Source organism: Streptomyces typhae (genome assembly GCF_009755605.1).
In the GTDB taxonomy this organism is placed as follows: Bacteria; Actinomycetota; Actinomycetes; order Streptomycetales; family Streptomycetaceae; genus Streptomyces; species Streptomyces typhae.
Window position 1 is genome coordinate 171,608 of sequence record NZ_WPNZ01000003.1, and the last position, 57,671, is coordinate 229,278.

Consider the following 57,671-nt stretch of genomic DNA (forward strand, 5'->3'; position numbering starts at 1 on the left):
ATGTGCCTGTGACGGCCGGGCGGGCAAGGACGATCGGTCCCCCGCGTTGCGGAAGGGTCTCAAGTCGGCCACGACACCAGGGAGCCGGGCACGGCCACGACACCAGGGGCCGGGTACGGCTACGACACCACGTCCTTCCGCGAGAACCCCCGGAACGCGAGGGCGAACAGCACCAGCGCATACGTGACCGAGATCGCCGAGCCCTGGATCATGCCGCCCCACTCGGGTGTCGGCTGGAACACGTCCGCCCACGCGAACTGCCAGTGCGCGGGCAGGAAGTCGCGCCAGCCGCCGAGGGCCGTGACCGCGTCCAGGACGTTCCCTGCGATGGTCAGGCCGACGGCTCCGCCGACCGCTCCGAGCGGGGCGTCGGTCTTGGTCGAGAGCCAGAAGGCGAGGCCCGCGGTGACCAGTTGGGACACGAAGACGTACGCGACGACGACCGCGAGGCGCCGTGCCGCCGTGCCCGCGTCGAGGGTGCCGCCGGTGGGGATCTCCAGCGGCCCCCACCCGTACGCGGCGACGCCGACCGCGAGCGCCACCAGGGGCAGGAGCACCATCGCGGCGGCGCTCAGGCCGAGCGCCACGGCGAGCTTGGACCACAGCAGCCGGGCCCGCGGCACGGGCGCGGCGAGCAGATAACGCAGGCTCGACCAGCCCGCCTCGGAGGCGACGGTGTCGCCGCAGAACAGCGCCACGGGGATCACGAGCAGGAAACCGGCCGACACGAACAGGCAGGTCGCGGCGTAGTTCGCACCCGACGCGGTGGCCGTGTCCATCAGCGTGACCTCGTCGTTGCGCCCGCCCGGCGAACCGGCCACGGCGAACGCGACGAGCAGCACGAACGGCAGCAGCGCGAGCACACCGCCCATCACCAGGGTGCGCCGCCGCTTGAGCTGGCGGACGGCCTCGACGCGCAGGGGCAGGGTGCGCCCCGCGCGGTAGCCGGGCGCGGTGGCGCGCTCGGCGGGCGAGTCCCCCAGGCCGGGGCCGGGGCCCTCGTCCTGGCCCGCGGCCGTCGCGCCCGCCGTGTCCGGCGTGCTCTCGGTCGCCGTCATGCGGTGCCTCCGATCAGGGTCAGGAACGCGTCCTCCAGGCGGCGGTGCGGCCCGACGGACTCCACGGGGACTTCGAGCCGCACCAGCTCGACGAGCAGCCGGGACGCCGCGGAACCGACCCGGTCGGCGTCAGCCACGGAACCGACCTGGTCGGCGTCAGCCCCGGAACCGGCGTGGCCGGTGTCGGCCACGGAAGCTGCCTGACGCGTGTCGGCCACGGAAGCTGCCTGACGCGTGTCGGCCGCGGACGCGAGCCGCACGAGAAGGCCCCCCTCGGCCCGCACCGCCGACGCCACGCCGGGCAGCGACGCCACCTTCTCCACCAGCGGGTCGGGAATGTCGGCCGCGAGACCCACCAGGAGCGTGTCCCCGGAGCCGACGATCTCGTCCACGGGGCCCGCCTGCACGAGCCGGCCGCGGTCCATGACGACCAGGTGCGTGCAGGACTGCTCGACCTCCGACAGGAGGTGACTGGAGACGATGACCGTGCGTCCGCCCTCGGCATACCGGATCATCACGCCGCGCATCTCGCGGATCTGCGGCGGGTCGAGGCCGTTGGTCGGCTCGTCCAGGATGAGCAGGTCCGGCAGGCCGAGCATGGCCTGGGCGATGGCGAGGCGCTGGCGCATGCCCTGGGAGTACGTGCGCACCGCGCGGGCGAGGGCGTCGCCGAGGCCGGCGATCTCCAGGGCCTCGTCGAGGTGGGCGTCCTCGGGCGGCCTGCCCGTGGCCTTCCAGTACAGCTCCAGGTTCTCGCGGCCGGAGAGGTGCGGCAGGAATCCGGCGCCCTCGACGAACGCGCCGACCCGGGACAGGACGGGCGCGCCGGGGCGGATCGCACGGCCGAAGACACGGATCTCGCCCGCGTCCGGGGCGATGAGACCCATGAGCATGCGCAGGGTCGTCGTCTTGCCCGCGCCGTTGGGTCCGAGCAGGCCGAGCACCTGGCCCTTCTCCACGCGGAACGACAGGTCACGGACCGCGTACCGGTCGGTGGACTTCGCGTACCGCTTGCTCAGGTCCGTGATCTGGAGGGGGACTTCGGCGAGCTTCAGGTCCGGCGCCGGAGCCGTGGCCCGCCTGCGGCCGAGGACCAGGAGGCCCGCCGCGAGCACCGCGCCGGTGAGCGGCAGCCACCACACCCAGGCGGGCAGCGGCGCCGCCGCGGTGTCCACGCCGGGGGCGGTCGGCACCTTCAGGCCGCTCTTCAACGACACCGTGTACGCGGCGGGTTCGGCCGGTGAGGCGTAGCCGAGGTCGGTCGAGGCGAGCACGAGGCTCAGCCGGTGGCCCTTCTTCAGTTCGTGGTCGACGGCGGGCAGCCGCAGGTCGACGTCCTTGCCGTCGACGGCGCCGCCGACGCGCACGGGCGACACGAGCTGTGCGGGCAGCACCTTGCGCTCGCCGCCGGGCCCGACGTCGTAGACCTTCCCGAACAGGACCGTGTCCTCGCTGTCGGACTTCACGTGGGCCCGCACAGTCGGCGCGCCGGTGATGCGCAGGTCCTTCGTCACCGGCTTCGAGTCGAACGCGGCGTGCTGGCCGGGGAAGTCCAGGGAGACGCCGATGCCGAGCGAGGAGAGCCGGGAGAGTCCGCCGCCCCCGCCGCCGCCCGCCGCGCCGCCGATGCCGGGCAGCCCGGACACGGCGGGCGGTGCGGCGCCCGCGGGGTTGTCGAAGGTCTGCGGGCGGCCGGTGAGCGGGATGTCGCGGACGCCGCTCGCGAGGCCCGGGTAGCGGTCGCCGGTGGCGCCGCGCAGGGTGGCCGCGCCGTCCGTCGAGTCGATGCCGCCGGTGCGGGTGACGCGGAAGGCGGGGCCGGTATCGACGCCCTTGTCGTCCTTCAGATAGCGGTCGAACCAGGCCCCGACGCGGCCCTCGACGCGGTCGGTCTCCATGTCGCCGCCGTCGTGGCCGCCTGCGATCCAGTCCACCGAGACCGGGGCGTGGTTGCCGCGGATCGTCCTGGCCATGGCGTCGGCCTGGTCGAGCGTGAACAGCGAGTCCGTCTGGCCCTGCACGATCAGGGCGGGCACCTCGATGCGGTCGCCGACGGCGGACGGGCTGCGCCCGGACAGCAGCTCACGCGCCTTCGCGTCCGGCTTCCCGGCCACCGCGACACGGTCGTACATCTCGCACAGCTGCTTCTCGAACCGGTCGCAGCCGCCGCCCGCGCTGAGGAACATGCCGGCCCACTGCTTCTTGAAGACGTCCCGCGGGAACAGCGCGTCCGCCAGGTTCCAGTACGTGATCATGGGGGCGATGGCATCGATCCGCCGGTCGTACCCGGCGGCCAGCAGCGAGACCGCGCCGCCGTACGAGGCGCCCGTGACGCCCACGCGCGGGTCGCCTGCCTTGTCGAGCCGCACCTCGGGGCGTTCCGCCAGCCAGTCGACGAGCCTGCGGACGTCGGCGACCTCGCCCTTCGGGTCGTTCAGGCCGATCCTTCCGGTGGAGGCGCCGAAGCCGCGCGCGGACCAGGTCAGGACCGCGTACCCGTCGCGGGCGAGCTTCTCGGCCTGGTCGCGCACGTCGTTCTTGCTGCCGCCGAAGCCGTGTCCGACGAGGACGGCGGGGCGCTTCTTCCCGGGGTCGCCCGCCGTGAAGTACGACGTGTCGATCCGCACCTGGCGGCCGTCCGCCGACGTGCCCATGTCGAGCTGCTGGTCCGAGCGGCGCACGCCCGGGGCGTCGTCCGACGCGAGCGCCGTCCACGTACCCGCTGCGGCGAGCACCACGACCGCGGCCGCGGCGGCGAACAGCCGGCGCGGTCCGCGCAGCGCGGTCTTCCAGGCTCCGGTCCTGGGCCGTCGTAGATCCATGGCGTCAACGGTACGGGGGGCCACCGACAAGCAATGCCCCCGCCGGTCGGAACCCGGCTGCCTCCCGGGGAAGTACGCGGTGCGGCCCGCGTACCACCGCTGCGGTAGGCCCGGCTCCACGCCGTCCAACTGTCAGGGGCGCCTACCCTCTTGACCCATGACGTCTTCGCCCGCGACCCCCGCTTCGCCCGCGACCCCCACCGCGTCGCTGGCCACCGGCCAGCGCTCGCTCGGCGTCCCCGCCGACGCCGCGGACGCCCCCGGCACCGCTCCGGGGCCCGCGCCCCGTTTCCCGCTGTGGCCGCCGCTCACCGGGGGCTGCCCGGTCACGAGCACGGACTCCGTCGCGTACCCGGTCGAGGTCGACTACGCCTACGACGGGCTGCCCGCCGACTTCTTCGCGACCGCCGGGTCCCGCCCGCGCGGGCACGAGCGGTGGGCGCCCCTGCTTCCGCCCCTGTACGCCCCCGGGCTCGCGGAGGGCGGCACTCCGCTCCTTCCCCTGGAGACCCTTCCCCTGGAGGGCGGGGTATGGATCAAGGACGAGTCCCGCAATCCGACGTGGAGTCACAAGGACCGCCTCAACCGCGTCACCGTGAGCGCGGCGGTCGGCGTGGGCGCGGCGGGCGTCGTCGTCGCCTCGTCCGGCAACCACGGCGCGTCGGCGGCGGCGTACGCGGCGCGGGCCGGGCTGCGGTGCGCCGTCGTGACGTCCGTGGACGTGCCGCCCGCCGTCGACGCGTTCCTGCGCGCCTACGGGGCCACCGTGCTGCCCGTGCCCACCGAGGAGCGGTGGCCGCTGCTGCGCCGTATCGTCGAGCGCGCCGGGTACCACCCCGTCAGCAATCTCACGCCCGCCGCGCACACCGGGCACGCCTTCGGGCCCGAGGGCTACAAGACCATCGCCTACGAGATCTTCGCGGAGCTGGGTCTCGCCCCGGGCGCGGTGTTCGTCCCCACCGGCTACGGAGAGCTGCTGTTCGGCGTGTGGAAGGGGTTCACGGAACTCGCCCGGTACGGCCTCGTGGACCGGGTGCCCCGCATGTACGCCTGCGAGCCGGCCGCCGGGGGCCCGCTGGCCGCGGCCGTGCGCGCCGGGGTGCCCGCCGCGCACGTCTCCCCCGGGCCCACGGCCGCGTACGCCATCGACTGTGCCGTGGGCGGGTACCGGGGGGTGGTCGCGGTGCGGGAGAGCGGGGGTGGCGCCCTGCTCGTCTCCGACGCGGAGATGGCCGCGGCCCGGGACGAGCTGGCGCGGGGCGGGGTGTGGGGGGAGGTTTCCGCTGCCGCGGGGGTTGCGGGGGTGCGGCAGTTGGCCCGGGGCGGGTGGGCGGTGGAGGGGCCTGTGGTCTGTGTCTCCACTTCCAGTGGGTTCAAGGACCGGGATCTGCTGGCCGTTCCGTCGACCGGAGCGGTGGATCCGGGGGACTGGGCGGGGGTGGAGCGGCGGCTGCGGGGGTGAGGGGGCCGCGCGGGGGCGCCCCAGTCCCGCCCCTTCACCGAAACCGGGGCTCCGCCCCGGACCCCGTATCGGCCTGCGGCCTCGTCCTCAATCGCCGGACGGGCTGTTCAGACGGCTACTCCCCCGGCACACTCACCAACCACCGGCTCCCCCTCCGCGGCCGCAGATAGAACACCCAGTACAGCGTGGCCACCCCCACGATCCCCCCGGTCCACAGGAGGTGGCCGGTCTCCTGTTGGCTGAGGACGTAGGCGAGGACGGCCACGAGGGCCACGGGAACCCCGGGCCACAGCGGCATCCGCCAGGCGGGCGCGGCCCCGTGCGCCCCCCGCCGCCCGAGCAGCGCGGCAACGGCGACCAGCAGGTACATCCCGGTCACGGACACCCCGGTCACCCCGTACAGGGTGTCGAGGTCGACGAAGCAGAAGGCGGCGCCGGGCAGGCCCACGAGGAGGGTGGCGACCCAGGGCGAGCCGAAGCGGCCGAGGCGGGAGAGGACGGTGTTGACGGGGGCGGGCCAGGCCTTGTCGCGGGCGGAGGCGAACAGGACCCGGGAGTTCTGGATGACCATGACGATGCCGGCGTTGATGATGGCGAGGGCCACGCACAGGCTGATGAAGGTGGAGACGCCGGAACTGGACCAGGCGGCGACCATCCCGCCGATGTCACCGCTGGTGAGCGTCGCCAGATCGGGCGCGCCCATGGTGATCGCGGCGACCGGCACGAGGAGGACGACGGCGGAGATGCCGAGCGTGAGGAGCACGGTGCGGGCGACGTTGCGCCGCGGGTTCTCCATCTCCTCGGAGAGGTAGACGGCCGTGGAGAAGCCCTGGGTGACGAAGAGCGCGATGGCGAGCCCGGAGACGATCAGCATGGCGGTGACGGCGTCGGGGCCGCCGCCCGTGCCCGCCACCTCCGGACGGGCGAGGCTGCCCGCGCCGCGCTCGGCGTGCGCGAACCCGAGCACCGCGACGACCCCCGCGGCGACCACTTCGAGGACCAGGAAGACCCCGGTGATCCAGGCGTTGGCGCGCAGGTCGAGGAGGCCCGCGAGGGTGGCGAGGAGCATCACGCCCGCGCCCGCGAGGGACGGGTCGAGATGCACGACGGGCGCGAGGTAGTCGGCAGTGCCCATGGCGATGACGGGCGGCACGATCATGACGACGAGCAGGGACAGGACGAAGACGAGCCAGCCCGCGAGCCTGCCCGCCATCGTCGACACCATGGCGTACTCGCCGCCCGCGCTGGGGATCAGGGTGCCGAGCTCGGAGTAGCAGAACGCGACGCCCACGCAGAGCAGCGCGCCGATGGCGATGGTGAGGGCGGTGGCGGTGCCGAGCGAGGAGAAGAGGTCGGGGACGACGACGAAGAGCGTGGACGCGGGGGTCACGCAGGAGAGGGTGAGCAGGGTGCCGCCGACGACACCGATGGACCGCTTCAGCTGCCGCGGCGCCCCGTCCGGCGCCGGAGTCGTCTCCGGGGCGAGGGCGGTCGGGGACGGAGGCGAGGGCAGCGTTTCGGTCATGCGGTGGATCCGATCGGCTCGTACCGGAAGGGGGTGCGGAGCCGTCAGGAAACCCCGGCGTCAACAAGACGTCAATGGCCGGTCACCTACGGAATCCGCACCTCCAACGATCATCAACTGGCCATGGAATCGCAGACCTTGACGCCTGAAGGGTCATTTTCCATAAGAGACGTACCGATGAGCCTTCGCATGGAAGGACGAAATCGAGGAGTACCTTTCACACCCCATTTCTCCCCTCCCTACGGGAACCGCAGCACTCGCCCGGAAAAAGAAACGAAGCCGTCCGCAGGGCGGACGGCTTCGTTCAGGGGGTCGCGGCTGTCAGTGGTTGCGCGGGAACCCCAGGTCCACGCCCGCGGGCGCGTCGGAGGGGTCGGGCCAGCGGGTGGTGACGACCTTGCCGCGGGTGTAGAAGTGCGTGCCGTCGTTGCCGTAGATGTGGTGGTCGCCGAAGAGGGAGTCCTTCCAGCCGCCGAAGGAGTGGTAGCCGACGGGGACCGGGATCGGCACGTTCACGCCGACCATGCCCGCCTCGACCTCCAGCTGGAAGCGGCGGGCCGCGCCGCCGTCCCGGGTGAAGATCGCCGTGCCGTTGCCGAACGGCGAGGAGTTGATGAGGGCGAGGCCCTCCTCGTAGGTGTCGACGCGCAGCACGCACAGGACCGGGCCGAAGATCTCGTCCTTGTAGGCGTCGGCCGTCACCGGCACCCGGTCGAGCAGGGAGAGGCCGATCCAGTGGCCGCCCTCGTGTCCCTCGACGGTGAACCCGGTGCCGTCCAGGACGACCTCGCTGCCCTGGGCCGCGGCGCCCGCGACGTACGACGCCACCTTGTCGCGGTGGGCGGCCGTGATGAGCGGGCCCATCTCGGAGGCCGGGTCGTCGCCGGGACCGATCTTGATCTTCTCGGCGCGCTCCTTGATCTTGGCGACGAGCGTGTCGCCGACCGCGCCGACGGCGACCACCGCGGAGATCGCCATGCAGCGCTCGCCCGCCGAGCCGTACGCGGCGGACACGGCGGCGTCGGCCGCCGCGTCCAGGTCGGCGTCCGGCAGGACCAGCATGTGGTTCTTGGCGCCGCCGAGCGCCTGGACGCGCTTGCCGTTGGCGGATGCCGTGGTGTGGATGTGGCGGGCGATCGGGGTGGAGCCGACGAAGGACACCGCTGCCACGTCCGGGTGGGCCAGGAGGCGGTCCACGGCCACCTTGTCGCCGTGCACGACGTTGAAGACGCCGTCCGGCAGACCGGCCTCGGCGAGCAGCTCCGCGACGCGCATCGACGCCGACGGGTCCTTCTCGCTGGGCTTGAGGACGAAGGTGTTGCCGCAGGCGATGGCGAGCGGGAACATCCACATCGGCACCATGGCCGGGAAGTTGAACGGCGTGATGCCCGCGACGACGCCGAGCGGCTGGCGGATCGAGGAGACGTCCACGCGGCTGGCGACCTGCGTGGACAGTTCGCCCTTGAGCTGCACGCTGATGCCGCACGCCAGGTCGACGACCTCCAGGCCGCGGGCGACCTCGCCGAGGGCGTCGGAGTGCACCTTGCCGTGCTCGGCGGTGATCAGTTCGGCGATCTCGTCGCGGTGCGCGTCGAGCAGCGCCCGGAACTTGAACAGGATCGACGTGCGCTGGGCCAGGGAGGACTGGCCCCAGGCCGTGAACGCGCCCTTCGCGGCGGCCACGGCGGCGTCCACCTCGGCCGGCGAGGCGAACGCCACCCGGGTCGTCACGGCGCCGGTGGCCGGGTCGGTGACGGGGCCGTACGTACCGGACGCGCCCTCGACGCTCTTGCCACCGATCCAGTGGTCGACGGTCTTCGTCGTGTTCGTCATGCCGGGTTTCCCTTCACAAGTGGCGGCGCCGGGTCGAGACGTGCCGGTCGTACTCCTCGCGGGCCTCGACCGCCGACGTGCGCGTCGCGGTCTCGGCCACGGGCACATCCCACCACGCCTGTGCCGGGGGCGGGCCCGACACTGTGTCTGCCGTTTCCGTCTCCACGTAGACACATGCGGGGCCGTCCGCTGCACGCGCTTCGCGCAGCGCGGCGCGCAGCTCACGGACGGTCTTCGCGCGGGTCACGGGCAGTCCGAGGGACGCCGCGTTGGCGGCGAGGTCGACCGGCAGCGGGGTTCCGGTATAGCTCCCGTCGGGGGCCCGGTGGCGGTAGGCGGTGCCGAAGCGCTCCCCGCCCACGGACTCCGACAGGCCCCCGATGGAGGCGTAGCCGTGGTTCTGGAGGATCACGACCTTGATGGGGATGTTCTCCTGCACGGCCGTGACGATCTCGGTGGGCATCATCAGATACGTCCCGTCGCCGACCAGGGCCCACACGGGCCGCTCGGGCGCGGCCAGGGACACCCCGATCGCGGCCGGGATCTCGTAGCCCATGCAGGAGTAGCCGTACTCCACGTGGTACTGGCGCGGCGAGCGGGCCCGCCACAGCTTGTGCAGGTCGCCGGGGAGCGATCCGGCCGCGTTGACGAGGACGTCCTCGTCGGTGACGATCTCGTCGAGCAGGCCGAGCACCTGCGTCTGGGTCGGCCGGACGTCCGGTTCGTCCGCTTCGTACGCGGCGTCGACGCGGTGCTCCCAGCGCTGCTTGTCGTCCGTGTACTCGGTCACGTACGCGGGGTCGACACGGTGGCCGGTGAGCACGTCCCGCAGCCCTTCGAGGGCGGCGCGGGCGTCCGCGACGACCGTCGTGGCCGCCATCTTGTGCGCGTCGAACGCGGCGACGTTGAGGTTGAGGAAGCGCACGCCGGGCGCGGCGAAGAGGGTGCCGGACGCGGTGGTGAAGTCGGTGTAGCGGGTGCCGACGCCGATGACCAGGTCGGCGGTGCGGGCCAGTTCGTCGGCGGTGGAGGTGCCGGTGTGGCCGATGCCGCCGACGTCGGCCGGGTGGTCGTGGCTGAGGGAGCCCTTGCCCGCCTGGGTGGCGGCGACGGGGATGCCGGTGGCGTCCGCGAGGGCGGCGAGGGCCTGCTCGGCGGCGCTGTGGTGGACGCCGCCGCCCGCGACGACCAGGGGCCGGTCGCTGTCGCGCACCAGGCTCGCGGCGGCGGCGAGTTCGGCGGGGTCGGGGGCCTGGCGGCGCACGGACCACACCCGCTCGACGAAGAACTCCTCCGGCCAGTCGTACGCCTCCGCCTGCACGTCCTGCGGCAGGGCGAGCGTCACCGCGCCGGTGTCGACGGGGTCGGTGAGCACCCGCATCGCCTGGAGCGCGGCCGGGATCAGCGCCTCGGGGCGGGTGATCCGGTCGAAGTACCTGGAGACGGGCCGCAGGCAGTCGTTCACGGACACGTCGCCCGCGTACGGCACTTCGAGCTGCTGGAGCACCGGGTCCGCGGGGCGGGTCGCGAAGGTGTCGCCGGGCAGGAGGAGGACCGGCAGGTGGTTGACGGTCGCGAGGGCGGCGCCGGTGACGAGGTTGGTGGCGCCGGGGCCGATGGACGTGGTCACGGCCTGGGTGGAGAGGCGGCCGCACTGGCGCGCGTAGCCGACCGCCGCGTGCACCATGGCCTGTTCGTTGCGGCCCTGGTGGAAGGGCATCGCCTCGCCGTACTCGACGAGGGCCTGGCCGAGGCCCGCCACGTTGCCGTGTCCGAAGATGCCCCAGGTGGCGTCGACGAGGCGCCGCCGCTCGCCGTCCCGTTCGGTGAACTGCCTGGTCAGGAAGCGCACCAGGGCCTGGGCCGTGGTGAGCCGTACCCTGCCGGGCGTGCCGGCGGCGCCCAAGCTGCCGGTGTGCGTGCCGGTGTGCGTGCCGCTCATCGGTAACCCTCCGTGTGGTCGGGGTGGAAACAGATCTTCCACTCCCGCTCGTCCCCCGGTCCCGCCATCACATTCAGGTAGTACATGGTGTGCCCCGGCTGGGCCACGGACGGGCCGTGCCAGCCGTCGGGCACGAGCACGGCGTCCCCGGAGCGGACCTCGGCCAGCACATCGGTGCCGCCCTCGCGGGACGGGAACACCCGCTGGTAGCCGAAGCCGTGCTCGCCCTCGATCTCGAAGTAGTAGATCTCTTCGAGGACCGACTCGACGCCCGGCCGGTGCTCGTCGTGCTTGTGCGGCGGGTACGAGGACCAGTTGCCGCCGGGCGTGATCACTTCGACGGCGATCAGGCGGTCGCAGTCGAAGGCGTCGGCGGCGGCGAAGTTGCGGACCTGCCGGGCGCAGCCGCCGCTGCCGCGCTCCTCGACGGGGACCTCCGGCGCGGGGCCGTAGCGGGCGGGGAGTCGGCGCTCGCACTTCGCTCCTGCCAAAGCGAAGCGGCCTCCCACGCCGGAGGCGATCTGGATACGGGCGTCACGGGGCACGTAAGCGAAGTCGGTGACTCCGCTGAACACGCTCTCGCGGCCCAGGAGTTCGATGATCTCGCCCTCCGCGTGCACCGTACAGCCGCCGGTCAGCGGGAGCACGATCCATTCACTCTCTCCGGTGGCGAAGAAGTGCGTTCCGCCGGCCGGGATCTCGACGACACGCAGCCCCGCGTACGTCCAGGCTGCGGTTTTCGGGTCGATGGCGACGGCGTACGTGCCATCGGCCGCACTCCCTTTTGGTACGTACGTCATGCGGGGCTCCTCCTGATCGCGTAGGTCACTGCCGTCGCGTCCGCCGCCACGGCTACAGCAGGCCGACGGCGGTGTCGACGGCGCCCGCGACGTCGCCGTCCGGCGGGTACAGCAGGGTCCGCCCCGCGACCAGGCCCTGCACCGTGGGGAGCCGCAGGGCACCGCGCCACTTCTCGTACGCGGTGTCCGTACCCTTCGCGCCGCCCGCGTCACCGCCGAGGAGCACGGCGGGCAGCGTCGAGGTCTCCATGACGCGGGCCATGTCGTCGGGGTTCTCGGTGACCGGGACCTTCAGCCAGGTGTACGCGGAGGTGCCGCCGAGGCCGGAGGCGATGGCGATGGAGCGGGTGACGGCGTCGGCGCCCAGGTCGTTGCGGAGCACCCCGTCGGCGCTCCTGCGGCACAGGAACGGCTCGACGAACACCGGGAGCCTGCGGGCCGCCATGGCGTCCACGGCCCGCGCGGTGGCCTCCAGGGTCGTCAGGGAGCCGGGGTCGTCGTAGTCGACGCGCAGCAGCAGCTTGCCCGCGTCGAAGCCGGACCGCTCGATGTCCTCGGGGCGGTGGCCGGTGAAGCGGTCGTCCAGCTCGAAGGCGGCGCCCGCGAGTCCGCCGCGGTTCATGGAGCCCATGACGACCTTGTCCTCCAGGGCTCCCAGGAGCAGGAGGTCGTCGAGGATGTCGGCGGTGGCGAGGACGCCGTCCACGCCGGGGCGGGACAGCGCCTCGCAGAGGCGTCCCAGGAGGTCCGCGCGGTCCGCCATGGCCAGGGGGTCGCCCCCTGCCCCGAGGGCGCCGCGGGCCGGGTGGTCCGCTGCGACGATCATCAGGCGGCCCGAGGGGCCGACGAGGTCGCGCCGTTTGCGGCGGGCCGCGGCATCGGCGACGGCTTCGGGGTGCCGTACCCGGGTGCGTACGATCTCGCCCACATCGACCGGGGTCACGCCTTGTCCTCCGTACGCCCGCCGACCTCGCGTTGACCGAACGGCACCCGGAACCGCGGGCTGTGCCCACCCGTGCCGCCCCGCGGCACGACTGCCCACAGCGGACGCGGATGCGGCGGGCGCAGGCCCGTTGCCCGGAGGGTCACAGCACCGCCCCCGCCGCCAGCGCGGACTCCACCTCGGTGGCGTACGGCATCGCGGACGAGCACTCCAGGCGGGAGGCGACGATCGCCCCGGCCGCGTTCGCGTACCGGATCACGTGCTCCAGGTCCCAGCCGGAGAGCAGGCCGTGGCACAGCGCACCGCCGAACGCGTCCCCGGCCCCGAGCCCGTTCAGGACCGTCACCGGCAGCGGCGGCACCTCCACGACGTCACCCGCCCGGTTCATGGCCAGGACCCCCTTGGGCCCCTGCTTGACCACGGCGAGCTCCACGCCCGCGGCGAGCAGCGCCCCCGCCGCCGCCCGCGGCTCCCGCACCCCCGTGGCGATCTCCACCTCGTCCACGTTGCCCACGGCGACGCTCGCGTGCCGCAGCGCGGCGGCGTAGTGCGGCCGGGCCGCGTCCGGTTCCTGCCAGAACATGGGCCGCCAGTCGAGATCGAAGACGGTGACACCGCCGGAGCGGGCGCCGAGGGCCGCGATCGTCGCCGTCCGGCTCGGCTCCGCGCACAGGCCGGTCCCGGTCATCCAGAAGATCCGGGCCTCGGCGATCGCGTCGAGGTCGAGATCGGGCGCCGCGATCTCCAGGTCGGGCGCCTTCGGCTGCCGGTAGAAGTACAGCGGGAAGTCGTCGGGCGGGAACACCTCGCAGAACGTCACGGGCGTCGGCAGCTCCGCCACCGGGGCCACCCACCGGTCGTCCACACCGAACTCCCGGAGCTGCTCGCAAAGATACGAACCGAAGGGGTCCTGTCCCGTCCGCGTGACAACGCCCACGCGCCGCCCGAGCCGCGCCGCCGCGACCGCCACGTTCGCGGCCGAGCCGCCGAGGAACTTCCCGAACGTCGTGACCTGCGAGAGCGGCACCCCGGTCTGCAGGGGGTAGAGGTCCACCCCGATCCGGCCCATCGTGATGACGTCGTACGGATCGGTGTACGGATCGGTCACCCTGCACATCCCTTCCTGGAGGCAGCCTGTCGCCACCCCCAGGTCTAATCCCGCGCCAGGAACCCTGTCAACATTTTGTCCTGACATTCGGACTACTCCTTGACACTGTTCTCGGCGGACGGCGAGGCTTTCGGTCATGACGACGCTGTCCCGCATCCGGATCGGTTCGGCCCCCGACTCGTGGGGCGTGTGGTTCCCCGACGACCCGCGGCAGGTCCCCTGGAGCCGCTTCCTCGACGAGGTCGCCGCGTCCGGATACGAGTGGATCGAGCTCGGCCCGTACGGCTATCTGCCGACCGACCCCGCACGGCTCGCCGACGAGACGGGCCGCCGCGGCCTGAAGGTCTCCGCGGGCACCGTCTTCACGGGACTGCACCACGGGCCCGGCGTCTGGGACCGCACGTGGGAGCACGTCTCCGCCATCGCCGCGCTCACGCGGGCGACGGGCGCGCGCCATCTCGTCGTGATCCCGTCCTTCTGGCGCGACGACAAGAGCGGCGAGGTCCTGGAGGACTCCGCCCTCACCGCCGAGCAGTGGCACCACCTCGCCGTACAGACCGAGCGCCTGGGCCGCGAGGTGCGCGAGCGTTACGGCCTGACGGTCGTCGTCCACCCGCACGCCGACACCCACATCGACACCGAGGAGAACGTCGCCCGCTTCCTCGACGCGACCGACCCCGACCTGGTCTCGCTCTGCCTGGACACCGGTCACTACGCCTACTGCGGCGGCGACAGCGTCGAGCTCATCGAGACCTACGGCGAGCGCATCGGCTATCTGCACCTCAAGCAGGTCGACCCGGCCGTGCTCGCCGAGGTCCGCGCCGAGGACATGCCGTTCGGGCCCGCCGTCGCGCGGGGCGTGATGTGTGAGCCTCCGGCCGGTGTTCCCGCGCTCGAGCCCGTGCTGCGGGCCGCCCAGAAGCTGGGCGTGGACCTCTTCGCCATCGTCGAGCAGGACATGTACCCCTGCGAGCCGGACCGACCCCTGCCGATCGCCCGCCGCACCCGCGCGTTCCTGCGCTCCTGCGGGGCGTGAGGGGGGCGCCCTCAGGGGTGCGGGGAACTGCGCGATCAGCCACGGACAAGCCGCAGACGCGTCTGCTCAGCACTCGGCAGACGCGTCTGCGGCTTTTCTCTGGTTGCTCGCGCAGTTCCCCGCGCCCCTTACGGGGCGGGGCGCCCCGCTTCTGTCACAAATGTCCCGCGGATGCGGGGCTTGGGTCACAGACGCACCACAGGCGGACCCGCACGATCACTCTGCGTCGTTGGCAGGGCACAGGCTGAGTGATCGCCGGCGCGAGCGCCCGGCCCCCCGTCGGCCGTTCCGGCCGCCTCTGGGCGCTCGCAGTGAGGAGCCCTCCATGACCGACCGAAGGCTGTGGTCGTACAAGGACATCGCGGCGCACATCCGGGTACAGCCGGACACCGTGCGCTCCTACCGCAAGCACGGACTGCTGCCGGATCCCGACCACGTCGAGGGCGGCAAGCCCTACTGGTACGCCGACACCATCCGCGCCTGGGTCGCCTCCCGGCCGGGCAACCGCACCCGCCGGAACGGCTGAGCGGGGCCGGGACGGACGGCGGACGGCGCGCACTTCTTGGAAAATACCCCCTAGGGGTATAGTGTGAAGCATATCGGGGTTCCCTGGCACCACCGGAGCCCCACCGGCATGCCGACACGTCCATCGCGTCCACACCTTCCCCTGAGGAGAACGACATGACCGCCAACGCCCAGACCTCGCAGACCGGCTCCGTCACCACGGTGTTCGCGGTGAAGGGGATGACGTGCGGCCACTGCGAGGGCGCCGTGTCCAGCGAGATCTCGGAGCTGGGCGGCGTCAGCTCGGTCACGGCCGAGGCCGCCACGGGCAAGGTGACCGTGGTGTCCGACGCCGCGCTCGACGAGGCTGCGGTCCGCGCCGCCGTCGACGAGGCCGGGTACGAGCTCGTCGGCCAGGCCTGACCGCCGCCACGCCCCTGTCACCCCGCTCCGCCCGCGGGGCCCCGCGGCACGCCACCCACGGCCGCGGGGCCCGACCCGCTCGCACCTGCGCCGTTCCGGCCCGCCCCTTCCTCGTACGCCGCCCGGATTCCTCGTACGCCACCCGGAGAGCTGAAAGAACCCCCTCATGAAGACCTCCGAGGTCGAACTCGCCATCGGCGGAATGACCTGCGCCTCCTGCTCGGCCCGCATCGAGAGGAAGCTGAACCGCCTGGAGGGCGTGACCGCGTCGGTCAACCTCGCCACGGAGAAGGCGAAGGTGGCCTTCCCCGAAGGGGTGGAGGTCGGCCGGCTCGTCGCCACGGTGGAGAAGCTCGGCTACTCGGCGCACGAGATCGTCCCGCCCCCGCCGGACACCGGGGACGGCTCGGACCGTGCGGACGGAGGCGCCGCCGAGCGTCCCGTCACCACCGACCTCACCGAGGCCGACCGGCTGCTGCGGCGCCTGCTGGTCTCGGCGGCCCTCGCGCTGCCCGTCGTCGTCCTCGCGATGGTGCCCTCGCTCCAGTTCGCGTACTGGCAGTGGCTGTCCCTGACCCTGGCCGCGCCGGTCGTCGTGTGGGGCGGGCTGCCCTTCCACCGGGCGGCGTTCGTCAACGCCCGGCACGGCGCCGCGACCATGGACACCCTGGTCTCGCTCGGCACCCTCGCCGCCTTCGGCTGGTCGCTGTGGGCGCTGTTCCTCGGCACGGCGGGCGAGCCGGGCATGCGGCACGGCTTCGAGTTCACCATCGCGCGCGGCGACAGCTCATCGGCGCTCTATCTCGAAGTGGCCGCGGGCGTCGTCACCTTCATCCTGCTCGGCCGGTATCTGGAGGCGCGTTCCAAGCGGAAGGCGGGCGCGGCGCTGCGGGCGCTGCTCGAACTGGGCGCCAAGGACGTGTCCGTGCTGCGCCCCGACGGCAGCGAGGCGCGGGTGCCGGTCGGCCGCCTCGCCGTCGGTGACCGCTTCGTGGTCCGCCCCGGCGAGACCGTCGCCACCGACGGCACGGTCGTCGAAGGCGCGTCCGCCGTCGACGTCTCCATGCTGACCGGCGAGTCCGTGCCCGCCGACGTCGCGGTGGGCGACGCGGTGACGGGCGCGACCGTGAACGCGGGCGGGCGCCTGGTCGTCGAGGCGACCCGCGTCGGCGCCGACACCCAGCTCGCCCGCATGGCCCGGCTCGTGGAGGACGCGCAGAGCGGCAAGGCCGAGGTGCAGCGGCTCGCCGACCGCGTGGCGGCCGTCTTCGTACCGGTCGTCATCGCGCTCGCCGTCGCCACCCTCGGCTTCTGGCTCGGCAACGGCGCGGGCGCCGCCGCCGCGTTCACCGCCGCCGTCGCCGTCCTGATCATCGCCTGCCCGTGCGCCCTCGGCCTCGCCACGCCCACCGCGCTCATGGTCGGCACCGGGCGCGGCGCCCAGCTCGGCATCCTCATCAAGGGCCCCGAGGTCCTGGAGTCCACACGCCGCGTCGACACGGTCGTCCTGGACAAGACCGGCACGGTGACGACGGGACACATGGACCTGCACGAGGTGTACGCGACCGACGCCACCGACGAGAAGGAACTGCTGCGGCTCGCGGCCGCCCTGGAGCACGCCTCCGAGCACCCGGTCGCCCGCGCCGTCACGGCGGGCGCGGCCCGGCGGCTCGGCCTGGAGACGGGCGCGCTGCCCGCACCCCGGGACTTCGAGAACGTCCCCGGGTCCGGGGTGCGCGGCACGGTGGCCGGGCACACGCTGCTCGCCGGGCACGCCCGGTTCCTCGCCGACGCCGGCGTCACCGGCCTCGACGAGCTGACCGCGGCCAGGGAGCGCGCGGAGGCCGCCGGCCGCACCGCCGTCCTGGTCGCCTGGGACGGCGTGGCACGCGGCCTGCTCACGGTGGCCGACACGGTCAAGGCCGAGGGCCCCGACGCGGTCCGCGCGCTCCGGGACCTCGGCCTCGCCCCGGTCCTGCTGACCGGGGACAACCGCGCCGTGGCGCAGTCGGTCGCCGAGGCCGTCGGCATCGCTCCCGACGCCGTGTACGCCGAGGTGCTGCCCGAGGACAAGGCCGACGTGGTGCGCCGCCTCCAGGGCGAGGGCCGGGTGGTGGCGATGGTCGGGGACGGCGTGAACGACGCTGCCGCCCTGGCGACGGCCGACCTGGGGCTCGCCATGGGCACGGGCACCGACGCGGCCATCGAGGCGGGCGATCTGACGCTCGTACGGGGTGACCTCCGGGTGGCCGCCGACGCCATCCGGCTGGCCCGCCGGACCCTCGCCACGATCAAGGGCAACCTGTGGTGGGCCTTCGGCTACAACGTCGCCGCGCTGCCCCTCGCGGCAGCCGGACTGCTCAACCCGATGATCGCCGGAGCGGCCATGGCCTTCTCTTCCGTGTTCGTCGTCACCAACAGCCTCCGCTTGCGGTCTTTCACATAGCCTCGCGATCCTTCACACTGTCTTCGCGGGACTCTCACCTCAAGCGAGATATCCGCATATGAACCCTCTTGCGCGGGTTCGATGGCATATGCAAGAGACGTAGATCACAGCGATTGCAACGTAACCATCGAGGGGGCTCGCGAGTCTAAGAGGGCGACACCAGACGAATCTTGGGGGATCCGTTCGGTGTCGGGGGACATCTTGGGGGATGTCCCTGTAGGGGGTACCCCCTGCTCCTTCAGAGCTTGGGGGAGCGTTGGCCGGGGCACGTGCACCGGGGAGCTTTGAGCGGCCCTCCCGAGTTCGTACGCGTCCCGGCAGACCGCACCACCAACTCCCGGCCGGATCCCGTGGGGGGAATCCGCACCGGGGCACAGGAAAACACCCCGACCGTCGACCCGTGGGGGGATCGACGGCGGGGTGTTTTTCACTGGCACCCGCGCCCACTGCCTGTGGGCCTCAGCCCCGCTTCCCTCAGGGGCGCGGGGAACTGCGCGCTCAGCGCGCGAAAAGCCGCAGACGCGTCTGCTCAGTCACTCGGCAGATGCGGCTGCGGCTTCGTCGTGGCTGGTCGCGCAGTTCCCCGCGCCCCTGACGGGGCGCCCCCTAGGCGGAAGCCAAGGTCAGCGAGACTCCACCGGGACGAAGTCCCGGATCACCTCGCCGGTGTAGATCTGGCGAGGACGGCCGATGCGCGAGCCCGGCTCCTTGATCATCTCGTGCCACTGGGCGATCCAGCCGGGCAGCCGGCCGAGGGCGAACAGGACCGTGAACATCTCGGTCGGGAAGCCCATGGCCCGGTAGATCAGACCGGTGTAGAAGTCCACGTTGGGGTAGAGCTTGCGCTCGACGAAGTAGTCGTCGGCCAGCGCGTGCTCCTCCAGCTTCAGCGCGATGTCGAGCAGCTCGTCGGACTTGCCGAGCGCCGAGAGGACATCGTGCGCCGCCGCCTTGATGATCTTCGCCCGGGGGTCGAAGTTCTTGTAGACGCGGTGCCCGAAGCCCATGAGCTTCACGCCGTCTTCCTTGTTCTTCACCTTGCGGATGAAGGTGTCGACGTCGCCGCCGTTCGCCTGGATGCCTTCCAGCATCTCCAGGACCGACTGGTTGGCGCCGCCGTGCAGCGGACCCCACAGGGCCGAGATGCCCGCCGAGATCGAGGCGAACATGTTGGCCTGCGAGGAGCCGACCAGGCGCACCGTGGACGTCGAACAGTTCTGCTCGTGGTCCGCGTGCAGGATGAGCAGCTTGTCGAGCGCGGAGACGACGACCGGGTCCAGGTCGTACTCGGCGGCCGGCACCGAGAACGTCATGCGCAGGAAGTTCTCGACGTAGCCGAGGTCGTTGCGCGGGTAGACGACCGGGTGGCCCTGCGACTTCTTGTACGCGTACGCCGCGATCGTCGGCAGCTTGGCGAGCAGCCGGATCGTGGAGAGGTGCCGCTGCTTCTCGTCGAACGGGTTGTGGCTGTCCTGGTAGAACGTGGACAGCGCGCTGACCACGGAGGACAGCATCGCCATCGGGTGGGCGTCGCGCGGGAAGCCGTCGTAGAACCGCTTGACGTCCTCGTGCAGCAGCGTGTGCTGGGTGATCTCGTTCTTGAAGGTGGCCAGCTCGTCGACCTTCGGCAGCTCACCGTTGATCAGCAGGTACGCCACCTCGGTGAAGGTGGAGCTCTCCGCGAGCTGCTCGATCGGGTAGCCGCGGTAGCGCAGGATGCCCTGCTCACCGTCGAGATAGGTGATGGCGGATTTATAGGCGGCCGTGTTGCCGTAGCCGCTGTCCAGGGTCACCAGACCGGTCTGGGCGCGGAGCTTGCCGATATCGAAGCCCTTGTCGCCGACAGTGGACTCGATCACCGGGTAGGTGTACTCGTCGCCATCGCCGTACCGGAGTACTACAGCCTTGTTAGCGTTCTCGCTCACGTCATCCCTCACCGACGTTGTGCCTCTTCTTCGAGGTGCCCTGACTGTCTCTACCATCCCCCATTTGGCCCTGGAGAGTGCACTCGGGGTCGACCATTGGGCCTATTGGCGGCACTCAGTGCCGCCAACCTGCTCATCCTGCCCCCTGGATCCACGTTCCGAAAGTGCTCTGTGACCTTTCCGACTCGTTTGATCGATCAGCTGACGGACGGGCTTGACGCCTGCCGTCAGCCGGTCCCGCGACCGGCGAGCCGGTGGTCCAGGGCCGTCCACCGGCGGCCCGCGGAAACGGTGCGGACCGCTTGTCCCAGAGCCTTGCGCGAACCGACGAGGACCACCAGCTTCTTGGCGCGTGTCACGGCGGTGTAGAGCAGATTCCGCTGGAGCATCATCCAGGCGCCGGTGGTGACGGGGATCACCACCGCTGGGTACTCACTTCCCTGTGAGCGGTGGATCGTCACCGCGTAGGCGTGCGCGAGTTCGTCGAGTTCGTCGAAGTCGTACTCCACCTCCTCGTCCTCGTCGGTGCGCACGGTCAGCCGCTGCTCGTCGGCGTCCAGGCCCGTCACCACGCCCACCGTGCCGTTGAAGACGCCGTTGGCGCCCTTGTCGTAGTTGTTGCGGATCTGCGTGACCTTGTCGCCGACGCGGAAGACCCGGCCGCCGAAGCGCTTCTCCGGCAGGTCGGGGCGGCCGGGGGTGATGGCCTGCTGGAGCAGCCCGTTCAGATGGCCCGCGCCCGCGGGGCCCCGGTGCATGGGGGCGAGCACCTGCACGTCCCGGCGCGGGTCGAGGCCGAACTTCGCGGGCAGCCTGCGGGCGGCGACGTCCACGGTGAGCCGCCCCGCCTCCTCGGTGTCGTCCTCGACGAAGAGGAAGAAGTCGTTCAGGCCCTGTGTGAGCGGGGGCTGCCCGGAGTTGATGCGGTGGGCGTTGGTGACCACGCCGGACTGCTGTGCCTGGCGGAAGACGCGCGTGAGCCGGACCGCGGGCACGGGGCTGTCCTCGCTGAGCAGATCCCGCAGGACCTCGCCCGCGCCGACGCTCGGGAGCTGGTCGACGTCGCCCACGAAGAGCAGATGGGCGCCCGGCGGCACCGCCTTGATCAGCTTGTTGGCGAGGAGCAGGTCGAGCATGGAGGCCTCGTCGACGACCACGAGGTCGGCGTCGAGCGGCCGGTCCTTGTCGTACGCGGCGTCCCCTCCCGGCTTCAGCTCCAGGAGCCGGTGCACCGTGGAGGCCTCGGCCCCGGTCAGCTCGGCGAGGCGCTTGGCGGCGCGGCCCGTGGGCGCGGCGAGCAGCACCTTCGCCTTCTTGGCACGGGCCAGCTCCACCACGGAGCGCACCGTGAACGACTTGCCGCAGCCGGGGCCGCCGGTGAGGACGGCGACCTTGCTGGTCAGGGCGAGCTTGACGGCCTCCTGCTGCTCCGGCGCGAGGTCCGCCCCCGTGCGCCCGGCGAGCCAGCCGAGGGCCTTGTCCCAGGCCACGTCCTGGAAGGCGGGCATGCGGTCGTCGGGGGTGCGCAGGAGCTGCCGGACGCGGCCGGACAGGGAGAGTTCGGCGCGATGGAAGGGGATGAGATAGACGGCCGTGACGTCGTCGCCGCCGTCGGGGCCGGGGACCGGCTCGCGGACCACGCCCTCCGGGTCCGTCGCCAACTCGGCCAGGCAGTCGATGACCAGGCCCGTGTCGACCTGGAGGAGCTTGACCGCGTCGGCGATCAGGCGCTCCTCGGGCAGGAAGCAGTTGCCCTGGTCGGTGGATTGCGACAGGGCGTACTGGAGTCCCGCCTTCACGCGCTCCGGGCTGTCGTGCGGGATGCCGACGGACTGCGCGATGCGGTCGGCGGTCAGGAAGCCGATGCCCCAGACGTCGGCGGCGAGGCGGTAGGGCTGGTTCCGGACGACGGAGATGGAGGCGTCCTCGTACTTCTTGTAGATCCGCACGGCGATGGACGTGGAGACGCCGACGCCCTGGAGGAAGACCATCACTTCCTTGATGGCCTTCTGCTCCTCCCAGGCCGCGGCGATCTTCTTCGTGCGCTTCGGGCCGAGTCCGGGGACCTCGATGAGGCGCTTCGGCTCGGTCTCGATGACGTCGAGGGTGTCCACGCCGAAGTGCGTCGTGATGCGGTCGGCCATCACCGGGCCGATGCCCTTGATCAGGCCGGAGCCGAGATAGCGCCGGATCCCCTGGATCGTGGCGGGCAGGACCGTCGTGTAGTTCTCCACGGTGAACTGCTTGCCGTACTGCGGATGGGAGCCCCAGCGGCCCTCCATCCGCAAGGACTCGCCCACTTGGGCTCCGAGCAGCGCGCCGACGACGGTCAGCAGGTCGCCGCCGCCCCGGCCCGTGTCCACGCGCGCGACCGTGTACCCGTTCTCCTCATTGGCGTACGTGACGCGCTCCAACACGCCTTCGAGGACGGCCATGCGGGGTGCGGGGACGCCCTCGGCCGTCCTCCGCTGTGCACTCGACATGGCCCGACGCTACCCCCGCCCACTGACAGCAGCCCCCGTCAGGGGCGCGGGGAACGGCGCGCTCAGCGCGCGACAAGCCGCAGACGCGTCTGCCGAGTGACCACGCAGACGCGTCTGCGGCCTTTCCGTGGCTGGCCGCGCCGTTCCCCGCGCCCCTGACGGGGCGCCCACGCCCGGCCAGGCGCCCACGCCAGTAACGATCGGGTCTCAGCGATGGGGCACGGGGTTGCCAGAAGCCCGCGTAATCGATTCAAATCCCTCGTGTAATCGATTCCACGAGGAGGTGGCATCGGCAGTGGCAGGCATCGGCATCAAGGATGTGGCCGCCCGTGCGGGCGTCTCCGTCGCGACGGTCTCGCGGGTCCTGAACGCGCACACGTCCGTGAGCCCCGCCGCCCGCGAGCGCGTGCTCGCCGCGGTGGAGGCGCTCGGCTACCGGCCCAACGCGCTCGCCAGGTCCCTCAGGACCGACCAGACGCGCACGCTAGGCCTGATCATCAGCGACGTACTGAACCCCTACTTCACCGCGCTCGCCCGCTCCGTGGAGGAAGAGGCGCGCGCGCTCGGCTACAGCATCGTCTTCGGCAACGCCGACGAGCGGCCCGAGCTCCAGGACCACCACATCCGCACGCTCCTGGACCGCCGCATCGACGGACTCCTCGTGTCCCCCGCCGACGGCGGCTCCCCGCTCGTCCTCGACGCGGCGCGCGCGGGCACCCCGATGGTCTTCGTCGACCGCTGGATCCCCGGCGCGGACGTGCCCGTGGTGCGGTCCGACGGCCGGGCCGCGGTGCGCGACCTGGTCGCGCACCTGCACGGGCTCGGCCACCGCAGGCTCGCCATCATCGCGGGCCCGGCGGCCACCACCACCGGCAGCGAGCGCGTGGCCGCGTTCCGGGAGGCGCTCGCCGCGTACGGGATCGCGCTGCCGGACGCCTACATCGGCCAGGGCGACTTCCAGGCGGCGAGCGGACGGCGCGCCACCGAGCGCTTCCTGGCCCTGCCCGAGCCCCCCGAAGTGGTGTTCGCCGCCGACAACCTGATGGCGCTCGGCGCCCTCGACGCGATCCGCGCGCGCGGCCTGCGCGTCCCGCACGACATCGCGCTCGCCGCGTTCGACGACATCCCCTGGTTCGTGCACACCGATCCGCCCCTCACGGCCATCGCCCAGCCCACGGAGGAGCTCGGCAGGGCCGCGGTGCGCGCCCTCACCGATCTGATCGAGGGCCGCACCCCGGAGTCCGTGACCCTGCCCGCCCGGCTCGTCGTACGGAACTCGTGCGGTGAGCGCACCACGACCGCAGCGACCCGAGCGACCTTGGCGACCCGAAGGAGCGACGCATGAGCGGCCCCGCGCAGGACGCCCAGGACGCCCAGGAACAGCAGGATTCCGCCACCGGCGCCCCCGAACTGCTGCGCGTCGAGGGCATCCGCAAGGCCTTCCCCGGTGTCGTGGCCCTGGACGGCGTGGACTTCGACCTGCGCGGCGGCGAAGTGCACGTCCTGCTCGGCGAGAACGGCGCGGGCAAGAGCACGCTCATCAAGATGTTCTCGGGCGCCCACCAGCCCGACGCCGGGCGGATCCTCGTCGGCGGCGAGGAGGTGCGCGTGCAGGGCGCGCAGGACGCCGAGCGGCTCGGGATCGCCACCATCCACCAGGAGTTCAACCTCGTCCCCGACCTCACGGTCGCCGAGAACATCTTCCTGGGCCGCCAGCCCCGCCGCTTCGGCCTCATCGACCGCGGGCGGATGGAGGCCGACGCCGCCGAGCTCCTCGCGCGCGTGGGCGTCGACGTGTCGCCGCGCGCCCGCTGCCGCGGCCTCGGCATCGCCCGGCTTCAGATGGTGGAGATCGCCAAGGCGCTCAGCCTGCACGCGCGCGTGCTCGTCATGGACGAGCCGACGGCCGTGCTCACCTCCGAGGAGGTGGAGAAGCTCTTCGCCCTAGTGCGCGGCCTGCGCGCCGACGGTGTCGGCGTCGTCTTCATCACCCACCACCTGGAGGAGATCGCCGCGCTCGGCGACCGCGTCAGCGTGCTGCGGGACGGCCGCAGCGTGGGCCGGGTGCCCGCGTCGACGCCCGAGGACGAACTGGTCCGCCTGATGGTGGGCCGCTCCATCGAGCAGCAGTACCCGCGCGAGCGGACCGCGGCCCCCGAACAGCCGGACGGCGCGGCCCCGTTGCTGCGCGTCCGCGGCCTCACCCGCAGCGGTGTCTTCCACGACGTCGGCTTCGAGGTGCGCGCCGGTGAGGTCGTCGGCGTGGCGGGGCTCGTGGGCGCGGGCCGCACCGAGGTGGCGCGGGCCGTGTTCGGCGCGGACCCCTACGACGCGGGCACGGTGGAGGTCGCGGGCCGGGCGCTGCCGCGGCACGACGTGTACGCGGCGACGCGGGCCGGCATCGGCCTCGTACCGGAGGACCGCAAGGGCCAGGGCCTGCTCCTCGACGCGTCCGTCGAGGAGAACCTCGGCCTGGTGACGCTGCGGGCGGCGACGCGGGCGGGGCTCGTGGACCGGGGTGCGCAGCGGGCCGCGGCCGAGCGGATCGCCGGGCGGCTCGGGGTGCGGATGGCCGGGCTCGGCCAGCATGTGCGCACCCTCTCCGGCGGCAACCAGCAGAAGGTCGTCATCGGCAAGTGGCTGCTCGCCGAGGCCAGGGTCCTGATCCTCGACGAGCCGACGCGCGGCATCGACGTCGGCGCGAAGGTCGAGATCTACCAGCTCGTCAACGAACTCACTGCCGCCGGACACGCCGTCCTGATGATCTCCAGTGATCTGCCGGAGGTCCTCGGCATGAGCGACCGGGTCCTGGTCATGGCCCACGGCCGCCTCGCGGGCGAACTCGGCGCGGACGAGGCGACGCAGGACGCGGTGATGGCACTGGCGGTCGGCTCGGGCACGGGGGCGCAACCGGCACACCCGGCACACCCGGCACACCCGGCACACGACACCACCACGTCCGCGGGCGGCACCACCACCCCCACGCGCGGCACCACCACCCCCGCGGGCGACGACTCCACCCCCACGGACGGCGCCATGAAGGGCTCCGCCCCCACGGACGGCGGCACGAAGGAGGAGGGCTCCCGTGGCAACCACTGACACCCGGCCGGACAAGACGGGCTCCGGCGGCGCGGGAGGCGGCCTCGATCTGCGCCGCGTCCTGCTCGACAACGGCGCGCTCAGCGCCCTCGTGGTCCTCGTGGTCGCGCTGTCGCTGCTCTCCGGCGACTTCCTCACCACGCAGAACCTCCTGAACGTCGGCGTGCAGGCGGCCGTGACCGCGATCCTCGCGTTCGGCGTCACCTTCGTCATCGTCGCGGCGGGCATCGACCTGTCGGTCGGTTCGGTGGCGGCCCTGTCGGCGACGGTGCTCGCCTGGACGGCGACGAAGGAGGGCGTACCCGTCTGGATCGCGGTGCTCCTCGCGGTCGCCACGGGTATCGCGTGCGGTGTGGTCAACGGCGCGCTCGTCGCGTACGGGAAACTGCCGCCGTTCATCGCGACGCTCGCGATGCTGTCGATCGGCCGCGGCCTGTCCCTGGTGATCTCGCAGGGCAGCCCGATCCCGTTCCCCGAGTCGGTCTCCAAGGTCGGCGACACGCTCGGCGGCCGGCTCCCGGTACCGGTCATCGTGATGGTGGCGATGGGTGTGATCACCGCGGTGATCCTGTCCCGTACGTACATCGGCCGCTCCATGTACGCGATCGGCGGCAACGAGGAGGCCGCGCGCCTCTCGGGCCTGCGGGTCAAGCGGCAGAAGATCGTCATCTACGCCCTGTCGGGCCTGTTCGCGGCCGTCGCGGGCATCGTCCTCGCCTCCCGGCTCGTCTCGGCGCAGCCGCAGGCCGCGCAGGGTTACGAGCTGGACGCCATCGCGGCGGTCGTCATCGGCGGCGCCAGCCTCGCGGGCGGCGTCGGCAAGGCGTCGGGCACGCTGATCGGCGCGCTGATCCTCGCGGTCCTGCGCAACGGCCTCAACCTCCTGTCCGTGTCGGCGTTCTGGCAGCAGGTCGTCATCGGTGTCGTGATCGCGCTCGCCGTCCTCCTGGACACGCTGCGCAGGAAGGCCGGTGCGGGTGCCGGGGCGGGCGGGGCCGCGGGCGGTACGGCGTCCGGTGCGGGCCGCAAGGGGCCGCAGGCGCTCAAGTACACGGTCGCGGCCGTGGTCGCCGCCGCCGTGATCGCCGCGGTGTCGGTGTTCAGCTCCGGTTCGTCCGGCTCGTCCGGCTCGTCCACGAAGATCGGCCTGTCCCTTTCGACCCTCAACAACCCCTTCTTCGTCCAGATGAAGGAGGGAGCGCAGGCGGAGGCCAGGAGGGCGGGCGTCGACCTGACCGTCACGGACGCGCAGAACGACGCCTCCCAGCAGGCCAACCAGTTGCAGAACTTCACCAGCGGCAGCATGAAGGCGGTCATCGTCAACCCGGTGGACTCCGACGCCGTGGGCCCGGCCGCGCGAGCTGCGAACAAGGCCGACATTCCCGTGGTCGCCGCGGACCGCGGTGTGAACAAGGCCGACGTCGCCACCCTGGTCGCCTCCGACAACGTCGCGGGCGGCAAGCAGGCGGCGAAGGCCCTCGCCGACAAGCTCGGCGGCAAGGGCGAGGTGATCGTGCTCCAGGGCACGGCGGGCACCTCCGCGAGCCGTGAGCGCGGCCAGGGCTTCGCCGAGGGCATCAAGGCCTACCCCGGCATCAAGGTCGTCGCCGAGCAGCCCGCCGACTTCGACCGCACCAAGGGCCTGGACGTCATGACCAATCTGCTCCAGGGCAACCGGGGCGTGGACGGCGTGTTCGCGGAGAACGACGAGATGGCGCTCGGCGCTGCCAAGGCCCTCGGCGCCAAGGCGGGCAAGTCGGTGCAGGTCGTCGGCTTCGACGGCACCCCCGACGGCCTGAAGGCGGTCGAGGCGGGCACGCTGTACGCGTCGGTGGCGCAGCAGCCAGCCGAGCTGGGCCGGATCGCGGTGCGCAACGCGATCGCCGCGGCGGACGACAAGGAGGTCGACGCGGTGGTGAAGGTGCCGGTGAAGGTGGTCACGGCCGGGAACGTGGCACGGTTCAAGAGAGCGCGGCGGCACCCCGGCCGCGCGGGCGGTGGCGACCGCACAGCCGTGCGGAAGGCAGGCAGCGACTGCACAGCCGTGCGGAGGGCGAACGGCGACTGCACAGCCGTGTGAAAAGGCGAGGCGGCTGCGCAGCCATGCGGGAACAGGAAAGGCAGAACCACGATGGATGACTACGACCTGCTGGTCGTGGGGTCGGCCAACGCCGACCTGGTGACGGCCGTCGAGCGGCGGCCCGGTGCCGGTGAGACGGTGCTCGGCTCGGACCTGGCGGTCCATCCGGGCGGCAAGGGCGCGAACCAGGCGGTGGCGGCGGGCCGTCTCGGGGCGCGCACGGCGCTGCTGGCCCGGGTGGGCGACGACGCGTACGGCAGGCTGCTCCTGGAGTCGCAGCGTTCGGCGGGCGTGGACACGGTGGGGGTCCTGGTGGGCGGCGCGCCGACCGGGGTCGCCCTGATCACGGTGGACCCGTCGGGCGACAACAGCATCGTGGTGGCGCCGGGTGCCAACTCCCGGCTGACGCCGGGGGACGTGCGGGCGGCGGGGAGCCTGTTCGAGGCGGCCCGGGTGGTGTCGACGCAGTTGGAGATTCCGCTGGAGACGGTCGCCGAGGTGGTGCGGGTGCTGCCCGCGGGGACCCGTCTTGTCCTGAACCCGTCGCCGCCCGCCCCGCTGCCCGAGGAGGTCCTCGGGGCCTGCGATCCGCTGGTGGTGAACGAGCACGAGGCGCGGGTGATCCTGCGGGGTGCGGGTGCCGAGGTGCCGGCGGAGCCCGAGGACTGGGCGCGGCGGCTCCTCGCACTGGGTCCGAAGTCGGTGGTGGTGACTCTCGGCGGCGATGGCGCCCTCGTCGCGGGCCCGGACGGGACGGCGCGGGTGCCGTCGGTGGAGGTCGACGCCGTGGACACGACGGGTGCCGGGGACGCGTTCACGGCGGCGCTCGGGTGGCGTCTCGGTGCGGGCGACGATCTGGAGACCGCGGCGCGGTACGCGGCGAAGGTGGGGGCGCTCGCGGTGACGCGGGCCGGGGCGCAGGTGTCGTACCCGTCGGGCGAGGAGGTGGCGGCGCTCGACGCGGCATCCGACGCGACATCCGACGTGGCATCCGACGAGACGGGCGGGCCGGTGTCGCGGGGTGGGGCGCGGTGAAGAGGGCAGGGATACTCAACCGGAGTCTCGCGGGTGCCGTGGCGGAGCTGGGGCACGGCGACCGGGTCCTGGTGTGTGACGCGGGGATGCCGGTGCCGGCGGGGCCGCGGGTGGTGGACCTGGCGTTCGTCGCCGGGGTGCCGTCGTTCGCGCAGGTCCTGGACGGGCTGCTCGCGGAGCTGGTGGTGGAGGGCGCGGTGGCGGCGCGGGAGGTCCGGGAGGCGGGGGCGGGGACGGCGGCGCTGCTGGAGCGGCGTTTTCCGGGGGCGGCTCTGCGTCTGGTCGGGCACGAGGAGCTGAAGGAGTTGTCGGCGGGGGCGCGGCTCGTCGTCCGTACCGGGGAGGCGACTCCGTACGCGAATGTGCTGCTGACGTGCGGGGTGTTCTTCTGATGTGAGGAGTGGCCGGGGCGCGGCCTGGGCGGTGGGCGCGTCGGCTGTGGGCGCCCCTGGGTGGCGGTGGGTGGCCGTTGGCGCCTGGGTGGGCGCGGGCGGCTGTGGACGTTTCGAGGGGGCCCTGTCCGTCGACCGGGCCCCCTCGCTTTCCCTCCCCTTGCCAGTGCTCTGCGGATCCCCCCGGATCCCCCCACCAGAGCTTCTGACACCCAGTACGACCCGTGTGGTGGGGGAAGGGTTGCACGACTTCGGCAAGTTCCCCCGGAAGATTTCGGCGTGCCGACGTACCGTCCCGGACGTAGCGTTTCGCCCATGAGCGAGCAAACCTCATTCGAGCAGGACGTACTCACCGAGCTGGGCGACGACCGGCTGCGGGAGATCGCCGATGTCCTCGGTACGGATCCGGCGGGTGCGCAGGATGTCGTGGGCACGACGGTCTCGACACTCTCCGGGAGCCTGCGGGACACGGCGGAGACGGCGGATCCCGCGGAGGCCGACGAGGTGCGGCAGGCGTTCGCGGAGGAGGCGCCGCTCCAGGGTGTGGCGACCTTGGGCGGTGGGCTCGGGGGGCTGCTCGGCGGGGGCATGATGGCCGGGGTGCTGAGCCGGCTGAGCAGGCCGGTGGCCAACGCTGTCGCGAAGAAGACCGGGCTCCCTGTCGCCACCGTGGTACGGGTCGTGGAGCTGCTGATCCCCGTCGTTCTGACGGTCCTCACCAAGCGGGCGCAGCGGGCGAAGGCGCCGGGGGCCGGGGGGTCCGGCCCCGGGGCGCCCAGGGCCGGGGGTGGGCCTGCGGGGGGCGGGCTCGGGGAATTGCTGGGGCAGATTCTGGGGGGTGGGGGGCGGAAGTAGGCGGTGCCTTCGCGGGGCGCCCCAGTCCCGCCCCTTCACCGCTGTGCCGATCAGCGGCTCCGCCGCGGGCAGGGGCGCTGCGCCCCCTGGACCCCAGCCCTGTCGGCGCTCCGCGCCTCGTCCTCAAACGCCGGACGGGCTGAAAATGCCCGCCCGAAGGGCGAAAAGGGCGGGCGTGTGGGGAAAAGCCCGTCCGGCGATTGAGGACGAGCGCGGCAGCGCGGGGGAAGGGCGGGCGGGTGGAGAGAGAAGGAGGGGTCGCCGTCAGCAGGTGTGTGTCGTGTAGCGGTGGATCGTGTCCGCGAGGACTTCCCGGCCGTCCGCCGCCCACAGCGCTTCGTTGAAGAGTTCGACCTCGACGGGCCCCCGGTACCCGGCGGCCTCGGCCAGGGCCCGCCACGCGCGGAAGTCGATCGAGCCGTCGCCGAGCCGGCCGCGGCCGGTGAGCACGCCGCGCGGCAGAGGCGTCGTCCAGTCGGCGAGCTGGAAGGCGTGCAGCCGCCCCCCGGCCCCGGCACGGGCGAGCGCGGCGGGCGCCAGGTCGTCCCACCAGACGTGGTACGTGTCGACGCAGACGCCGACCTGCTCGGCGGGGAAGCGCTCGGCCAGGTCGAGGGCCTGCCCGAGGGTGGAGACGACGCAGCGGTCGGCGGCGAACATGGGGTGCAGGGGTTCGACGGCGAGCCGGACGGCGTGGCCCGCCGCGTAGGGGGCGAGTTCGGCGAGGGCGTCGGCGACGCGTTCCCGGGCGGCGGGCAGGTCGCGGTCGCCGGCCGGGAGCCCGCCGCAGACCAGGACCAGGGTGTCGGTGCCGAGGGCGGCGGCCTCCTCGACGGCGGCTCGGTTGTCGGCGAGGGCGCGGGCGCGTTCACCGGGGTCGACGGCGGTGAGGAAGCCGCCCCGGCACAGGGTGGTGACGCGCAGCCCGGCCGCCCGCACGAGTCGCGCGGCGGCCTCGACCCCGTACTCCTGGACCGGTTCGCGCCACAGCCCCACCCCGCGGACCCCGAGGTCGGCGCAGGCCGTGACCAGGTCGGGCAGGGAGAGCTGCTTGACCGTCATCTGGTTGATGCTGAAGTCGGCGGGCGCGCGGGGCGGGAAGGACGTGGAGCGCGCGGAGGGGGTCATGGGGTGACTCCGTAGACCTTCAGGAGCGAGCGCATGCGGTACGTGGCGAGGTCCGGGTCGGGGAACAGGGACAGGGCGTCGGCGAGTTCGTGGGCCCGTACCAGGTGCGGCAGGGAGCGGGCCGACTGGAGGCCGCCGACCATCGTGAAGTGGTCCTGGTGGCCGGCGAGCCAGGCCAGGAGGACCACACCGGTCTTGTAGTAGCGGGTGGGGGGCTCGAAGAGGTGGCGGGCCAGCGCGACGGTGGGGTCGAGGAGGTCGTGGAACGCCTCGGTGTCGCCGCCGTCCAGGGCGCGCACCGCCCGCGCCGCCACGGCCGCCAGCGGGTCGAAGACGCCGAGGAGCGCGTGGCTGAAGCCGTGGTCGTCGCCCGCGATCAGCTCCGGGTAGTGGAAGTCGTCGCCGGTGTAGCAGCGCACCCCGTCCGGCAGGCGGCGGCGCAGGGCGATCTCGCGGTCCGCGTCCAGGAGCGAGATCTTCACGCCGTCCACCTTGCCGGGGTGGGCGGCGACGACCTCCAGGAAGGTGTCGGTGGCCGCGTCCAGGTCCTGCGTCCCCCAGTAGCCCGCGAGCGCCGGGTCGAACATGGGGCCGAGCCAGTGCAGGATCACCGGGGCGCTCGCCTGCCGGAGCAGACCGTCGTACGTCGTCAGATAGTCGTCGGCCCCGCGGGCCGTGGCGGCGAGGGCGCGCGAGGCCATCAGGATCGCCTGCGCGCCGCAGTCCTCGGCCAGCGCGAGTTGCTCCTCGTAGGCGCGGCGCACCTCGTCGAGTCCGGCGGCGGGCGGGAGTCCGGCGGCGGGCGAGGCCAGCTGGTCGGTGCCCACGCCGCAGGCGATGCGGCCGTCCACCGCGCGGGCCTCGGCGGCCGAGCGCCGGATCAGTTCGGCCGCGCCCGGCCAGTCCAGACCCATGCCGCGCTGCGCGGTGTCCATCGCCTCGGCGACACCGAGACCGTGCCGCCACAGGTGCCGTCGGAACGCGAGCGTGGCGTCCCAGTCGACGGCGACGGGCCCGTCCGGGGACACGTCGGCACGCGGGTCCGCCACGACGTGCGCGGCGGCGAAGACGGTACGCGAACGCAGCGGCGGAGCGGCCACCCGCTGCGGCAACGAAGCCGACGGCGGCCTCGGCCACGCGCTCACAGCCCGACCTCCGGCACGTCGATCCTGCGCCCCTGCGCCGAAGCCCGCAGGCCCAGCTCCGCGAGCTGTACGCCGCGGGCGCCCGCCAGCAGGTCCCAGTGGTAGGGCGCGTCCGCGTACACGTGCCGCAGGAACAGCTCCCACTGCGCCTTGAAGCCGTTGACGGGTTCGCCGCCCTCGCCGTCGGGGTTGTCGGGGACCTCCTGCCACTGGTCGCGGAAGGAGTGCGTGACGGGGAGGTCGGGGTTCCAGACCGGTTTGGGGGTGCCCGCGCGGTGCTGGAAGCGGCAGGTGCGCAGGCCCGCGACGGCGGAGCCCTCGGTGCCGTCGACCTGGAACTCCACCAGTTCGTCGCGGTGCACCCGCACCCCCCAGGACGAGTTGATCTGCGCGACCACGCCGCCCTCCAGCTCGAAGATGCCGTACGCCGCGTCGTCCGCCGTCGCCTCGTAGGGCTTGCCGTGTTCGTCCCAGCGCTGCGGCAGATGCGTCACCGCGAGCGCCTGCACGGAGCGCACCCGGCCGAACAGTTCGTGCAGGACGTACTCCCAGTGCGGGAACATGTCGACGACGATGCCGCCGCCGTCCTCGGCGCGGTAGTTCCAGGACGGGCGCTGCGCGGGCTGCCAGTCGCCCTCGAAGACCCAGTAGCCGAACTCGCCCCGCACGGACAGAACCCGCCCGAAGAAGCCGCCGTCGACCAGGCGCGCGAGCTTGCGCAGGCCCGGCAGAAAGAGCTTGTCCTGGACGACGCCGTGCTTCACGCCCGCGTCCCGGGCGCGCCGGGCCAGGTCGAGCGCGGACGCGAAGGACGTGGCGGAGGGCTTCTCGGTGTACACGTGTTTGCCCGCGGCCAGGGCCCTCCTGATCGCCTCCTCGCGGGCCGATGTGACCTGCGCGTCGAAGTAGATGTCGGTCGCCGGGTCCGCGAGGACGGCGTCGAGGTCGGTCGAGACGTGCTTGAGGCCGTGTCGCGCCGCGAGCTCGCGCAGCGCCTGCTCCCTGCGGCCCACGAGCACCGGCTCGGGCCAGAGCCGGGTGCCGTCGCCCAGGTCGAGGCCGCCCTCCTCGCGCAGCGCGAGGATCGAACGGACCAGGTGCTGGCGGTGACCCATGCGTCCCGTCACGCCGTTCATGGCGATGCGGACCGTTCTGCGTGTCACGTGAGTTCCTCCGTGGGCGCGGGGCGCCGTGGCGCGCGGCCGGTGGGGCGGTTGTCCGCCCTGGGAGCCAAGAGGCCCGGGGGCCCGGGGGCCGGGGGCGTTTCGTGCGGCACTCGAGGCGTAGCAAGCGCTTTCTACTGGGGAGAAGCTAGCCTGCCGACAACGTTCGTACAAGACCGGAGGCCAACAGATGACCGTGACCCTGGCGGACGTGGCGGCTCGCGCCCAGGTGTCCCCCGCCACCGTGTCCCGCGTACTGAACGGCAACTACCCCGTCGCCGCGGCCACACGTGAGCGCGTCCTGCGCGCGGTGGACGACCTGGACTACGTCCTGAACGGGCCCGCGAGCTCACTGGCCGCCGCCACATCGGACCTCGTGGGCATCCTGGTGAACGACATCGCCGACCCGTTCTTCGGGATCATGGCGAGCGCGGTCCAGTCGGAGATCACCGGCCCCGGCGGCCGTGCGGGCGGCGAGCGGATGGCGGTGGTGTGCAACACCGGCGGCTCACCGGAGCGCGAACTCACCTATCTGACCCTGCTCCAGCGCCAGCGGGCCGCGGCCGTCGTGGTCACCGGCGGCGCCATCGAGGACGCCCCGCACGCGGCGGCGATCGGCGGGAAGCTGCGGCGGCTCGGCGACGCGGGCTCCCGGGTGGTGCTCTGCGGCCGGCCTCCGACCGGCGCCGCCCCCGACGCGGTGGCGCTCACCTTCGACAACCGGGGCGGCGGCCGCCGCCTCACGGACCATCTGCTCGGCCTCGGCCACCGCCGCGTCGGCTACATCGCGGGCCCCACGGAGCGCACGACCACCCGCCACCGCCTGGAGGGCCACCAGGAGGCCCTGGCCGCGGCGGGCGTCGCGGACGACCCCCTGCTGACCCTGCACGGCCCCTACGACCGCCGCTCCGGCTACGACGCCACCCTCGAACTCCTGCGCCGTGAACCCCGGTTGACCGCGATCGTCGCCGCCAACGACACGGTGGCCCTGGGCGCCTGCGCGGCCCTGCGGGACCGGGGCCTCTCGATCCCCGGGGACGTGTCGGTGGCGGGCTTCGACGACCTGCCGTTCAGCATCGACGCCGTACCGGCGCTGACCACCGTGCGGCTTCCGCTGCACGAGGCGGGGGCGCGGGCCGGGCGGATAGCCATGGGCCGCGAGGAGGAGCCGCCCGGGGGGATCGCGACGGTGCACGGGGAGCTGATGGTGCGGGGGTCGACGGGGGCGCCCCGGCAGCACTGAGGCGCCCGGGGGCTCCCCCGGGCGCCGGGCCGCGTCAGGCCTCCGTGCACCGCCAGCGGCCGACCTCGCGGTAGCCGGAGTCGTACACGGACTCGCCCGCGCCGGGCTCCAGGGCGTAGTGGTGGAGGTTGCCCGCCCAGTAGCGGAGGATGCGGCCCAGTTCGCGGGCGGAGTCCTCCGCGGGCGCCGTGTCGTCCACATCGACTTCCAGAACGAACTTCACTCCCGGCCTCCCGCCATGTCCTCCGGCGCCCTCGACGGCGGCGCCGGTCCATGGCTTCCATCGTTCCATTGAAGCTGCTCTGGGGACTTCTGGGGAATCCGGCGAGAAGAGCCGCTGATCAGCGGGGTGGGCAGGGCCGGAAAGTCTCAGACCGTGGCCTCCGGCCGGATCCCGTCGTATGCTCGACGAATATCTCTGACTGAGTCAACTGTCCGACGAAGACAACGGTCGAGGTGCCGCATGAGCGTCCAGGAGATCCGCGCGTTCAACCGCTTCTACACGAACCTCATCGGCGCGCTGGACTACAGCCGCCATCTGTACGCGCCCTACACCCTCACCGAGTCCCGCGTCCTGTACGAGCTGGCCCACTCGCCCCGCACGGACGCCGCCGACCTGCGCGCGGAACTCTCCCTGGACGCGGGGTACCTGAGCCGCATCCTCGCCAAGTTCCAGGCGGACGGCCTCATCGAGCGGACGCCGTCCGAGCGGGACCCGCGGCGGCGGCACGTGGCGCTCACCGCGCGCGGGCGGACCGCCGCTGAGCTGCTCGACGAGCGGTCGCGGGAGGCCGTGGGCTCGCTGCTCACCACGGTTCCCGCGGCGGACCGCGAGCGCCTCACGGCCGCCCTCGCCACCGTGCGCGGCCTCCTCGCGGACGGCGCGCGGCGCCCGGCGCGCGCCGAGGACGTGCTGCTGCGTGAGCCCGGCGCCGGTGACCTCGGCTGGATCGTGCAGCGCAACGGCGCGCTGTACGCGGCCCAGTTCGGCTGGAACGCCGACTACGAGGGCCTGGTGGCCCGCATCGTCGCCGACTTCGCCCAGGACCACGACCCCCACCTGGAACGCGTCTGGATCGCCGAACTCGACGGCAGGACCGTCGGGTGCGTGATGTGCGTACGGGACGAGGCACCCGGCACCGCGCGGCTCCGGCTCCTGCTCGTCGAGCCGGAGGCCCGGGGGCTCGGCATCGGGGACCGGCTCGTCTCCGCCGTCGTCGCCTTCGCTCGCGAGGCCGGCTATCGGGAGCTGGTGCTGTGGACCAACGATGTGCTGGCCGCTGCGCGGGGCATTTACGTCCGGCACGGCTTCACCCTGGTCGCGGAGAAGCCCCACCGGTCCTTCGGGGCGGACCTCGTCGGCCAGGACTGGCGCCTTTCCCTCCGGGCCGAGCGCCCTTAGGGGCGCGGGGAACTGCGCGCTCAGCGCGCGACAAGCCGCAGACGCGTCTGCCGAGTGACCACGCAGACGCGTCTGCGGCCTTTCCGTGGCTGGCCGCGCCGTTCCCCGCGCCCCTGACGGGGCACGTTTCCCGCGCCGCCGGGCGGAAAGATGTCCGGCCATGAAACTCGCCTTCTCCACGCTCGGAGTACCGGGACTACCGATCCAGGACGTCCTGGAGCTAGCCCTCGCGCACGGCTATCACGGCGTCGAGCTGCGCGCGCACCCCGAAGAGCCGGTCCACCCGGGCCTCGGCGCGGCCGAACGGGCCGATGTGGCGAGCCGGTTCAAGGAGGCGGGCGTCGACGTGCTCGGCGTCGCCGGGTACGCGCGCGTCGCCGCGCCCGGTGCCGACGGCCCCGTACTGGACGAGATCAGGGAACTCCTGTCCCTGGCCCGCGACCTCGGTGCCCCCTACGTCCGTGTCTTCCCCGGCGGTGCCCCGGACGGCGGTACCGAGCCGGACCCCGAGGGCATCGCGGACCCGGAGAGCCTCGCCGGGGCCGACGAGATCGCGGCCCGGCGGCTCGGCACCGCCGCGGAGGACGCCGCCGACGCGGGCGTGCGCATCCTCCTGGAGACCCATGACTCGCACCGCACCGGCGCGGCCGCCGCCCGCGTCCTCGGTCCCGTCGGGCACCGGAACGCCGGGGCCCTGTGGGACGTGATGCACACCTGGCTCGGCGGCGAGCAGATCGCCGACAGCTATGCCGCGCTCTCCCCGTTCCTCGGATACGTCCAGGTCAAGGACATCGCGAGCGCCGAGGACACCACCCCGCTCGCCCTCGGCGCGGGTGTCCTGCCGCTCGCCGAGTGCGTGGAGCTGCTCACCCGCAAGGGCTGGGACGGCTGGCTGTGCTGGGAGTACGAGAAGCGCTGGTACGAGCAGGCGGCGCCGCTGCCCGAGCTCCTCGGCCAGGGCCGGGAACTCCTGACGCGCCTCCTGACGGAGTCGGCCTGAGCGACGCGGCACTCACTTCCGCGGCTGCGCGCCGGTGTCCCCGGCCTCGCCCCCGCCCGCGTCCCCTCCCGTCGGCGCCGGACCGGGTCCGTCCGGCTGCGGCTCCCCGGTCACGTACCCGTGCAGCAGGCTCGACGCCGCCAGCATCGCGCCCGACCGGCGCGTCAGCTCCTCACCGCGGCGGGCGAGGGCCGCGCGCAGCGCCTCGCTGCTGCCCGTCTCGCGGAGGCCGTCGAGGACCGGGCGGATCGCGGGGAGCGGGTGTCCCGCCTGCCGGAGCATGATGATCATGCGGGCGTCCCGGACGTCCGCCGCGGCGTACAGGCGGTAGCCGGTCCCCCGCTCCCGCTCCGGGGCGAGCAGCCCCGCCGCCTCCCAGACGCGCAGGGCCGAGGTGCGCACGCCGACGCGGGCGGCGACCTCGCCCACGGTCAGGGGCGCACGCGGCGGCGGCGCGGGCGCCGTTCCCGGGCCCTCGCTCGCCACGGCCTCCAGGGCCGCGCCCGTCGCCCGCAGCGCCTCCCGCTGCGCGTGCAGTTCCGCGTGCGCGGCGTCGAGCAGCGTCAGCGCCTCGGGTACGTCGTCCGCGTGCACCGCCCGCATCACGGCCCGCGCCCGGTCGGGCCCGAAGCCCTTGGCCAGGGCGCGGTAGGCCAGCAGGGCCCGGCCGTGCACCGGGGCGAAACGCCGGTAGCCGGTGGCGGTCCGCGGGGTCGGCGGCAGGATGCCCGCGTCGGCGTAGTCGCGGACGAGCTGGGTGGAGACGCCCGCCATCCGCGCCAGGTCCACCGGGCGCAGGGCCTTCGGGGCGTTCGCTGCGTCGGGTGCTTCGGGTGCGCGCGCGGCGCGCGGGGCGTTACGGGTCATGCCCGGGACGGGGGTGCCGAGGTCACGTCGTCAGCGTACGTGGCAGGGTGGAGGTGGCGGCGGTAGCGGCCGGGGGGTGGCCCCCGTGCCCGGCGCGTGAATCGGCCTTCGGCCTCGTCCTCGAACGCCGGACGGGCTGGAACCCCATGAGACCTCGCGCCCCCGGCACATAACGGCACCCCCAAATGTCGGGGCGCACGCCGCGCACCCCCCTCCCTGGTCCCAAGTTCCGGTAATCCGCGCGGTTTCGGGAACCTTGGCAGGGGCCCCGTCGTCAAACCGGCACGCTGTCGGAGAGTCTCCGCGCGGCGGTGTCGGCATCGCTGCTGGCTGCGAACGCTGACCACCCTCTCCGCCGCCCGCGGCCGGCAGCGCGCCGCCACCGGTGCGCCCCTCCCTTGCGCCGGTGGCGGCCCCTCCCCCGCGGCGGTGCGCGGTCCCCGCAGGGATCTTGACCCGCCGCATCCCACGGGATATCCGTGGCAGGTGCCTCACGACTCCCACAGCGCCCAGGAAGCGACCGGCGGGCCCGGTCACCACGACGACGACCGCGACCGCCTCCGGCGGCTGCTCTCCCGTATGAGCCTCGAAGAGAAGGTCGGCCAGCTCTTCGTCCTGCACGTGTACGGACACCACGCCACCGAGCCCGACACGGCCGACGCCGAGCTGAACGAGCGCGAGCTGGGGGTGCGGACCGCGGCGGACGTCGTCGCCAAGTACCGGCCCGGCGGTCTCATCTACTTCGGCTGGGCGCACAACACCCGCGACCCCCAGCAGATCGCCGCGCTCTCCGACGGCGTGCAGCGGGCGGCCCTCGACGGGTCGCCGGGCGTGCCGCTGCTGCTCTCCGTGGACCAGGAACACGGTGTCGTGGCCCGCGTCGGCGCGCCTGCCACCCTGCTGCCGGGCGCGATGGCGCTCGGCGCGGGCGGCTCGGCCGACGACGTCCGCGAGGCGGCCCGCATAGCCGGTGCCGAGCTGCGCGCCCTCGGCATCCACCAGAACTACGCGCCGTCCGCCGACGTCAACGTGGACCCGGCCAACCCCGTCATCGGCGTACGGTCCTTCGGCGCGGACCCCGACGCGGTGTCGCGCTTCGTGACCGCGCAGATCGAGGGCTACCGGGACGCGGGCGTCGCGCCCGCCGTCAAGCACTTCCCGGGCCACGGCGACACCGGGACGGACAGCCACTCGGCGCTGCCGTACATCCACCACAGCCGTGAACAGTGGGAGGAGCTGGACGCCCCGCCGTTCCGCGCCGCCCTCGCGACCGGCGTCGACGTGGTGATGACCGCGCACATCGTGGTGCCCGCCCTGGACCCGGCGCTCGACCCCGCCACCCTCTCGCACCCCGTCGTCACCGGCATCCTCCGGGAGCAGCTCGGCCACGACGGCGTGGTCGTCACCGACTCCCTGTCCATGCGAGGCGTGCGCACCAAGTACGGCGACGGCCGGGTGGCCGTGCTCGCGATCAAGGCGGGCGTCGACCAGCTGCTGCACCCGCCGCAGCCCGAACTCGCCTGGAACGCGGTCATCCAGGCCGTCCGCGAGGGCGAGCTGACGGAGGCCCGCATCGACGAGTCCGTACGGCGGATCCTGCGGCTGAAGGAGAAGCTCGGCCTGTTCGCGCCCGAGCAGGCGTACACGGACGCCGGGACCGTGGCGGCGACCGTCGGCAGCGACGCGCACCGCGCCGCCGCCGACCGCATCGCCGAGCGCACCACGACCCTGCTGCGCGACGAGAGCGGCCTGCTGCCGCTGTCCCCCGACACCCACGGCCGCGTCCTGGTCCTCGGCGCCGACCCGGTCTCGCCGTCCGGCACCACGGGCCCGCCGACGGCCGTGCTCGCGGCCGCCCTCACCGAACTCGGTTTCGCCGCGACCGCGTTGAGCACCGGCACCGAACCGTCCCCCGAAGCCGTCGAGAAGGCCCTCGCCGAGGCGGCGTCCGGACCCGACGCCGTGCTCGTCACGACGTACGACGTCGCCCCGGGCAGTCCGCAGCACGCCCTGGTCACCGCCCTGACCTCGGTCCCGGACGGCCCGCCCGTCGTCATCGTCTCCGTGCGCACCCCGAACGACGTGGCCGTGCTGCCCGGCGTGGCCGCCGCGCTCGCCGCGTACTCCTGGACGGACGTCGAACTGCGCGCCGCCGCCCGGGTCCTGGCCGGAGAGGTCAGCCCGGCCGGACGCCTGCCGGTGCCCGTGCCGAGCCCGGACGATCCGGGCACGGTGCTGTACCCCGTCGGGCACGGCCTTTCGTACCCGCCCTACGCCGCGTCCCGCTGACGGACGTACCGGGCATGCGCCGCCACCTCCGTACGCCGGTCACCTCGTACGCAAAAACCCCCGCGCACCTGGCGTGCGCCCGTCGGCAGGGGTCACGCTGGGTGCCCCGCTCCAGCACGTGGCGGGGCACGTATCGGCGGGGGTCGGCCATGCGGATGTCCGGGGCGGGAACGACGGCGTGCGTGGGCGCGCTGCTCGCCGCCGCCCTCGGTCTGGCCGGGTGCCAGCGGGAGAGCGGCTCCGGGACGGGCAGGAGCACCGGCTCCGCTACGGGGCGGGTGGCGGAGTCCGGGCCCGGCGCGGCGTTCCTCGCCGTGGACGAGTGCGGTTCGCGCGGGCGGGTCTCCGTCACCGAGGTGCCCTGCGGCAGCGAGCGGGCCGCCGCGCGCGTCATCGCCCGCCACGACGGGCGGGCGGGCACCGGGCCCCGCTGTCCGGCCCGTACCGACTTCGTCCTGCACATCAGCCGGGCGGGGTCCTCCGTCGACGAGGACGGGGACGGGGCGGTGGCGCAGGGGTACGCCTGCATGCGGAATCTGGAGCCGCCGCATCCCGGGGATCCCGGGGGCGGGGGCGGACCGCGGACCGTGGTGGGGGACTGTGTGTACGGGGAGGGGCGGGGCGAGGTCCGCGAGACCGCCTGCGACGGTTCCGGGCGGCGGACCCCGCAGTACCGCGTGACGGCGGCGACGTCCGCCCGCGCGCTGTGCCCGCCCGGCACGGATCTGTACGTCACCTTGGGCGGCGCCCGCCCGGTCGGCTGCGCGGCGCGGCTCTGACCGTGCCGGGGCTCCTCGAACGCCGGACGGGCTGGATCCTTGCCGCGCGGGCGAGGATGTCAGCCCCTCCGGCGTTTGAGGAGCGGGGTCCGGGGCGGAGCCCCGGGATGGGTGCAGGGCTACGGGCGCAGCGAGTTGCGGCGGTCGCGGTCCTTGCGGTCGAGCTTCGCGTCGTACGGCGCGAGCGGCTTCGCCGCGGCGGCCTGGGCGGCGGGCACCCCGGCCCACGCCAGAATCCGCTCGGTGGCCTTGGCCTTGTCGTCACCGACGAGCGCGGCCACGTTGGCCCCGTGGTTGGCGCCGGGCGCGGTCATGACGTACGAGTCGTGCTTGGCGCCGCGCGCGGGCCGGAACTGCTCGGCACCCCACGGGTCGTTGCCGCCGTACACGAACAGCATCCGGTGGGAGTTGTTCCGCACCCAGCGGTCGACGTCCTTCATGGCGTTCTTCTGGAACTTCATGGGGATCTCGTGCGGCACGAAGTTCCGCGGCGGCTGGTAGCCGTACCGGCTCAGGTCGGCGAGCCAGGGCTGGGTGATGTCGGGCGAGCCTAGCTGCGTACCGGCCTGGTAGTAGTACGGCGTGTAGTACTCAAGACCCTGGTCGGTGTAGCCGTTCCAGCCGCCGACCTCGTCGATCCAGTCGAACAGCTCCTGGTCGGTGACGGTCTTGGCGTCGGGCACCCGCCCACAGGCGGTGGCCGAGTCCTGGTACTGCCAGAAGCCCCAGTTCACATCGAGCACGACGGCCTCGAAGGCCTTGTCGAAGCTACGGATGATCTTGAAGGTCCTGCCGTTGTCGGCGGCGTACTTCGCGTACAGCTTCTTCAGCGGCGCGCGGCGCACCAGGGCCTCGCGCTGCGCCGACTCGATCTTGCTGCGGCACTCCTTGGTGCCGACGGTCTCGAAGAACCGGTCGTACGCGGAGTCCTCGCTGTTGTTCACGTCGTTCGGCGCGACATAGGCGACGACGCCGTCCATGTCCTGCGGGTAGAAGCGCTCGAAGTAGGTGGCGGTCATGCCGCCCTTGGAGGCGCCCGTGGAGAGCCACTTCTTGCCGTAGATCGGCTTGAGGGCCTTGAAGATGCGGTGCTGGTCGCTGGCGGCCTGCCAGATGTCGAGCTCCGACCAGTCGGCGGGCGCGGGGCGCGAGGGAGTGAAGAAGCGGTACTCCATGGCGACCTGGTTGCCGTCGATGATGCGGGTGGGTTCCGCGCGGCCCGGGTTCGTGTTCAGGCCGTAGCCCGAGGTGGAGAAGACGGTGGGGCGGGCGGTGTCCTTGTGCAGCACGGTGATGCGCTGCTGGAAGGTGCCCTTGGAGGGGTGCCGGTGGTCGACCGGCTGGGTGTAGTTGAGGACGAAGAAGCGGTAACCGTCGTACGGCTTCTCCTCGATGAGGCTCATGCCCTTGATGGCGAGGAGCCGGTCCTTGATGTCCTTGGCCGCAGCTTCCTTGGCGGCAGCGTCCTCGGCGGCGCTGGTGGCGCCCCGGTCGGCGTCGGGTGACGCCGTGGCCGTGGTCTCGGCCAGGCCCACGGTGCCTATGAGCACCGTGAGTGAAAGCACCCATCTGAGGGTCTTACGCATGCATCCTCCCCTGTCGGCGCAGCGATTGACCGGAACCTAACCGAGCAACAGCGCGCACACCAGGGCACATTGAGGACATAGGGGACTCATAGTGGACTCAGGGAAATTCACTGAGAGGACGGGGGCGTCCGCTGACCGGACGTCAGCCCGCCGCCTCGCCCGTCCTGTCGGCCCGCCGACCCGTCAGCCCGTCAGCCCGCGTCAGCACAGGATCCAGCCCGAGCTGACCTTCGCCCGGCCCACCGAGCCCTTGACCCAGACGCAGCGGTGGCCCGCGTGCACCTTGACGGGTCCCGCGAGCCGGGTGAAGCGTCCCTTCTCCTGTACGGGGCGGCTGCCGCGCGCCTGCACGCTGACCGACATCGCCTGGCGGGTACCGGGCCGCTTCGCGTACGTCACGGCGCAGACGTAGCCGCGCTTCTTGTAGAGCACGACCTTGCCGGTGCTGAAGGGCAGGGTGCGGACCTTGTGGCCGGGGCAGGGCCCGGCGGCCTGGGCGGCGCCGACGCCGGGGCCCACGAGAGCGAGCAGGACGGCAGCCGCGAGTGCGGCGGCGCCCGTCGACAGGCCCCGCCATATCCGACCACTGTTCACGTCTTCTGCCCCTCCCGTCACCCCCGCACCAGCGTACTGACGTACGGACGCCGACCAGGATCCCGATGGTTGCGGAACCCGGCTTATCAATTTGCCGTCTCATTATCCGGGACGGTTCTCCGGGAACCGGACAGGGGCCGTGGCCCCCGCCAGGTCTCGTACCGTGTCCCCTGCCGTAGGCCCGCCTACGCCCCCACCGGCTGTCCGACGAACGTCCGCCACAGCTCCGCGTACCGGCCGTCGCGCGCGAGCAGCTCCTCGTGCGTGCCGTCCTCGGCCACCTGTCCGTGGTCCATCACGATCACCCGGTCCGCGCGGGCCGCCGTGGTGAGGCGGTGCGCGACCACCAGCGTCGTCCGCCGTCCGGCTATGCGGTCGGTGGCCTGGTTGACCTGCGCCTCCGTGGCGAGGTCGAGGGCGGCGGTGGCCTCGTCGAGGAGCAGGATGTCGGGGTTGACGAGTTCGGCGCGGGCGAGCGCGACGAGCTGCCGCTGCCCGGCCGACAGATTGCGGCCGCGCTCGGAGACCTCGTGCAGATAGCCGCCGTCAAGGGTGGCGATCATGTCGTGCGCGCCGACGGCGCGCGCCGCCGCCTCGACCTCCGCGTCGGTGGCGTCGGGGCGGCCGTAGGCGATGGCGTCGCGGACGGTGCCCGCGAAGAGGTACGCCTCCTGCGGCACGACTCCGAGCCGGTGCCGGTACGAGGTGAGGTCGAGGGAGCGCAGGTCGGTGCCGTCGACCGTCACCCGGCCCGACGTCGGGTCGTAGAACCGGGCCACGAGCTTGACCAGGGTGGACTTGCCCGCGCCGGTCTCGCCGACGAACGCGACGGTCTGCCCGGCGGGGATCGTCAGGCGCACCCCGCTCAGGGCGGTCTCGTCGTCCGCGGCGGCGGCCCCCCCGGCACCGTCGGCGTCGGCGGCGGCCCCTTCGGCGGCGTCCGTGGCGCCGTACGCGAAAGCCACGTCCTCGAACGCGATCTCCCCACGCAGCGAGAGCACCTCAAGAGGTTCGTCCGCGGACTTCGTGGACGCGGGTTCCTGGAGCAGTTCCTGGATGCGGCCGAGCGACACGGTCGCCTGCTGGTAGCCGTCGAAGACCTGGGAGAGCTGCTGCACGGGGGCGAAGAACAGGTCGATGTAGAGGAGGTAGGCGACCAGGGCGCCGGTGGTGAGGGTGCCCGCGTCGACCCGGTGGGCGCCCACGACGAGCACCGCCACCACGGCCACGGACGACAGGAACTGCACGAAGGGGAAGTACACCGAGATCAGCCACTGGCCGCGGATGCGGGCCGCGCGGTAGTCGGCGCTGCGGGCGGCGAACTGCTCGCTGCCCGCGCGCTCGCGCCGGAAGGCCTGCACGATGCGCAGCCCGGACACCATCTCCTGGAGGTCGGCGTTGACGACCGAGACGCGCTCCCGCGCCAGCTCGTAGGCCTTCACGCTGGAGCGGCGGAAGAAGAACGTGCCGACGGCGAGCAGCGGCAGGGTGGCGAAGACGACCAGGGCGAGCTGCACGTCGATGACGACGAGCGCGACCATGATGCCGAGGAAGGTGACGACGGACACGAACGCGGTGACCAGGCCGGTCTGGAGGAACGTGGACAGGGCGTCCACGTCCGTGGTCATCCGGGTCATGATGCGCCCGGTCAGCTCCCGCTCGTAGTAGTCGAGCCCGAGCCGCTGGAGCTGCGCGAAGATCTTCAGCCGCAGCGAGTAGAGGACCCGCTCGCCGGTGCGCCCGGTCATGCGGATCTCGCCGGTCTGGGCCGCCCACTGCACGACGACGGCGACCAGGGCGAGCGCGGAGGCGGTCCACACGGCGCCGAGGGCGAGCTGGGAGACGCCCTCGTCGATGCCGTGCCGGATGAGGACGGGCAGGAGCAGCCCGACCCCGGCGTCGACGGCGACGAGCGCCAGGCTGATCAGGAGCGGCGCGCGGAAGCCGCGCAGGAGGCGGCGCAGGCCGTAGGACTCCTCGGCGGCGACGGCCCGCGCCTCGTCGACGGCGGGGGTATCGGTGGCCGGGGGCAGCGCGTCGACCTGGGCGAGGAGCTCGGGCGTCGCCGGGGTGCCGGAGAGGGAGAGGTCCTTGGGTTCGCGGTCGCCGGCCCACAGGCTCGGGGTGATGCCGCGTTCGGCGTCGAACTCGGCATCCAGCTCGGCGCGCACCGTGGTGTCCTCGACGGCTTCGGCGGGCGCGGTCGCGGCGATATGGCCCGGGGAGACGCCGCCCAGTTCGTCGGGGTCGGTGAGCAGGCGCCGGTACAGCGGTGAGCGGCGCTCCAGGTCCGCGTGGGTGCCGATGTCGGCGAGACGGCCGCCGTCGAGGACGGCGATGCGGTCGGCGAGGTTGAGGGTGGAGCGCCGGTGGGCGATGAGGAGGGTGGTGCGCCCCCGCATGACCTCCTTGAGGGCCTCGTGGATCTCGTGCTCGACGCGGGCGTCGACGGCGGAGGTGGCGTCGTCGAGGACGAGCAGGCGGGGGTCGGTGAGGATGGCGCGGGCCAGGGCGAGGCGCTGGCGCTGGCCGCCGGAGAGGGTCAGGCCGTGCTCGCCGACCTTGGTGTCGTAGCCGGCGGGCAGCTCGGCGATGAAGCGGTCGGCCTGGGCGGCGCGGGCGGCCCGCTCGATGTCCTCGTCGGTGGCGTCGGGGTGGCCGTAGGCGATGTTGGCGCGGACGGTGTCGGAGAAGAGGAAGGAGTCCTCGGGGACCAGGCCGATGGCGGCGCGCAGTGACTCCTGGGTCAGCTCGCGCACGTCGTGGCCGCCGATGAGGACGGCGCCGTGGTGCACGTCGTAGAACCGGGGAAGCAGCAGCGACACGGTCGACTTGCCGCTGCCGGAGGAGCCGACGACGGCGAGGGTCTCACCGGGCCGTATCGCGAAGCTGAGCCCGTCGAGAACCGGGCGCCCCTCGTCGTAGGCGAACGACACGTCGTCGAACTCCACCGTCGCCGGGGCGTCGTCCGGCAGCTCCTTGGTGCCGTCGGCCATGGTCGGCTCGGTGTCGATGAGCTCCAGGACGCGCTCCACACCGGCGCGGGCCTGCTGGGCGACGGTGAGGACCATGGCGAGCATGCGTACGGGCCCGACGAGCTGGGCGAGATAGGTGGAGAACGCCACGAACGTGCCCAGGGTGATCTCGCCGCGGACCGCGAGCCAGCCGCCGAGGGCGAGCATCGCGACCTGCCCGAGCATGGGCACGGACTGGAGGGCGGGGGTGTAGCGGGAGTTCAGGCGGATGGTGCGCAGCCGCCCCGCGAAGAGCCGCCGCCCGACCTCGCGCAGCTTCCCGGTCTCCTGCTCCTCCTGCCCGAAGCCCTTCACCACGCGGACACCGCCCACGGCGCCGTCCACGACACCGGCGACCGCGGCGGCCTGGGCCTGGGCGTACCAGGTGGCGGGGTGCAGCTTGGAGCGGCTGCGGCGGGCGATCCAGAGCAGGGCGGGGGCGACGGCGAGCGCGACCAGGGTCAGGGGCAGCGAGAGCCACGCCATGATCACCAGGGACATCAGGAACAGCAGGACGTTGCCGATGGTCATCGGCAGCATGAAGAGCAGGCCCTGGATGAGCTGGAGGTCGCTGGTGGCCCGGCCGACGACCTGCCCGGTGGACAGCTCGTCCTGGCGCCGGCCGTCGAGCCGGCCGACCGTGTCGTACATCTCGGTGCGCAGGTCGTGCTGCACGTCGAGGGCGAGGCGGCCGCCGTAGTAGCGCCGGATGTACGTGAACACGTACACGAGGACGGCGGCCCCGATGAGGGCGGCGGCCCAGGGCCCCATGGACCGGCTGTGGTCACCGATCACGTCATCGATGATGATCTTTGTGATCAGCGGTACGAGGGCCATGACGGCCATGCCGCCGAGGGAGGAGCCGAGCGCGAGCACGACGTCCTTGGGGTAGCGCCAGGCGTACCCCCAGAGCCGTTTCCCCCAGCCCCGCTGTTCCGGCCGCTCCGGCTGCCTCGTCACTGTCGTCCGCCTCCCGATCACCCTGACCTGCCGAGAGGCCCAACGCGGTGAGGTGCGGTTTTCATCCCGCCGCAACAAACGAGACCGCGCCAGGGGGCGACGACCGAGGCCGTCGTCCCCTGGCGCGGTCCATGCGGGCGGCCCGTCAGGCGGGCGGGGCCGGGACGGCGGCCTCCTTCGGGGTGTCCGTCGGGGCGAACCGGGCCGGGGCCTGGCTGAGCGGCGTCAGGTCCTTGTGGATGGCTTTGCTGACCCTCTGAATGGTGTCGACGCCGTAGTCCATGTTGCTGTTGCCGTGCGTGAGCACGGAGATCTGGTAGTCGTGCCCACGGCCCTTGAAGGCGCCGATGCTGTGGACGCGCCAGCCGTGCGTGGCCCGCGGCAGCCAGCCGTTCTTGACGTGGATGTCGGTGCCGGAGGGAGCGCCCGCCGGGGTGCCCCAGCGCTGGTCGCGCACGACCTTGCCCATGAGCTTGAGGATGTAGGCGCGCGAGTTGTCGCTGAGGACGTCGTTCTTACCGGTGACCAGTTTCAGCAGCTTCTGCTCGTCGGTGACGTTGATCCGCGTCAGACCCCAGTAGCCGTCCGACCCCGGAACGGTCTTGGTCATCTTGGCCGCGGCCAGGAACTTCTTGATCTTCGTGACCCCGAGCTGCCGCCACAGCGCGCTGGTGGAGTCGTTGTCCGACTTCGTGATCATGGCGGTGGCGAGCTTGGTCTCGCGGTCCGTCAGATACCGGTCGGTCTTCTTCGCGTCCCAGAGCAGCGCCGCGAGCACGGTCACCTTGACGACGCTGGCCGAGTCGAAGGACGTCGTCCCGCGCAGGGTGCACGTCGTCTTCGTGGCCTTGTCGTGGAAGCCGACGGCGATGGTGCCCTTGCGGTTCTTCAGGGCGGCGGTGATGTCCTTGGTCAGCTTCTTCGCGAGCGCGGGCTGGGCCGAGGACGTGCACTTGACCGTGGCGGCAGCGGCGGCGGCCGGAGTGGCGACGGCGGTCGCGGCGACCGGGACGAGCACGGCGGCGGCTACGCCTGCGCTGAGTACGCGGGCACGCGTGGGCAGACCGGATATCCGGTGAGTCATGGAGGTTCCCCCTCGAAGTGGTACGAGCGCGCCCCCAGCGCACTCGCAACACATGACTCACGGAGATCGGCAGTGGTTGCACTGCTGTGCGATATTCCTCAGACCCGTTACCCAGGGTCTAGGCCGCCTGCACCCCGCGCCGCGAGGGACCCGCCGTCACGCCTCGAACCCGTACTCCAGGACGTAGGCGGAGGCGTCGAGCACCATCTCGTTGACCTCGACGGCGCGCCCCTGGCCGTCGAAGGCTGTGCGGCCGATGAGCATGACCGGCGTCCCGGCCGAGAGGGCGAGCCGAGCGGACTCGTCACCGCTGGGCATCCGCGACCGCACCTCCTCCCGGAACCGCACCGGCCGCCGCCCGAGCTCTTCGAGCCGCGCGTAGGTACCGCCCGGCCCGGTGCCGGGCTGCGTGATGGCCGTCCCGGCGACCAGCTCGGCGGCGAGATAGGAGGCGGAGAGCAGCACAGGCTTCCCGTCGAGCACGAACCGCCGCCGCCGTACACACACCCGCTCCCCCTCCCTGATCTCCAGAACTCCGGCAATCACCGTAGGCGCGTCCTCCTCCGTCACCTCGACGGAGTCGACCACGAGGTCACGCCCTTCGATGTCGGCGTCCCAGACCGAACGCCCCGCACCCCACTGCGCGTGCGCGAGCCGCTCGACGCCGTGGCGCCGGATGGGCCTGAAGTCCCGGACGAAGACCCCGGCCCCCTTGCGCGCCTCGACGAGCCCTTCCGCCTGGAGGGCGGCGAGGGCCTGCCGAGCCGTCATGCGTGCGACGCCGTGGGCGGCCATGAGGTCGTTCTCACCGGGCAGCCGCTGCCCGGGGCCGTACTCACCGGCCTCGATGCCCGCGCGCAGCTGCGCTGCGATGTGCATGTACTTGGGCTGACGTCCCGCACCCCGGCCACTCATCAAGACCCTCCTCCGGTCATCTCTAGACACCTCTCCACTGTCAACGTCTCTAGAGACGTACTACGGCCAAGGTCACTGTGGAGGTCCTGTGTCAACCCATATCGCGGCGGGGCACCCGGCAAGCTCTGAGAGCTCCGAGGCCAAGTGGCGGTTGCCTCGCGGGCCACGCAGCGCGGGGCGCGCTACTGCATGCGTACGTGCCCGCGGGGCGGGAGATCGGCGTACGCGTTGCCCGTCGCGAGGGGTGGTTGCGGATCGAGGTCGCCGACGCGAACAACGCGCAGCCCGCGCCACGTGCGGCGCGGGCCGAGGACGAGGGCGGTCGGGGTCTGGCCCTGGTGGTCGCCCTGTCGCAGCGGTGGGGCTGCCGCCCTCGTCCGCACGGGATCGGCAAGGTGATCTGGGCGGAGCTCGGGCTGCGCGAGGCTGGGGCGTGACTTCGGTGATCGGCTCGGCCGCTCAGCTTCCGGCAGGACGGCCGAGGTGCGTCGGTGCGAACATGCGGAGGACCGTCGGGAGGACCACCACGCTCGGGCCCGGTGTGGTGAGGGCCTCGGTGAGGTCGGCGCGCAGGTGCTCCGGGGTCGTGCGGACGCCTCGTACGCCGAAGGACTCGGCGAGGGCCACGAAGTCGGGGCGGGTCAGTTCCGTGCCGGTGGGCTCGCCGAAGGCGTCGGTCATGTACTCGCGCAGGATGCCGTAGCCGCCGTCGTCGACGATCAGCCAGGTGACGTCCAGGTCGTACTGGGCCGCCGTGGCCAGTTCCGCGATCGAGTACATCGCGCCGCCGTCGCCGGAGACGGCCAGGACCGGCTGGGTCGGGTCGGCCGCCGCCGCGCCGAGCGCCGCCGGGAAGGCGTAGCCGAGGCCGCCCGCGCCCTGGGCGGAGTGCATGGTGCCGGGGCTGCGGGCGTCGAAGGCCGACCAGGCCCAGTAGGAGAGGATCGTCATGTCCCAGAAGGACGGGGACGTGTCGGGGAGCGCCGCCCGTACCGAGGCGAGGACGTCCTGCTCCAGGGTCAGGCCCTGGGCGTCGACGCGCTCCCGGACGGCGTCGAGGACGCGGCGTACCCGCTCGGGGGCCGTGGGGTCGTCCCGCTCCCCCACCGTTTCCAGGAGTGCCTGGAGGGCGGGCCTCGCGTCCGCGTGGATGCCGAGTGCCGGGTGGTTCGACTCCAGTTTTCCGAGGTCCGCCTCGATCTGGATGATCCGGCCGTTCGGGGCGAACGTGTGGTAGTTGGAGGAGAGTTCGCCGAGGCCGGAGCCGATGACGAGCAGGACGTCCGCCTCTTCCAGGAAGTCCGTGGTGTGGCGGTCCTCCAGCCAGGACTGGAGCGAGAGCGGGTGCTCCCAGGGGAAGGCGCCCTTGCCGCCGAAGGTGGTGACCACCGGTGCGGACAGCTTCTCGGCGAGGGCACGGAGCTTGCCCGCGGCGTCCGCGCGGACCACGCCGCCGCCCGCGATGACCGCCGGGCGCTCGGCCCGCGTCAGCAGATCGGCGGCCACCGCCGTCAGCTCCGGGCGCGGCACGAGGTCGTGCGGGGCCGCGTCCACGCCGGTCACCTGGGGAAGCGGGGTCTCGGCGAGCAGGACGTCCTGGGGGATCTCCACCCATACCGGGCCGTGCGGGGCCGTGAGCGCCGACTCCCAGGCGGCGGCGAGCGCGGACGGGATCTGGGACTGCGTACGGACCGTGTGGACGGACTTGACCACGTCCCGGAACGAGGCCTGCTGGTCGCGGAGTTCGTGCAGATAGCCGTGGCGGCCGCCGCCGAGCCCGGCGACGGGCACCTGGCTGCCGACGGCGAGCACGGGGGCGCTGGCCGCCGCCGCCTCCTGGAGGGCGGCGAGCGACATCAGCGCGCCCGGCCCCGTCGAGAGGAACAGCGGCGCGACCTCGCCCGTGACCCGCCCGTACGCGTCCGCCGCGAACCCCGCGTTGTTCTCCACGCGCAGCCCGACGTACCGCAGCCGGGAGCGGCGCAGCGCGTCGAACATGCCGAGGGCGTGCTGGCCGGGGAGCCCGAAGACGGTCGACGCGCCGAGCCCGCACAGGGTCTCGACGACGAGGTCGCCGCCGGTGCGTCCCGGCGGCGGGTTCAGGGCGGCCTCGGTCTGCGCGGCGGTGGGCCTCAGTTCCAGGTCGTGGTCGTGCGTCACTTGGCCCGCGCCTCCGCGATCTGCCGGGACATGATCGTCGTCAGTTCGTACGCGGTGTGGGACGCGGCCACGGCCGTGATCTCGGCGTGGTCGTAGGCGGGCGCGACCTCGACGACGTCGGCGGAGACGAGGTTGCAGGAGGCGAGGCCGCGGAGGATCTCCAGGAGTTCGCGCGACGTCATGCCGCCCGCCTCCGGCGTGCCCGTGCCCGGGGCGTGCGCCGGGTCCAGGCAGTCGATGTCGATGGAGATGTACAGCGGCCGGTCGCCGATGCGCTGGCGGAGCTGGTCGGCGACCTCGTCGGCACCGCGCCGGTAGATGTCCGCCGACGTGACGATGCCGAAGCCCATCTTCTCGTCGTCGGTGAGGTCCTTCTTGCCGTACAGCGGACCACGCGTGCCGACGTGGCTGAGGGCCTCGGTGTCGAGGATGCCCTCCTCCACGGCCCGCCGGAACGGGGTGCCGTGCGTGTACTCGGCGCCGAAGTAGGTGTCCCACGTGTCCAGGTGCGCGTCGAAGTGCAGCAGCGCCACCGGGCCGTGCTTCTTCGCCATCGAGCGGAGCAGCGGCAGCGCGATGGTGTGGTCGCCGCCGAGCGTCATCATGCGCGCGCCGGTCGCGAGGAGGTCGTCCGCCGCCGCCTCGATCGTCTCCACGGCCTCGTTGATGTTGAACGGGTTCGCGGCGATGTCCCCCGCGTCCGCGACCTGCGCGAGGGCGAAGGGGGAGGCGTCCTGGGCCGGGTTGTACGGGCGCAGGAGGCGGGACGCCTCGCGGATGGCGTTGCCGCCGAAGCGGGCTCCCGGGCGGTACGACACGCCCGTGTCGAAGGGGACGCCGACGACGGCGATGTCCGTCGTGCCCACCTCGTCGAGGCGGGGGAGGCGGGCGTAGGTGGCGGGGCCCGCGTAGCGGGGGGTGCGTGAGGAGTCGATCGGGCCGCGTGGCTCGCGCGGGGCGTCGGGGACCGTCTGGGGGGTGGTCATGCTGGGGTTCCTCCTGGTGGTGCTGGTCGTACGGGTCAAGTGTGGGGCCTCGCGAGGGCGCCCCAATCCCGCCCCTTCCCGAAACTGGGGCTCCGCCCCAGACCCCGCTCCTCAAACGCCGGAGGGGCTGAAATTCTCGCCGGTGCGGCGCCCCTGGTCACGGGAAGGAGCGGGGCGGGGGGAAATCATGCGCTCACCGACGCCTCCGGTGCGCTCGGGTCCAGGGCACGCCCCGCGACGCGGTCCCGCCAAGCGGCCAGCTTCGCCGGGTCGGTGGGCGGTGTGGCCAGCGACACGGCCACGTACGCGACCAGCGAGACGAGCAGGCCGTAGGAGATCGGCTCGTTGGCGAGGACGCCGTAGTGCCACATCAGGCCGACCACGGAGAGCCCCCCGGCACCGACGGCGGCGAGCGCCCCGGCCCCGGTGCCCCGCCGCCACAGCAGTCCCCCGAGGATCGGCACGAGCAGCCCCCCGACGAGCAGGTTGTAGGCGACGGTGAGCGCCTCGACGACGTCGTTGAGGGCGATGGAGACACCGATGACGAGGACGCCCATGACGAGGATGAAGAGGCGGTTGCCCTTCACCTCGTCCACCTCCGCCGCCTCCTCATGGGCGCCTGCCCGCGCGGCAGCGCCCCGTACCCGCGCCCAGATGTCGTTGTTAGCCACGGTCGCGCACGCGATGAGCGCCCCGGAGGAGGTCGACATGACGGCGGCGAGCGCGGCGGCGAGGACGAGCCCCCGTACGCCGATGGGCAGTTCGTCCTTGACGATGGTCGCGAAGGCGGAGTCGGCGCTGGGCAGCTTCGGGTACATGACCTTCGCGGCGGTGCCGATGACGGCTCCGGCGAGGGCGTAGAGGAGGCAGTACGTACCGGCGACGGTGCCGCCCCAGCGGGCCACCTTGTCGCTGCGCGCGGTGAACACGCGCTGCCAGATGTCCTGCCCGATGAGCATGCCGAAGGTGTAGATCAGGACGTAGGTGAAGATCGTCTCGCCGCCCACGCCGAGGGGCTCGAAGTAGTCGTCCGGCAGTTCGTCCCGCATCGCGCCGAAGCCACCGGCCTTGACGACGGCGATCGGCAGCAGCAGGAGCAGCACGCCCACCGTCTTGACGACGAACTGCACCATGTCGGTCAGCGTGATGGACCACATGCCGCCGAGGGTCGAGTAGGCGACGACGATGGCGCCGCCGATGACGATCGCGACGGTGCGGTTCAGGTCGAACAGGACGTCGAAGATGGTGGCGTACGCGATGGTGGAGGTGACGGCGAGCATCAGCGTGTAGGCCCACATGACGATGCCGGACAGCATGCCCGCACGGCCGCCGTAGCGCAGGTCGAGCATCTCCGAGACGGTGTACACCTTCAGGCGCGCGATGCGGGCGGAGAAGAGGACCGACAGGGCCAGCAGGCCGAGGCCGATGGTGAAGACCATCCAGGCGCCGGACAGGCCGTGGGTGTAGCCGAGCCCGACACCGCCGATGGTGGAGGCGCCGCCGAGGACGATCGCGGCCATGGTGCCGGAGTACATCCAGGGCCCGAGGCGGCGGCCCGCCACGAGGAACTCGCTCTTCGACCTGGCGCGGCGCATGCCCCACCAGCCCATGGCCAGCATGCCGGCCAGATAGACGACGATCACGGTGTAGTCGACGGCCATGACGCAGGCCTCCTTGCGAGCTCGATCGGTGGCGTGTCGTGCGGGTGGAGTGCGGCGGCGACCGGCCGCGGGGACATCCGCCCGTACCCGCGGCGCTGATCGGCACGACCCTAGGTGGCCGGAAAGAGACGCTGAAGTGTACGTTTCCTCCACTCTCCGAGCCGGATATGGAGGAACCGTCCACCATGCCGCCCGCCGTGCCCCCCGCCACGCCCCCCGGCCCGCCCGCACCCGCCGCCGGGGCCGGGGCCGCCCCACCGCCCACCCCCGCCGTGCCCCTCACCGCCCTCCTCGCCCACGAGGAGCTCGGCCTGCGCCAGATCGCGGGCCCCGACGCGGCGGCGACCGGCGCCGTCGTGCACTGGGTGCACACGTCGGAGATGGCCGACCCGTACCCGTATCTGCTGGGGGGCGAGCTGCTGCTCACGGCCGGGGTGCACATCCCGGGTACTGACGCGGGCGCGGACAGCCGCGCGTACGACGCGGACACCTACGCGGCCCGCATCGTCGCCGCGGGCGGCGCCGCCCTCGGCTTCGGCGTGGCCCCCGTGCACGACACGGTGCCGCGGACGCTCCTCGACGCCTGCGACCGGCACGGCCTGCCGCTCCTGGAGGTGCCGCCGCGCACCACGTTCAGCGGCGTCGCCCGCGCGGTCTGGCAGCTCATGGCCGAGGCCCGCCACGCCGAGCTGCGCCGCGTCACCCAGGCCCAGCAGGGCCTCGCCGCGGCGGCGGCCCGCCCGGACGCGGTCCCTGCGCTGCTGCGGCAGCTGGCGGTGCGCCTCGGCGGATACGCGGCGCTGTACGGGCCGGACGGCGCCCCCACCCGGACGGCGGGGGCGCTGCCCGCGCAGGAGCCGGGGGCGGACGCGGCGCTGGCGCGCCTGGTGGAGGTGGTCACCCCGGGCGCGGGCGCGGGCCCGGTTCCCGCCGCCGCCTCCGACACCCTCGCCGGTGTCCACCTCGCGGCCTACCCCCTCGCCGGGGCGCACGGGCTCGCCCTCGGGGTCGCGACGCCCCGGCGGGAACCGGGCGACCACACACTGGCGGGGGTCGCCGCCGTGCTCCTCTCGCTCCTGACCGCCCCGCACCAGGGCGCCGCCGAGTCGGCCCGGTCGGCGGCCCTAGTGCGGCTGCTGCTCGGCGCGCGCCCCGAGGACGTGCTGCCGCTCCTCGGCGCCGAGCGGTGGACGGTCGTGCACGCGCGCGTGCGGCACACCGCCCCCGAGCAGGGCCCGCCGGACCCGGCGGCGCTGGCGGCGGCCCTGGGCAGCACGCTGGTCGACAGCACCGGGGCCGGAGACGGCGGACAGGGCGGGGACGCCGCCCCTCCCGCCGCATCCGGCTCTCCCGTCGTATCCGCCCCTTCCGCCGCACCTGCCCCTCTTGTCACACCCGCCGTACCCGCCCCGCCCCTGCCACCCGTCGCACCCGTCGTACGCCTCCTCCTGCCCGCCGACCGCGGCCCCTCCCCCCAGGCCGGCTGGACCCTCGGCGTCTCCGCCCCCGCGGGCGCGGGCGCCCTGCTCGCCGCCGACGCGCAGGCCGCGCGGGCCCTGCGCCGGGCCGAGGCGGCGAGGACCGCGCTGGTGCGGCACCGCGAGAGCGGGCTCGCCGGGCTCGTCGCGCCCGCGGAGGCAGACGCGCACGCGCGGGAGCTGCTCGCCCCGCTCGGCGACAGCGCCCCGCTCACCGAGACCCTGCGCACCTGGCTGTCCCTGCACGGGAGCTGGGACCGCACCGCGGCCGCGCTCTCCGTGCACCGCAACACCGTCCGCCAGCGCGTCGCCCGCTGCGCCGCCCTGCTCGCCACGGACCTCGACGACCCGGACGTCCGCATGGAGCTGTGGTTCGCCCTGAGCCGCCGCTCCTGAGACCCGCGCAGACCCGAGCCGGACCCAGCCAGTAGTGCCTGTCGCCGTCCGGTCGCCCACGTGAGCGGCGGCACAGGTCCGACGTGCGGGACGCCCGGTCCCCGCCCCGTCGCCGACGGCACAATGGGTCGCATGCCGATACCCAGCCGCGCCGCGCTCGTCGACCACCTCGTCCGTACCCGTATCGCCGGCGACGTCGCCACGCCCCGCGAGAACAACCTCTCCCACTACCGCAAGCTCGCGAACGGCGACCGGCACTACTGGCTCGGCCTGGAACTCGGCGACCGCTGGAGAGACGAGCAGGACGTCCTCGCCGTGATGGCCGAGCGGTGCGGCGTGATCGACGACCCGGGGCACCGGCAGGGCCAGGACACCATCGACCCGGAGCTGACCGTCGACGCCCTGGAGCGGATGGCGGCCCGGCTGCGCAAGGCCGCCGCGGGCAAGGAGCGCGTCCTGTTCGCGACCGGCCACCCGGGCGGGCTCCTCGACGTGCACCGCGCGACGGCCACCGCGCTGCGCGCCGCGGGCTGCGACGTCGTCGTCATCCCGGAGGGCCTGACGGCCGACGAGGGTTTCGTCTTCCAGTTCGCCGACGTCGCCGTCCTGGAGCGCGGCGCCACCCTGTGGCACACGCACTCGCCGGAGCCGATGAACGCGGTCCTGGACGGCCTGCTCCGCGAGGAGCGGCCGCTGCCCGACCTCGTCGTCGCCGACCACGGCTGGGCCGGGCGCGCGGGCCAGCGCGGCATCGACTCCCTCGGGTACGCGGACTGCAACGACCCCGCCCTGTTCATCGGCGAGGCGGAGGGCACCGTACAGGTCACGGTCCCCCTGGACGACCACGTGACGAGCCCCCGGTTCTACGACCCGCTGACGGCCTACCTCCTCAACGCGGCGGGGCTTGGCCAGTAGGGGTGCCGCGACCGGGCGTCGGGTCCAGGTACACCCGCCGCACGGCCGGGAACCGGTCCCGGATGCGCCGCGTCGTCCGGTCGCAGGCGGCCTCGATCTCCGCCGCCGTGGACACGTCCCGGAAGTTCACCTTCGCGGCGACCAGAGCCTCGCTCGGCCCCTGGAGCAGGGTGGTCAGCTCCAGCACGGCCACCACGTGCGGGTCCGCGAGGAGTTCGGCCCGTACCGCCGCCCGCACGGGGCTCGGCAGGGGCCGCCCGATGAGCAGTTCCGCGTTGGCGTGCCCGAGGACCCACGCGACGTGCGCGAGCAGCGCCCCGATGCACAGCGACGCCACGCCGTCCCAGACACCGGAGCCGGTGAGCTGCCCGCCGAGCAGGCCGCCCGCGGCGAGCACGAGGCCCGCGAGCGCGGCGGAGTCCTCCATGACGACGGCCTTCACGGCGGTGTCGGGCGTGTGCCGCAGATAGTGCCGCACGTGCACGTCGAACCGTGCCGCCGCGCCGCGCGCCTGCTTCAGGCCGGTGCGCAGGGAGTAGCCCTCCAGGAGGAAGGCGATGCCGAGGACGGTGTACGAGAGGAGCGGGTCGCCGGGTTCCTCGCCGTGCGTGAGGGTGTGCACGCCGTCGTACACGGCGAAGACGCCGCCGCCGACGAACGTGGCCACGGAGGCGAGCAGCGCCCAGATGTAGCGCGCGCCGCCGTAGCCGAGCGGATGCTCCTCGTCGGCGGGCCGCTCGGCGCTCCTCAGGGAGACGAGCAACATCAGCTCCGTGACGGTGTCGGCCACGGAGTGCGCGGCCTCGGAGAGCATCGCGCTCGATCCGCTGACGGCACCGGCGACGGCCTTGGCGACGGCGATCCCGAGGTTGGCGGCCGCGGCGACGATGACGGTGAAGGTGCTCTCACCGCCCGAGCCGCCCTCACCGCCGCCCTCACTGCCGGGGGTACTTACCGTGCTTTCGCCCATGCTGGGGGAGTATGCCGGACATGTCCCGCCCGTCAGGCGCGCGGCACCCTGACGACCCCCTCCTGGATCACGGTGACGGCGAGCCGTCCGTCCCGCGTCCAGATCCTCGCCTGCCCGAGGCCCCGGCCACCGCCGGACGTGGGCGACTCCTGGTCGTACAGGAGC

Annotated in this window: 43 protein-coding genes and 2 pseudogenes (2 of these 45 running past the window's edge); 19 read left to right on the forward strand and 26 right to left on the reverse strand. The window is 73.1% G+C overall.

Annotated features, from left to right (window positions below):
* The 3 genes from GPA10_RS07310 to GPA10_RS07320 all read right to left on the reverse strand — a co-directional run.
* A protein-coding gene (locus tag GPA10_RS07310; RefSeq protein WP_157164758.1) for a vWA domain-containing protein crosses the window boundary here: on the reverse strand, positions 1-2 show a 2-nt sliver of it. Its footprint begins 1,660 nt before the window's first position; just 2 of its 1,662 coding nucleotides fall inside the window; the start codon is cut by the window's left edge — 2 of its three bases fall inside, at positions 1-2; the stop codon falls past the left edge of the window.
* Positions 3-119: 117 nt separating this feature from the next.
* Positions 120-1,058, reverse strand: coding sequence for an ABC transporter permease (locus GPA10_RS07315; protein WP_246258889.1), 939 nt, complete (start codon positions 1,056-1,058; stop codon positions 120-122).
* Positions 1,055-3,880: an alpha/beta fold hydrolase gene (locus tag GPA10_RS07320; protein ID WP_157164759.1), complete on the reverse strand. Its 2,826-nt coding sequence runs from the start codon at positions 3,878-3,880 to the stop codon at positions 1,055-1,057. Before GPA10_RS07320 ends, GPA10_RS07315 begins: the two co-directional genes overlap by 4 nt.
* Positions 3,881-4,037: 157 nt before the next feature.
* Between GPA10_RS07320 and GPA10_RS07325 the strand changes: the two genes are divergently transcribed.
* Positions 4,038-5,342, forward strand: coding sequence for a threonine synthase (locus GPA10_RS07325; RefSeq protein WP_157164760.1), 1,305 nt, complete (start codon positions 4,038-4,040; stop codon positions 5,340-5,342).
* Between the two features lie 115 nt (positions 5,343-5,457).
* Here the strand turns inward: GPA10_RS07325 and GPA10_RS07330 are convergent, their stop codons facing one another.
* From GPA10_RS07330 to iolC, 6 genes are all read right to left on the reverse strand, one after another.
* Positions 5,458-6,867, reverse strand: coding sequence for an APC family permease (locus tag GPA10_RS07330; protein ID WP_157164761.1), 1,410 nt, complete (start codon positions 6,865-6,867; stop codon positions 5,458-5,460).
* Positions 6,868-7,188: 321 nt separating this feature from the next.
* Positions 7,189-8,700: a CoA-acylating methylmalonate-semialdehyde dehydrogenase gene (gene mmsA, locus GPA10_RS07335; RefSeq protein WP_157164762.1), complete on the reverse strand. Its 1,512-nt coding sequence runs from the start codon at positions 8,698-8,700 to the stop codon at positions 7,189-7,191.
* Positions 8,701-8,713: 13 nt separating this feature from the next.
* Entirely contained in the window at positions 8,714-10,642 is a 1,929-nt protein-coding gene (gene iolD / locus GPA10_RS07340; RefSeq protein ID WP_246258890.1) for a 3D-(3,5/4)-trihydroxycyclohexane-1,2-dione acylhydrolase (decyclizing), read from the reverse strand.
* Positions 10,639-11,442 (reverse strand): 5-deoxy-glucuronate isomerase, encoded by an 804-nt coding sequence (gene iolB, locus GPA10_RS07345; protein WP_157164763.1) that lies wholly within the window; start codon positions 11,440-11,442, stop codon positions 10,639-10,641. The genes iolD and iolB overlap by 4 nt, the downstream gene beginning before the upstream one ends.
* Before the next feature lie 52 nt (positions 11,443-11,494).
* Entirely contained in the window at positions 11,495-12,370 is an 876-nt protein-coding gene (locus GPA10_RS07350) for a Cgl0159 family (beta/alpha)8-fold protein (RefSeq protein ID WP_425505695.1), read from the reverse strand.
* 157 nt (positions 12,371-12,527) lie between these two features.
* Positions 12,528-13,454 carry a 5-dehydro-2-deoxygluconokinase gene (iolC, locus tag GPA10_RS07355; protein ID WP_246258937.1) on the reverse strand — a complete coding sequence of 309 codons (927 nt, stop codon included), beginning with the start codon at positions 13,452-13,454 and terminating at the stop codon, positions 12,528-12,530.
* Between the two features lie 175 nt (positions 13,455-13,629).
* On the opposite strand from iolC, the gene GPA10_RS07360 reads away from it, so the two are divergent.
* From GPA10_RS07360 to GPA10_RS07375, 4 genes are all read left to right on the forward strand, one after another.
* On the forward strand, positions 13,630-14,529 hold the full coding sequence (locus GPA10_RS07360) for a sugar phosphate isomerase/epimerase family protein (RefSeq protein WP_157164765.1): 900 nt from the start codon (positions 13,630-13,632) through the stop codon (positions 14,527-14,529).
* 325 nt (positions 14,530-14,854) lie between these two features.
* The gene (locus tag GPA10_RS07365; RefSeq protein WP_058848559.1) at positions 14,855-15,055 is read left to right on the forward strand and encodes a hypothetical protein; all 201 of its coding nucleotides are present in this window, start codon (positions 14,855-14,857) and stop codon (positions 15,053-15,055) included.
* A 155-nt stretch (positions 15,056-15,210) separates the two neighbouring features.
* Positions 15,211-15,456 (forward strand): heavy-metal-associated domain-containing protein, encoded by a 246-nt coding sequence (locus tag GPA10_RS07370; RefSeq protein WP_157164766.1) that lies wholly within the window; start codon positions 15,211-15,213, stop codon positions 15,454-15,456.
* Between the two features lie 166 nt (positions 15,457-15,622).
* Positions 15,623-17,902: a heavy metal translocating P-type ATPase gene (locus GPA10_RS07375; protein WP_157164767.1), complete on the forward strand. Its 2,280-nt coding sequence runs from the start codon at positions 15,623-15,625 to the stop codon at positions 17,900-17,902.
* A 623-nt stretch (positions 17,903-18,525) separates the two neighbouring features.
* On the opposite strand, the gene GPA10_RS07380 is transcribed toward GPA10_RS07375, so the two are convergent.
* On the reverse strand, positions 18,526-19,827 hold the full coding sequence (locus GPA10_RS07380) for a citrate synthase (RefSeq protein ID WP_058848556.1): 1,302 nt from the start codon (positions 19,825-19,827) through the stop codon (positions 18,526-18,528).
* Between the two features lie 227 nt (positions 19,828-20,054).
* Positions 20,055-22,262, reverse strand: a complete 2,208-nt coding sequence (gene recD2, locus GPA10_RS07385; protein ID WP_157164948.1) for an SF1B family DNA helicase RecD2 — start codon at positions 22,260-22,262, stop codon at positions 20,055-20,057.
* 343 nt (positions 22,263-22,605) lie between these two features.
* On the opposite strand from recD2, the gene GPA10_RS07390 reads away from it, so the two are divergent.
* From GPA10_RS07390 to GPA10_RS07415, 6 genes and pseudogenes are all read left to right on the forward strand, one after another.
* A complete protein-coding gene (locus GPA10_RS07390; RefSeq protein ID WP_343040482.1) occupies positions 22,606-23,655 on the forward strand; it encodes a LacI family DNA-binding transcriptional regulator in 1,050 nt (349 codons plus the stop codon).
* Positions 23,652-25,211, forward strand: a pseudogene (locus GPA10_RS07395) (sugar ABC transporter ATP-binding protein); the annotation flags it as partial. The gene GPA10_RS07390 and the pseudogene GPA10_RS07395, both read left to right, overlap by 4 nt.
* Positions 25,212-25,395: 184 nt before the next feature.
* Positions 25,396-27,375: pseudogene (locus tag GPA10_RS07400) on the forward strand (ABC transporter permease/substrate-binding protein); the annotation flags it as partial.
* A gap of 165 nt (positions 27,376-27,540) precedes the next feature.
* Positions 27,541-28,524 (forward strand): ribokinase, encoded by a 984-nt coding sequence (locus GPA10_RS07405; protein WP_157164768.1) that lies wholly within the window; start codon positions 27,541-27,543, stop codon positions 28,522-28,524.
* Positions 28,521-28,916 (forward strand): D-ribose pyranase, encoded by a 396-nt coding sequence (gene rbsD / locus GPA10_RS07410; RefSeq protein WP_343040483.1) that lies wholly within the window; start codon positions 28,521-28,523, stop codon positions 28,914-28,916. Before GPA10_RS07405 ends, rbsD begins: the two co-directional genes overlap by 4 nt.
* Before the next feature lie 315 nt (positions 28,917-29,231).
* Positions 29,232-29,771, forward strand: a complete 540-nt coding sequence (locus GPA10_RS07415; RefSeq protein WP_157164769.1) for a DUF937 domain-containing protein — start codon at positions 29,232-29,234, stop codon at positions 29,769-29,771.
* Positions 29,772-30,035: 264 nt separating this feature from the next.
* Here the strand turns inward: GPA10_RS07415 and GPA10_RS07420 are convergent, their stop codons facing one another.
* From GPA10_RS07420 to GPA10_RS07430, 3 genes are read right to left on the reverse strand one after another with little or no spacing between them, the layout of a single operon-like run.
* Positions 30,036-30,899, reverse strand: a complete 864-nt coding sequence (locus GPA10_RS07420) for a sugar phosphate isomerase/epimerase family protein (RefSeq protein WP_157164770.1) — start codon at positions 30,897-30,899, stop codon at positions 30,036-30,038.
* On the reverse strand, positions 30,896-32,044 hold the full coding sequence (locus tag GPA10_RS07425) for a dihydrodipicolinate synthase family protein (protein ID WP_425505684.1): 1,149 nt from the start codon (positions 32,042-32,044) through the stop codon (positions 30,896-30,898). Before GPA10_RS07425 ends, GPA10_RS07420 begins: the two co-directional genes overlap by 4 nt.
* Complete coding sequence (locus GPA10_RS07430; RefSeq protein WP_343040484.1) at positions 32,041-33,207, reverse strand: Gfo/Idh/MocA family protein; 1,167 nt, start codon at positions 33,205-33,207, stop codon at positions 32,041-32,043. Before GPA10_RS07430 ends, GPA10_RS07425 begins: the two co-directional genes overlap by 4 nt.
* Positions 33,208-33,397: 190 nt before the next feature.
* On the opposite strand from GPA10_RS07430, the gene GPA10_RS07435 reads away from it, so the two are divergent.
* On the forward strand, positions 33,398-34,450 hold the full coding sequence (locus tag GPA10_RS07435) for a LacI family DNA-binding transcriptional regulator (protein WP_157164771.1): 1,053 nt from the start codon (positions 33,398-33,400) through the stop codon (positions 34,448-34,450).
* 34 nt (positions 34,451-34,484) lie between these two features.
* Here the strand turns inward: GPA10_RS07435 and GPA10_RS07440 are convergent, their stop codons facing one another.
* Complete coding sequence (locus tag GPA10_RS07440; RefSeq protein WP_157164772.1) at positions 34,485-34,673, reverse strand: hypothetical protein; 189 nt, start codon at positions 34,671-34,673, stop codon at positions 34,485-34,487.
* Positions 34,674-34,913: 240 nt separating this feature from the next.
* Between GPA10_RS07440 and GPA10_RS07445 the strand changes: the two genes are divergently transcribed.
* Positions 34,914-35,852 carry a bifunctional helix-turn-helix transcriptional regulator/GNAT family N-acetyltransferase gene (locus tag GPA10_RS07445; RefSeq protein ID WP_157164773.1) on the forward strand — a complete coding sequence of 313 codons (939 nt, stop codon included), beginning with the start codon at positions 34,914-34,916 and terminating at the stop codon, positions 35,850-35,852.
* Positions 35,853-36,012: 160 nt separating this feature from the next.
* A complete protein-coding gene (locus GPA10_RS07450; RefSeq protein ID WP_157164774.1) occupies positions 36,013-36,852 on the forward strand; it encodes a sugar phosphate isomerase/epimerase family protein in 840 nt (279 codons plus the stop codon).
* Between the two features lie 12 nt (positions 36,853-36,864).
* Here GPA10_RS07450 and GPA10_RS07455 read toward each other — a convergent pair whose 3' ends face one another.
* On the reverse strand, positions 36,865-37,719 hold the full coding sequence (locus GPA10_RS07455) for a MerR family transcriptional regulator (protein WP_157164775.1): 855 nt from the start codon (positions 37,717-37,719) through the stop codon (positions 36,865-36,867).
* 486 nt (positions 37,720-38,205) lie between these two features.
* Here GPA10_RS07455 and GPA10_RS07460 point away from each other — a divergent pair, with 486 nt between their 5' ends.
* Positions 38,206-40,008: a glycoside hydrolase family 3 protein gene (locus tag GPA10_RS07460; RefSeq protein ID WP_343040486.1), complete on the forward strand. Its 1,803-nt coding sequence runs from the start codon at positions 38,206-38,208 to the stop codon at positions 40,006-40,008.
* Between the two features lie 149 nt (positions 40,009-40,157).
* Positions 40,158-40,787, forward strand: coding sequence for a hypothetical protein (locus tag GPA10_RS07465; protein ID WP_157164776.1), 630 nt, complete (start codon positions 40,158-40,160; stop codon positions 40,785-40,787).
* A gap of 119 nt (positions 40,788-40,906) precedes the next feature.
* Here the strand turns inward: GPA10_RS07465 and GPA10_RS07470 are convergent, their stop codons facing one another.
* The 5 genes from GPA10_RS07470 to GPA10_RS07490 all read right to left on the reverse strand — a co-directional run bounded on the left by GPA10_RS07470 (position 40,907) and on the right by GPA10_RS07490 (position 48,940).
* Complete coding sequence (locus GPA10_RS07470; RefSeq protein ID WP_157164777.1) at positions 40,907-42,373, reverse strand: S28 family serine protease; 1,467 nt, start codon at positions 42,371-42,373, stop codon at positions 40,907-40,909.
* Positions 42,374-42,574: 201 nt separating this feature from the next.
* Entirely contained in the window at positions 42,575-42,967 is a 393-nt protein-coding gene (locus GPA10_RS07475) for a hypothetical protein (RefSeq protein WP_058848540.1), read from the reverse strand.
* 185 nt (positions 42,968-43,152) lie between these two features.
* Positions 43,153-46,941, reverse strand: a complete 3,789-nt coding sequence (locus tag GPA10_RS07480; protein WP_343040487.1) for an ABC transporter ATP-binding protein — start codon at positions 46,939-46,941, stop codon at positions 43,153-43,155.
* A gap of 145 nt (positions 46,942-47,086) precedes the next feature.
* Positions 47,087-48,025, reverse strand: a complete 939-nt coding sequence (locus tag GPA10_RS07485; protein ID WP_157164779.1) for a serine hydrolase — start codon at positions 48,023-48,025, stop codon at positions 47,087-47,089.
* A gap of 156 nt (positions 48,026-48,181) precedes the next feature.
* A complete protein-coding gene (locus GPA10_RS07490; RefSeq protein ID WP_157164780.1) occupies positions 48,182-48,940 on the reverse strand; it encodes a GntR family transcriptional regulator in 759 nt (252 codons plus the stop codon).
* A gap of 197 nt (positions 48,941-49,137) precedes the next feature.
* Here GPA10_RS07490 and GPA10_RS07495 point away from each other — a divergent pair, with 197 nt between their 5' ends.
* Positions 49,138-49,377: an ATP-binding protein gene (locus GPA10_RS07495; protein WP_246258893.1), complete on the forward strand. Its 240-nt coding sequence runs from the start codon at positions 49,138-49,140 to the stop codon at positions 49,375-49,377.
* A gap of 22 nt (positions 49,378-49,399) precedes the next feature.
* Here the strand turns inward: GPA10_RS07495 and GPA10_RS07500 are convergent, their stop codons facing one another.
* The 3 genes from GPA10_RS07500 to GPA10_RS07510 form a co-directional block, all read right to left on the reverse strand.
* The gene (locus GPA10_RS07500; RefSeq protein WP_343040488.1) at positions 49,400-51,100 is read right to left on the reverse strand and encodes a thiamine pyrophosphate-binding protein; all 1,701 of its coding nucleotides are present in this window, start codon (positions 51,098-51,100) and stop codon (positions 49,400-49,402) included.
* Entirely contained in the window at positions 51,097-52,086 is a 990-nt protein-coding gene (gene speB / locus GPA10_RS07505; protein ID WP_157164781.1) for an agmatinase, read from the reverse strand. The genes GPA10_RS07500 and speB overlap by 4 nt, the downstream gene beginning before the upstream one ends.
* A 185-nt stretch (positions 52,087-52,271) precedes the next feature.
* A complete protein-coding gene (locus GPA10_RS07510; RefSeq protein WP_157164782.1) occupies positions 52,272-53,747 on the reverse strand; it encodes a sodium:solute symporter family protein in 1,476 nt (491 codons plus the stop codon).
* 167 nt (positions 53,748-53,914) lie between these two features.
* Here GPA10_RS07510 and GPA10_RS07515 point away from each other — a divergent pair, with 167 nt between their 5' ends.
* Both GPA10_RS07515 and GPA10_RS07520 read left to right on the forward strand, forming a co-directional pair.
* Positions 53,915-55,621 (forward strand): PucR family transcriptional regulator, encoded by a 1,707-nt coding sequence (locus tag GPA10_RS07515; protein ID WP_157164783.1) that lies wholly within the window; start codon positions 53,915-53,917, stop codon positions 55,619-55,621.
* Between the two features lie 132 nt (positions 55,622-55,753).
* Positions 55,754-56,536 (forward strand): phosphatase, encoded by a 783-nt coding sequence (locus tag GPA10_RS07520; RefSeq protein ID WP_058848715.1) that lies wholly within the window; start codon positions 55,754-55,756, stop codon positions 56,534-56,536.
* On the opposite strand, the gene GPA10_RS07525 is transcribed toward GPA10_RS07520, so the two are convergent.
* Both GPA10_RS07525 and GPA10_RS07530 read right to left on the reverse strand, forming a co-directional pair.
* Positions 56,511-57,506: a cation diffusion facilitator family transporter gene (locus GPA10_RS07525; RefSeq protein WP_157164784.1), complete on the reverse strand. Its 996-nt coding sequence runs from the start codon at positions 57,504-57,506 to the stop codon at positions 56,511-56,513. The genes GPA10_RS07520 and GPA10_RS07525 overlap by 26 nt on opposite strands.
* A 32-nt stretch (positions 57,507-57,538) precedes the next feature.
* A protein-coding gene (locus tag GPA10_RS07530; protein ID WP_157164785.1) for an acyl-CoA thioesterase crosses the window boundary here: on the reverse strand, positions 57,539-57,671 show its 3' end. 740 nt of this gene lie beyond the right edge of the window; only the last 133 of its 873 coding nucleotides appear in the window; its start codon lies beyond the right edge, outside the window — the gene reads right to left on this strand; it ends in the stop codon at positions 57,539-57,541.

Coding starts and splice junctions, on each gene's coding strand:
- GPA10_RS07415 (WP_157164769.1), top strand. CDS start 29,232: ATGAGCGAGCAAACCTCATTCGAGCAGGACGTACTCACCGAGCTGGGC.
- GPA10_RS07470 (WP_157164777.1), bottom strand. CDS start 42,373: ATGCGTAAGACCCTCAGATGGGTGCTTTCACTCACGGTGCTCATAGGC.
- GPA10_RS07445 (WP_157164773.1), top strand. CDS start 34,914: ATGAGCGTCCAGGAGATCCGCGCGTTCAACCGCTTCTACACGAACCTC.
- GPA10_RS07490 (WP_157164780.1), bottom strand. CDS start 48,940: ATGAGTGGCCGGGGTGCGGGACGTCAGCCCAAGTACATGCACATCGCA.
- GPA10_RS07370 (WP_157164766.1), top strand. CDS start 15,211: ATGACCGCCAACGCCCAGACCTCGCAGACCGGCTCCGTCACCACGGTG.
- GPA10_RS07330 (WP_157164761.1), bottom strand. CDS start 6,867: ATGACCGAAACGCTGCCCTCGCCTCCGTCCCCGACCGCCCTCGCCCCG.
- GPA10_RS07365 (WP_058848559.1), top strand. CDS start 14,855: ATGACCGACCGAAGGCTGTGGTCGTACAAGGACATCGCGGCGCACATC.
- GPA10_RS07405 (WP_157164768.1), top strand. CDS start 27,541: ATGGATGACTACGACCTGCTGGTCGTGGGGTCGGCCAACGCCGACCTG.
- GPA10_RS07320 (WP_157164759.1), bottom strand. CDS start 3,880: ATGGATCTACGACGGCCCAGGACCGGAGCCTGGAAGACCGCGCTGCGC.
- GPA10_RS07515 (WP_157164783.1), top strand. CDS start 53,915: ATGGAGGAACCGTCCACCATGCCGCCCGCCGTGCCCCCCGCCACGCCC.
- GPA10_RS07465 (WP_157164776.1), top strand. CDS start 40,158: ATGCGGATGTCCGGGGCGGGAACGACGGCGTGCGTGGGCGCGCTGCTC.
- speB (WP_157164781.1), bottom strand. CDS start 52,086: ATGACCACCCCCCAGACGGTCCCCGACGCCCCGCGCGAGCCACGCGGC.
- GPA10_RS07510 (WP_157164782.1), bottom strand. CDS start 53,747: ATGGCCGTCGACTACACCGTGATCGTCGTCTATCTGGCCGGCATGCTG.
- GPA10_RS07420 (WP_157164770.1), bottom strand. CDS start 30,899: ATGACCCCCTCCGCGCGCTCCACGTCCTTCCCGCCCCGCGCGCCCGCC.
- GPA10_RS07525 (WP_157164784.1), bottom strand. CDS start 57,506: ATGGGCGAAAGCACGGTAAGTACCCCCGGCAGTGAGGGCGGCGGTGAG.
- GPA10_RS07315 (WP_246258889.1), bottom strand. CDS start 1,058: ATGACGGCGACCGAGAGCACGCCGGACACGGCGGGCGCGACGGCCGCG.
- recD2 (WP_157164948.1), bottom strand. CDS start 22,262: ATGGCCGTCCTCGAAGGCGTGTTGGAGCGCGTCACGTACGCCAATGAG.
- iolC (WP_246258937.1), bottom strand. CDS start 13,454: ATGGGCCGGATCGGGGTGGACCTCTACCCCCTGCAGACCGGGGTGCCG.
- mmsA (WP_157164762.1), bottom strand. CDS start 8,700: ATGACGAACACGACGAAGACCGTCGACCACTGGATCGGTGGCAAGAGC.
- GPA10_RS07520 (WP_058848715.1), top strand. CDS start 55,754: ATGCCGATACCCAGCCGCGCCGCGCTCGTCGACCACCTCGTCCGTACC.
- iolD (WP_246258890.1), bottom strand. CDS start 10,642: ATGAGCGGCACGCACACCGGCACGCACACCGGCAGCTTGGGCGCCGCC.
- iolB (WP_157164763.1), bottom strand. CDS start 11,442: ATGACGTACGTACCAAAAGGGAGTGCGGCCGATGGCACGTACGCCGTC.
- GPA10_RS07325 (WP_157164760.1), top strand. CDS start 4,038: ATGACGTCTTCGCCCGCGACCCCCGCTTCGCCCGCGACCCCCACCGCG.
- GPA10_RS07450 (WP_157164774.1), top strand. CDS start 36,013: ATGAAACTCGCCTTCTCCACGCTCGGAGTACCGGGACTACCGATCCAG.
- GPA10_RS07435 (WP_157164771.1), top strand. CDS start 33,398: ATGACCGTGACCCTGGCGGACGTGGCGGCTCGCGCCCAGGTGTCCCCC.
- GPA10_RS07485 (WP_157164779.1), bottom strand. CDS start 48,025: ATGACTCACCGGATATCCGGTCTGCCCACGCGTGCCCGCGTACTCAGC.
- GPA10_RS07375 (WP_157164767.1), top strand. CDS start 15,623: ATGAAGACCTCCGAGGTCGAACTCGCCATCGGCGGAATGACCTGCGCC.
- GPA10_RS07360 (WP_157164765.1), top strand. CDS start 13,630: ATGACGACGCTGTCCCGCATCCGGATCGGTTCGGCCCCCGACTCGTGG.
- GPA10_RS07455 (WP_157164775.1), bottom strand. CDS start 37,719: ATGACCCGTAACGCCCCGCGCGCCGCGCGCGCACCCGAAGCACCCGAC.